The 55,859-nt window shown below is 69.5% G+C and carries 54 protein-coding genes (2 of these 54 running past the window's edge); 30 read left to right on the top strand and 24 right to left on the bottom strand.

Annotated elements, in window-relative coordinates; translation table 11 throughout:
- Window positions 1-1,333 carry the 3' portion of a septum formation inhibitor-activating ATPase gene (locus tag K2F54_RS12810; protein ID WP_220606249.1) on the top strand. 158 nt of this gene lie to the left of the window's left edge, so only the last 1,333 of its 1,491 coding nucleotides appear in the window; the start codon falls outside the window, past its left edge; its stop codon occupies window positions 1,331-1,333.
- Window positions 1,334-1,356: 23 nt separating this feature from the next.
- Here the strand turns inward: K2F54_RS12810 and K2F54_RS12805 are convergent, their stop codons facing one another.
- Window positions 1,357-3,033: a DUF5671 domain-containing protein gene (locus K2F54_RS12805; RefSeq protein WP_308287647.1), complete on the bottom strand. Its 1,677-nt coding sequence runs from the start codon at window positions 3,031-3,033 to the stop codon at window positions 1,357-1,359.
- Window positions 3,030-3,509 (bottom strand): LpqB family beta-propeller domain-containing protein, encoded by a 480-nt coding sequence (locus K2F54_RS12800; protein ID WP_220606248.1) that lies wholly within the window; start codon window positions 3,507-3,509, stop codon window positions 3,030-3,032. Before K2F54_RS12800 ends, K2F54_RS12805 begins: the two co-directional genes overlap by 4 nt.
- Window positions 3,510-3,563: 54 nt before the next feature.
- Here K2F54_RS12800 and K2F54_RS12795 point away from each other — a divergent pair, with 54 nt between their 5' ends.
- On the top strand, window positions 3,564-5,057 hold the full coding sequence (locus K2F54_RS12795; RefSeq protein ID WP_220606247.1) for a sensor histidine kinase: 1,494 nt from the start codon (window positions 3,564-3,566) through the stop codon (window positions 5,055-5,057).
- A gap of 90 nt (window positions 5,058-5,147) precedes the next feature.
- Here K2F54_RS12795 and K2F54_RS12790 read toward each other — a convergent pair whose 3' ends face one another.
- Window positions 5,148-5,396 (bottom strand): WhiB family transcriptional regulator, encoded by a 249-nt coding sequence (locus tag K2F54_RS12790; protein WP_035837005.1) that lies wholly within the window; start codon window positions 5,394-5,396, stop codon window positions 5,148-5,150.
- A 185-nt stretch (window positions 5,397-5,581) separates the two neighbouring features.
- Between K2F54_RS12790 and K2F54_RS12785 the strand changes: the two genes are divergently transcribed.
- The gene (locus tag K2F54_RS12785) at window positions 5,582-6,022 is read left to right on the top strand and encodes a hypothetical protein (RefSeq protein WP_308287646.1); all 441 of its coding nucleotides are present in this window, start codon (window positions 5,582-5,584) and stop codon (window positions 6,020-6,022) included.
- On the opposite strand, the gene bcp is transcribed toward K2F54_RS12785, so the two are convergent.
- From bcp to aroA, 3 genes are read right to left on the bottom strand one after another with little or no spacing between them, the layout of a single operon-like run.
- Complete coding sequence (gene bcp / locus K2F54_RS12780) at window positions 6,019-6,492, bottom strand: thioredoxin-dependent thiol peroxidase (RefSeq protein ID WP_220606246.1); 474 nt, start codon at window positions 6,490-6,492, stop codon at window positions 6,019-6,021. The two genes, K2F54_RS12785 and bcp, sit on opposite strands and share 4 nt — an antisense overlap.
- 16 nt (window positions 6,493-6,508) lie before the next feature.
- A complete protein-coding gene (gene rsgA / locus K2F54_RS12775; protein ID WP_308287645.1) occupies window positions 6,509-7,573 on the bottom strand; it encodes a ribosome small subunit-dependent GTPase A in 1,065 nt (354 codons plus the stop codon).
- Window positions 7,570-8,931: a 3-phosphoshikimate 1-carboxyvinyltransferase gene (gene aroA, locus K2F54_RS12770; RefSeq protein WP_220606244.1), complete on the bottom strand. Its 1,362-nt coding sequence runs from the start codon at window positions 8,929-8,931 to the stop codon at window positions 7,570-7,572. The genes rsgA and aroA overlap by 4 nt, the downstream gene beginning before the upstream one ends.
- A gap of 128 nt (window positions 8,932-9,059) precedes the next feature.
- Between aroA and K2F54_RS12765 the strand changes: the two genes are divergently transcribed.
- Together K2F54_RS12765 and K2F54_RS12760 are read left to right on the top strand one after the other, a co-directional pair.
- Complete coding sequence (locus K2F54_RS12765) at window positions 9,060-9,674, top strand: sigma-70 family RNA polymerase sigma factor (RefSeq protein ID WP_255577068.1); 615 nt, start codon at window positions 9,060-9,062, stop codon at window positions 9,672-9,674.
- Window positions 9,671-9,913: a zf-HC2 domain-containing protein gene (locus K2F54_RS12760; RefSeq protein ID WP_220606242.1), complete on the top strand. Its 243-nt coding sequence runs from the start codon at window positions 9,671-9,673 to the stop codon at window positions 9,911-9,913. Before K2F54_RS12765 ends, K2F54_RS12760 begins: the two co-directional genes overlap by 4 nt.
- Here K2F54_RS12760 and K2F54_RS12755 read toward each other — a convergent pair.
- Entirely contained in the window at window positions 9,910-10,248 is a 339-nt protein-coding gene (locus K2F54_RS12755) for a hypothetical protein (RefSeq protein ID WP_220606241.1), read from the bottom strand. The two genes, K2F54_RS12760 and K2F54_RS12755, sit on opposite strands and share 4 nt — an antisense overlap.
- A 244-nt stretch (window positions 10,249-10,492) precedes the next feature.
- Here K2F54_RS12755 and K2F54_RS12750 point away from each other — a divergent pair, with 244 nt between their 5' ends.
- From K2F54_RS12750 to K2F54_RS12740, 3 genes are all read left to right on the top strand, one after another.
- The gene (locus tag K2F54_RS12750; RefSeq protein WP_220606240.1) at window positions 10,493-10,948 is read left to right on the top strand and encodes an Asp23/Gls24 family envelope stress response protein; all 456 of its coding nucleotides are present in this window, start codon (window positions 10,493-10,495) and stop codon (window positions 10,946-10,948) included.
- A gap of 105 nt (window positions 10,949-11,053) precedes the next feature.
- A complete protein-coding gene (locus K2F54_RS12745; RefSeq protein WP_220606239.1) occupies window positions 11,054-11,317 on the top strand; it encodes a GlsB/YeaQ/YmgE family stress response membrane protein in 264 nt (87 codons plus the stop codon).
- A 139-nt stretch (window positions 11,318-11,456) separates the two neighbouring features.
- A complete protein-coding gene (locus K2F54_RS12740; protein ID WP_220606274.1) occupies window positions 11,457-13,676 on the top strand; it encodes an MMPL family transporter in 2,220 nt (739 codons plus the stop codon).
- 70 nt (window positions 13,677-13,746) lie between these two features.
- Here the strand turns inward: K2F54_RS12740 and K2F54_RS12735 are convergent, their stop codons facing one another.
- On the bottom strand, window positions 13,747-17,571 hold the full coding sequence (locus K2F54_RS12735) for a multifunctional oxoglutarate decarboxylase/oxoglutarate dehydrogenase thiamine pyrophosphate-binding subunit/dihydrolipoyllysine-residue succinyltransferase subunit (protein ID WP_220606238.1): 3,825 nt from the start codon (window positions 17,569-17,571) through the stop codon (window positions 13,747-13,749).
- Window positions 17,572-17,705: 134 nt separating this feature from the next.
- On the opposite strand from K2F54_RS12735, the gene guaB1 reads away from it, so the two are divergent.
- The 3 genes from guaB1 to K2F54_RS12720 all read left to right on the top strand — a co-directional run bounded on the left by guaB1 (window position 17,706) and on the right by K2F54_RS12720 (window position 21,713).
- Entirely contained in the window at window positions 17,706-19,145 is a 1,440-nt protein-coding gene (guaB1, locus tag K2F54_RS12730) for a GMP reductase (protein ID WP_220606237.1), read from the top strand.
- A 130-nt stretch (window positions 19,146-19,275) separates the two neighbouring features.
- Entirely contained in the window at window positions 19,276-20,658 is a 1,383-nt protein-coding gene (locus tag K2F54_RS12725; RefSeq protein ID WP_220606273.1) for a hemolysin family protein, read from the top strand.
- Window positions 20,655-21,713 (top strand): hemolysin family protein, encoded by a 1,059-nt coding sequence (locus K2F54_RS12720; RefSeq protein ID WP_220606236.1) that lies wholly within the window; start codon window positions 20,655-20,657, stop codon window positions 21,711-21,713. Before K2F54_RS12725 ends, K2F54_RS12720 begins: the two co-directional genes overlap by 4 nt.
- On the opposite strand, the gene K2F54_RS12715 is transcribed toward K2F54_RS12720, so the two are convergent.
- A complete protein-coding gene (locus tag K2F54_RS12715) occupies window positions 21,710-22,555 on the bottom strand; it encodes a Cof-type HAD-IIB family hydrolase (RefSeq protein WP_220606235.1) in 846 nt (281 codons plus the stop codon). The two genes, K2F54_RS12720 and K2F54_RS12715, sit on opposite strands and share 4 nt — an antisense overlap.
- 92 nt (window positions 22,556-22,647) lie before the next feature.
- On the opposite strand from K2F54_RS12715, the gene K2F54_RS12710 reads away from it, so the two are divergent.
- Entirely contained in the window at window positions 22,648-23,025 is a 378-nt protein-coding gene (locus K2F54_RS12710; protein WP_220606234.1) for a VOC family protein, read from the top strand.
- 6 nt (window positions 23,026-23,031) lie between these two features.
- Here K2F54_RS12710 and K2F54_RS12705 read toward each other — a convergent pair whose 3' ends face one another.
- On the bottom strand, window positions 23,032-24,174 hold the full coding sequence (locus tag K2F54_RS12705) for an NADH:flavin oxidoreductase/NADH oxidase (protein ID WP_220606272.1): 1,143 nt from the start codon (window positions 24,172-24,174) through the stop codon (window positions 23,032-23,034).
- 31 nt (window positions 24,175-24,205) lie between these two features.
- Here K2F54_RS12705 and K2F54_RS12700 point away from each other — a divergent pair, with 31 nt between their 5' ends.
- The 4 genes from K2F54_RS12700 to K2F54_RS12685 are packed head-to-tail and all read left to right on the top strand — an operon-like array spanning window position 24,206 to window position 27,973.
- Window positions 24,206-25,048, top strand: coding sequence for an ADP-dependent NAD(P)H-hydrate dehydratase (locus K2F54_RS12700; protein WP_220606233.1), 843 nt, complete (start codon window positions 24,206-24,208; stop codon window positions 25,046-25,048).
- Between the two features lie 18 nt (window positions 25,049-25,066).
- Window positions 25,067-26,329 (top strand): glycosyltransferase 87 family protein, encoded by a 1,263-nt coding sequence (locus K2F54_RS12695; protein ID WP_220606232.1) that lies wholly within the window; start codon window positions 25,067-25,069, stop codon window positions 26,327-26,329.
- A gap of 2 nt (window positions 26,330-26,331) precedes the next feature.
- Window positions 26,332-26,655: a thiamine-binding protein gene (locus K2F54_RS12690; RefSeq protein WP_220606231.1), complete on the top strand. Its 324-nt coding sequence runs from the start codon at window positions 26,332-26,334 to the stop codon at window positions 26,653-26,655.
- Window positions 26,656-26,695: 40 nt separating this feature from the next.
- Window positions 26,696-27,973: an MFS transporter gene (locus K2F54_RS12685; RefSeq protein WP_220606230.1), complete on the top strand. Its 1,278-nt coding sequence runs from the start codon at window positions 26,696-26,698 to the stop codon at window positions 27,971-27,973.
- 20 nt (window positions 27,974-27,993) lie between these two features.
- Here K2F54_RS12685 and K2F54_RS12680 read toward each other — a convergent pair whose 3' ends face one another.
- The 8 genes from K2F54_RS12680 to K2F54_RS12645 form a co-directional block, all read right to left on the bottom strand.
- Window positions 27,994-28,665 carry a response regulator gene (locus K2F54_RS12680; RefSeq protein ID WP_308287644.1) on the bottom strand — a complete coding sequence of 224 codons (672 nt, stop codon included), beginning with the start codon at window positions 28,663-28,665 and terminating at the stop codon, window positions 27,994-27,996.
- Between the two features lie 57 nt (window positions 28,666-28,722).
- A complete protein-coding gene (locus tag K2F54_RS12675) occupies window positions 28,723-30,015 on the bottom strand; it encodes a hypothetical protein (protein WP_220606229.1) in 1,293 nt (430 codons plus the stop codon).
- Window positions 30,012-31,181: a sensor histidine kinase gene (locus K2F54_RS12670; protein ID WP_220606228.1), complete on the bottom strand. Its 1,170-nt coding sequence runs from the start codon at window positions 31,179-31,181 to the stop codon at window positions 30,012-30,014. The genes K2F54_RS12675 and K2F54_RS12670 overlap by 4 nt, the downstream gene beginning before the upstream one ends.
- Window positions 31,182-31,238: 57 nt before the next feature.
- Window positions 31,239-31,901, bottom strand: coding sequence for a hypothetical protein (locus K2F54_RS12665; RefSeq protein WP_220606227.1), 663 nt, complete (start codon window positions 31,899-31,901; stop codon window positions 31,239-31,241).
- On the bottom strand, window positions 31,888-33,309 hold the full coding sequence (locus tag K2F54_RS12660) for a DUF4389 domain-containing protein (protein ID WP_220606226.1): 1,422 nt from the start codon (window positions 33,307-33,309) through the stop codon (window positions 31,888-31,890). The genes K2F54_RS12665 and K2F54_RS12660 overlap by 14 nt, the downstream gene beginning before the upstream one ends.
- Before the next feature lie 97 nt (window positions 33,310-33,406).
- Complete coding sequence (gene metX, locus K2F54_RS12655) at window positions 33,407-34,621, bottom strand: homoserine O-acetyltransferase MetX (RefSeq protein ID WP_220606225.1); 1,215 nt, start codon at window positions 34,619-34,621, stop codon at window positions 33,407-33,409.
- 57 nt (window positions 34,622-34,678) lie between these two features.
- Window positions 34,679-36,007 carry a bifunctional o-acetylhomoserine/o-acetylserine sulfhydrylase gene (locus tag K2F54_RS12650; protein ID WP_220606224.1) on the bottom strand — a complete coding sequence of 443 codons (1,329 nt, stop codon included), beginning with the start codon at window positions 36,005-36,007 and terminating at the stop codon, window positions 34,679-34,681.
- 134 nt (window positions 36,008-36,141) lie between these two features.
- Window positions 36,142-37,257, bottom strand: coding sequence for an acyltransferase family protein (locus tag K2F54_RS12645; RefSeq protein WP_220606223.1), 1,116 nt, complete (start codon window positions 37,255-37,257; stop codon window positions 36,142-36,144).
- A 29-nt stretch (window positions 37,258-37,286) separates the two neighbouring features.
- Between K2F54_RS12645 and K2F54_RS12640 the strand changes: the two genes are divergently transcribed.
- The gene (locus tag K2F54_RS12640) at window positions 37,287-38,093 is read left to right on the top strand and encodes an SDR family NAD(P)-dependent oxidoreductase (RefSeq protein ID WP_220606222.1); all 807 of its coding nucleotides are present in this window, start codon (window positions 37,287-37,289) and stop codon (window positions 38,091-38,093) included.
- Window positions 38,094-38,187: 94 nt separating this feature from the next.
- On the opposite strand, the gene K2F54_RS12635 is transcribed toward K2F54_RS12640, so the two are convergent.
- Together K2F54_RS12635 and K2F54_RS12630 are read right to left on the bottom strand one after the other, a co-directional pair.
- Complete coding sequence (locus K2F54_RS12635) at window positions 38,188-39,816, bottom strand: solute symporter family protein (protein ID WP_220606270.1); 1,629 nt, start codon at window positions 39,814-39,816, stop codon at window positions 38,188-38,190.
- A 17-nt stretch (window positions 39,817-39,833) separates the two neighbouring features.
- Window positions 39,834-40,181, bottom strand: coding sequence for a DUF485 domain-containing protein (locus tag K2F54_RS12630; protein WP_220606221.1), 348 nt, complete (start codon window positions 40,179-40,181; stop codon window positions 39,834-39,836).
- A 285-nt stretch (window positions 40,182-40,466) separates the two neighbouring features.
- Between K2F54_RS12630 and K2F54_RS12625 the strand changes: the two genes are divergently transcribed.
- The 5 genes from K2F54_RS12625 (at window position 40,467) to K2F54_RS12605 (ending at window position 45,737) form a co-directional block, all read left to right on the top strand.
- Window positions 40,467-41,150 (top strand): GntR family transcriptional regulator, encoded by a 684-nt coding sequence (locus tag K2F54_RS12625; RefSeq protein WP_308287643.1) that lies wholly within the window; start codon window positions 40,467-40,469, stop codon window positions 41,148-41,150.
- Between the two features lie 22 nt (window positions 41,151-41,172).
- Complete coding sequence (locus tag K2F54_RS12620; protein WP_308287642.1) at window positions 41,173-42,708, top strand: MmgE/PrpD family protein; 1,536 nt, start codon at window positions 41,173-41,175, stop codon at window positions 42,706-42,708.
- Complete coding sequence (gene prpB / locus K2F54_RS12615; RefSeq protein ID WP_220606219.1) at window positions 42,708-43,616, top strand: methylisocitrate lyase; 909 nt, start codon at window positions 42,708-42,710, stop codon at window positions 43,614-43,616. The genes K2F54_RS12620 and prpB overlap by 1 nt, the downstream gene beginning before the upstream one ends.
- Before the next feature lie 73 nt (window positions 43,617-43,689).
- On the top strand, window positions 43,690-44,862 hold the full coding sequence (locus tag K2F54_RS12610; RefSeq protein WP_220606218.1) for a bifunctional 2-methylcitrate synthase/citrate synthase: 1,173 nt from the start codon (window positions 43,690-43,692) through the stop codon (window positions 44,860-44,862).
- Window positions 44,863-44,891: 29 nt separating this feature from the next.
- On the top strand, window positions 44,892-45,737 hold the full coding sequence (locus tag K2F54_RS12605; protein ID WP_220606217.1) for an NAD-dependent epimerase/dehydratase family protein: 846 nt from the start codon (window positions 44,892-44,894) through the stop codon (window positions 45,735-45,737).
- On the opposite strand, the gene K2F54_RS12600 is transcribed toward K2F54_RS12605, so the two are convergent.
- On the bottom strand, window positions 45,734-46,279 hold the full coding sequence (locus tag K2F54_RS12600) for an MOSC domain-containing protein (RefSeq protein WP_220606216.1): 546 nt from the start codon (window positions 46,277-46,279) through the stop codon (window positions 45,734-45,736). The genes K2F54_RS12605 and K2F54_RS12600 overlap by 4 nt on opposite strands.
- A gap of 8 nt (window positions 46,280-46,287) precedes the next feature.
- Window positions 46,288-46,554 carry a hypothetical protein gene (locus tag K2F54_RS12595; protein ID WP_220606215.1) on the bottom strand — a complete coding sequence of 89 codons (267 nt, stop codon included), beginning with the start codon at window positions 46,552-46,554 and terminating at the stop codon, window positions 46,288-46,290.
- Between the two features lie 65 nt (window positions 46,555-46,619).
- On the opposite strand from K2F54_RS12595, the gene K2F54_RS12590 reads away from it, so the two are divergent.
- The 4 genes from K2F54_RS12590 to K2F54_RS12575 are packed head-to-tail and all read left to right on the top strand — an operon-like array spanning window position 46,620 to window position 49,220.
- Window positions 46,620-47,156, top strand: coding sequence for a phosphoribosyltransferase (locus K2F54_RS12590; protein WP_220606214.1), 537 nt, complete (start codon window positions 46,620-46,622; stop codon window positions 47,154-47,156).
- Window positions 47,153-47,884 carry a Type 1 glutamine amidotransferase-like domain-containing protein gene (locus tag K2F54_RS12585; RefSeq protein WP_220606213.1) on the top strand — a complete coding sequence of 244 codons (732 nt, stop codon included), beginning with the start codon at window positions 47,153-47,155 and terminating at the stop codon, window positions 47,882-47,884. The genes K2F54_RS12590 and K2F54_RS12585 overlap by 4 nt, the downstream gene beginning before the upstream one ends.
- 5 nt (window positions 47,885-47,889) lie before the next feature.
- Complete coding sequence (locus K2F54_RS12580; protein WP_220606212.1) at window positions 47,890-48,615, top strand: uracil-DNA glycosylase; 726 nt, start codon at window positions 47,890-47,892, stop codon at window positions 48,613-48,615.
- Between the two features lie 26 nt (window positions 48,616-48,641).
- Entirely contained in the window at window positions 48,642-49,220 is a 579-nt protein-coding gene (locus K2F54_RS12575; protein WP_220606211.1) for a GNAT family N-acetyltransferase, read from the top strand.
- A 1-nt stretch (window position 49,221) separates the two neighbouring features.
- Here K2F54_RS12575 and K2F54_RS12570 read toward each other — a convergent pair whose 3' ends face one another.
- Window positions 49,222-50,034 (bottom strand): SDR family NAD(P)-dependent oxidoreductase, encoded by an 813-nt coding sequence (locus K2F54_RS12570; protein ID WP_255577067.1) that lies wholly within the window; start codon window positions 50,032-50,034, stop codon window positions 49,222-49,224.
- Between the two features lie 55 nt (window positions 50,035-50,089).
- Between K2F54_RS12570 and K2F54_RS12565 the strand changes: the two genes are divergently transcribed.
- A complete protein-coding gene (locus K2F54_RS12565; RefSeq protein ID WP_220606210.1) occupies window positions 50,090-51,520 on the top strand; it encodes an amidase in 1,431 nt (476 codons plus the stop codon).
- On the opposite strand, the gene K2F54_RS12560 is transcribed toward K2F54_RS12565, so the two are convergent.
- On the bottom strand, window positions 51,517-53,583 hold the full coding sequence (locus K2F54_RS12560; RefSeq protein ID WP_220606209.1) for an MMPL family transporter: 2,067 nt from the start codon (window positions 53,581-53,583) through the stop codon (window positions 51,517-51,519). The two genes, K2F54_RS12565 and K2F54_RS12560, sit on opposite strands and share 4 nt — an antisense overlap.
- A gap of 61 nt (window positions 53,584-53,644) precedes the next feature.
- On the opposite strand from K2F54_RS12560, the gene K2F54_RS12555 reads away from it, so the two are divergent.
- The 3 genes in view from K2F54_RS12555 to K2F54_RS12545 are tightly spaced (at most 54 nt apart) and all read left to right on the top strand, a layout consistent with a single transcriptional unit that may run on beyond the window.
- Complete coding sequence (locus K2F54_RS12555; protein WP_220606208.1) at window positions 53,645-54,181, top strand: MarR family winged helix-turn-helix transcriptional regulator; 537 nt, start codon at window positions 53,645-53,647, stop codon at window positions 54,179-54,181.
- A 54-nt stretch (window positions 54,182-54,235) separates the two neighbouring features.
- A complete protein-coding gene (locus K2F54_RS12550; protein ID WP_220606207.1) occupies window positions 54,236-54,688 on the top strand; it encodes a Fur family transcriptional regulator in 453 nt (150 codons plus the stop codon).
- A 38-nt stretch (window positions 54,689-54,726) separates the two neighbouring features.
- A protein-coding gene (locus K2F54_RS12545; protein WP_220606206.1) for a catalase crosses the window boundary here: on the top strand, window positions 54,727-55,859 show its 5' portion. The gene runs 373 nt beyond the window's last position; only the first 1,133 of its 1,506 coding nucleotides appear in the window; its start codon is at window positions 54,727-54,729; its stop codon lies off the right edge, out of view.

Here is a 55,859-nt window from a genome sequence, read left to right as displayed (position 1 = left end):
GACCGGAGGCACCCTGACCGCGGAGCTCCTCGCGGCCAGCGACTCGATGGGCATCCGTGTCGTCGCCCTCGCCGCCACCGACCAGGAACGCCGGTACGTGGCCGAGTTGGGCCTGCATGAGGTCGTCTCCGCCGACGCCGACTGGCCGACCATCGAGGCCGTCCTGACCATGGGCCCAGGCGTGCCGTTGCGCATCGACGACACCCCAGACCCGCCTGCGGCGGCTCCCGACGGCGCCGGGGCGCGGCGGCCGGCAGAGGAGCGACCCCGGACCAGGAGGGGCAACCGGGCCGGGCGGGTGCGGCCGGAGGCTGAACCAGAGCCGGTACCGGAGCCACGGGCCCAACCAGAGCATAACCGGTGGTCCAGGCGCCGCGCTGCCGCACCCCTGGAGGGAGCGGCCGCGGACGACGCCGGCATGACTGACGCGTTGGCGGCCGGCCTGACCGGAACCGGTACGGTGATCGCCGTGTGGGGGCCGGCCGGAGCGCCGGGCCGCACCACACTGGCGATCAACATCGCGGCGGAGATCGCCGCGGCCGGGCATACCGTGGTGCTCGCGGACGTCGACACCTACAGCGGCTCCATCGCCCCCAGCCTCGGCCTGCTCGACGAGGCGCCCGGCTTCGCCGCCGCGTGCCGGTTGGCAGGGGCCGACGGGTTGACCCGCACCGAATTCGAACGGATCGCCCATCGCTACACCTCGCCCAGGGGAGCGTTCTGGGTGCTCACCGGGATCGGGCAGCCGTCGCGCTGGCCGGAGCTGTCGGCCGAGCGGGTGGGCGGTGCGATCTCGTCGCTGCGCCGGTGGGTGGACTACGTCGTACTCGACACCGGGTTCAGCCTCGAGAGCGACGAAGAGATCTCCAGCGACCTGTTCGCACCCCGCCGGAACGCCGCTACCCTGGCCGCCCTCGGATCCGCGGACCGGGTCGTCGCCTGTGGGCTGGCGGACCCCGTCGGCATGGCCCGGTTCCTGCGGGCCTGGGCCGACCTCACCGAGGTGATCACCACCAACCGGGTGCACGTGGTGATGAACCGGGTGCGTTCCAGCGCCGTGGGCCTCGGGGCGGGAACCCAGGTGGCGAGCTCGCTGCGCCGGTTCGGCGGCATCGAGGCGGCGGCGCTGGTTCCGCATGACCAGTCGGCACTGGACACCGCGGTGTTGACCGGTCGCACCCTGAGGGACGCGGCGCCACGCTCGCCGGCCAGGCTCGGCATTCTCGATCTGGTGCGGAACGACCTGCTGCCCCTCCCCGAGGGCGAGCAGGCGGCCCACCGGCGCCCGTGGTCCCGGCCGGCCGGCTGGCGGAGGCCGGCCTCGGCGACCTGAGCGGCGGACGAGGTCGCCAGGACTCAGCTGTCAGCGACCGGGATGGCGGTCACGGAGCCGTCGCCACCGACGACGAGCACGACGCGCTCGCCGGAGACGCCCTGAAGCGCGTCGACTACCTGAGCGGGGGAGGGTAGCGCGGCTGCCGCGTCGGTGCGCCGCCAGTAGTCGACGTGAGCTCCGGTGAGCGCTCTGAGGTGCGCCACGACGGGATCCCCGCCCGGGCCCATGACCAGGACCACCCGGTCGATCGCGGGACCCGCCGCTGTGTCCGTCACGGCGGCTGACCCCGCGGTGGCAGGTTCCGATCCGGCCACGGCCACTCGGTCGGCCCGCCAGACCCCGAAGTGATACCCCGCCACCAACCCGGTCGCCACGAGCAGGCCGAGAGGGGCCCGGATGCGATCGAGCAGGCCGGCATCACCGCTGAGCAGGGTGTCGAAGAGGCGGAACCCGATGACGAGCAGGGTGACCAGGGCGACGACGGCGCTGATGCCGAAGACCACGACCAGGTAGACGGTGCGACCGGTCGCGCGCCGTCGCTGGGGATCGCGCGCGGTCAACGGCCGCCAGGCGAACCACCAGAGCGGTGCACCGACCACAACCGAGCTGATCCCGCCGAGCAGCAGCGTGCGGGGATCCGCCCCGGCCAATGGGGTCGTGAGGGTGGCCAGGAGCGCGTTCACGACGACGCCGATCCCTGTCGCCGTCGCGACGAGAGCGATACCGCTGGTGGCCAGGGTTCCCGCGCCCTGCACCGCGGCCGCGCGGCCGCGCAGGACACCGCGGTGGAAGACCCAGACCAGGCCGCCGACGACCGCTGCCGAGATCGCGGGGGCGAGGGGCGTCAGGAGCTCCGGCACCGGGTCGGTGCGGTCAACGAGCAGTCTCAGCAGCACGAACAGGGTCGTGCCCGTGCCGACCAGGGTCAGCAGGCAGCCGCCGAGGATGCCCACACCGACCAGCGCAACGGCGGCGAGAGGCGTGTCCGCACGGTACCCGCCCTCGTGTCGCCAGTGCCACCACCACAGCACACACCCGCCGACCGCCCAGACCAGCGCCTGGAGGGCGCCCACCCACCACGGGTCACCGACCATGGCGTCCGCTGCACCGAGGATGGCGGTGTCACCGAGGATCGTCAGCGCCCGCACGGCCCCACCGGTGCCGAGCACGAGACCGAAGACCCCGCCGAGCACTGCGGCCGTGCCGGGCAGCCGGCCGGGGCGTCGGTCGCTCCGCCGCAGCACGAACCGGTGTGCAGCCCAGACCAGCGCCCAGACCACGCCGGTCGCCATCGCCCGGGTGACCTCGTCCCCGGTCACGGCGTCGGCCGCGGCGGTGAGCAGGGCGGTGCCGGCCACCACCAGCGCAACCGTGACGATGCCCACCAGATACAGCGCCCAGGCCAGCGAATCCCGCTCAGGCGGGTCGGCCAGACGGCGCCAGGCGAAGACGCCCAACACTACGGCCAACGGGCCACCGATCAGGGTGAAGGTGAGCGAAATGGCCAGACCAGCGGTTCCAGAGGCGACGACCTCGGTGCCGGCGGCCAGCTCGAAAAGCCGGTTCAGGAGGTCGGCGGCGCCATTGGCGACCAGCACGACGAGCACGAACAGGATCGTGTACACGACGAGCCGGCGCACAACCGGGGCGGCGGAGGGGCGGGCGGATGCCGGCGGTCGCGTTGGGGTCACGCTCACGGCCGGTCCCCAGCGTCGCCAGGGCAGACGGTCAGCTGCCACGGAGCCTGGTCGATGAGCCAGTCGCCGTCGACCCTGACCAGGTCGAAGGAGTCATCGGACTGGTACTCGCTCGGCCCGAACAGGCCGCCCCCTGACGACGTGACCAGCGTGACCCGCACGTCAGCGGTCGTGTCCCGTTCGGTGGTGCCCCGCAGGGTGACCCTGAGGTCCTCGCTGAGGAACGACGAGTTCCCGTCACAGTCGGCCAGGGCACCCGGGCTGAGGTACGTGGCCGCCAGCTCCTCGTCCCCGGCCAGGACCGCCGTGGAGTACCGCTGCACGACTCCGGCCGGCGTGCCGGGGTCTGGGGGAGCGGGTTGGCCCCGGGTGAAGACCACGATGAGGGCCACCACAATGAGAACAACGAGGGCTCCGAGGACCACCAGGAGGGTGGGGTCCCGGCGCGCGGCCGGGCCGGTGTCGGTGGGGCTCATACCGTGAGCATGGCGCATCCGCCGCCGTCGCGCCAGCGACACTAGGCTGGTCTCGTGTCGACGCTCAGTGATCTCGTACGTGCCCAGGGCCGCAACAACGCCGAAGACGTGGACTGGCTGCATATGCTCGTCGCCGACGGTCAGCTGTTGGCTGACCTCGCCTTCGCCGACATCGTCGTCTGGGTGCCCACCGTCGGCGGCAGCTTCGTCGCCGTCGCCCACGCCAGGCCGTCCAGCGCCGCCACCCTGTTCTACCGGGACTTCGTGGGCCAGGAGATCAAGGCCGAGTGGCGCAAGCAGGTGACAGAGGCCTTCGACACCGCCAAGATCATCGACACCACCGCGCCGGACTGGTACGAGGAAACGCCCACCAGGGTGCGAGCCATCCCGGTGCGCCGCCGGATCAGCGCCAGCGGCGCCGAGATCGCGCCGGAGCCGATCGCGGTCCTCACCCGGCACACCAACCTCAGCGAAACCCGCACTCCCGGCCGGCAGGAACTGACTTTCAACGACTGCGCGAACGACCTGTTCGCGATGATCGCCTCCGGCGACTTCCCCGACCTGGGAGCCCCGACCGGGCCGCGCCGTGGCGCGCCCCGCGCGTCAGATGGACTGATCCGGTTGGACCTCGACGGTGTCACCACCTTCGCCAGCCCCAACGCTCTCTCCGCGTTCAACCGGATGGGATTCGCCGACGAACTCGAGGGCGAGTCGCTCGCGGAGGTCACCACGACCCTGCTCAGCGGCAAGGCCGTCGTCGATGAGTCCCTGCCCCTGGTCGTGACCGGCCGCGCGCCGTGGCGCACCGACATCGAGGCCCGTGGGGTGACGGTGTCGCTGCGTGCCATCCCCATCCGCAACCGTGGCGAACGTATCGGGGCCATCGTGCTCTCGCGGGACGTCACCGAACTGCGGCACCAGGAACGTGAGCTGATCACCAAGGATGCCACCATCAGGGAGATCCACCACCGGGTGAAGAACAACCTGCAGACCGTGGCGTCGCTGCTGCGGATCCAGGCCAGGCGCACCCACTCCGATACCGCCCGTGAGGCCCTCAACCAGGCCATGCGCCGGGTGGCGGCCATCGCCGTGGTGCACGACACACTGTCCTCCGGCCTCAGCCAGAACGTGGACTTCGACGCCGTGTTCGACCGGGTGCTCCTGTTGATCGCCGAGGTGGCTTCCGCGCACAACACCACGGCGCACCCGACCTCATCCGGCAGCTTCGGGATCCTGCCCAGCGCCTACGCCACCCCGCTCGCGCTGGCACTCACCGAGCTCGTCACGAACGCCGTCGAGCACGGCCTGGCGGGTCGGGAGGGCGAGGTGGCCATCGAGGCCGAACGCAACGAGGAGACCCTCACCGTGCGGGTGCGGGACAACGGTTCGGGGATGCCGGAGGGCAAGGTCGGCTCCGGCCTGGGCACCCAGATCGTGCGCACGCTCATCCAGGGCGAACTGAGCGGAACGATCGACTGGCACACCATGATGGACAGCGGCACGGAGGTCACCATCGAGATCCCGCTGCGATTCATGGAATTCGACTGATCGGTCGGCCTCAGGCCATAGAGCATCCGGGCAGAAGAAACGGGCGAGCAGCGTGTGCTGCTCGCCCGTTTCGGGTAGAGAGGATGGTCTCTAGGAGGCGCGGCGTGCGCGGGCAGCGCGACGCTTGAGGGCGCGGCGCTCGTCTTCGCTCAGTCCGCCCCACACTCCGGAATCCTGGCCGGTCTCGAGTGCGTACTGGAGGCACACCTCGGTGACATTGCAACGGGCGCACACGGACTTGGCCTTTTCGATCTGGTCGACTGCGGGACCAGTGTTACCAACCGGGAAGAAGAGTTCCGGGTCAGCGGTGAGGCAGGCAGCTTTATCGCGCCAATCCATAGGGGGTGCTCCTTTATTGCGGGGGGATGCCTGGCCGATCGGCCGAAGATGCGGGAAGCCCAGGTTTCAGGAAAGTTCGGATCTGCACATGGAGATCCGCTCACCACCCTGTGAGCGTGAACCGGGCTTCAAATATCGTTGCATAATAGGGGTGTCAAATCAATAGTTTTGTATGGGATATCGCTGTGAGCCAACCGTTCCACCCCGGCCAGGACGGCCAGAACAGGCCCGGCCGCGGGCCGCGCTCACGGGCTCTCATCGCCCTCGTGGTGCTCCTGGCCGCCGAGGCCGCGCTGCTCTGGGCCGTGGTGGGGTGGCTGATCCTGGAGCTGCTCACCGAGCAGCCGTCGTCGTACGCGAGCGCCCTGGCCATCCTCGTGATCGTTCTCATCGCGGCGGTCTGGGTATCGGCCATAGCGGTGGCCACCCTCCGCAGGAGATCGTGGATTCGCGCGGCGGCCGTGACCTGGCAGCTGGTGCAGGTGTTCATCGCCATCGGCTGCTTCCAGGGTCTCTACGCCAGGCCAGACCTCGGCTGGGCCCTTCTGGTGCCGTCGGCCCTGGTGCTGGTGCTGCTGTTCACGCGCAGCGTGATGGCAGCGACCAGCCCCCGCGAGCCGGGCTAGAGGCCGAGCTTCTTACGCAGGCTCGCCACGTGCCCTGTCGCCTTGACGTTGTAGAGCGCCAGGGTGAGGACGCCGGCATCGTCGATGACGAAGGTCGACCGCAGCACGCCGGTGACGATCTTGCCGTACAGGTTCTTCTCGCCCCAGGCGCCGTAGGCGCGGTGCACGGTGAGGTCCTCGTCGCTGAGCAGCGGAAAGGTGAGGAGTTCGTTCTGGGCGAACTGCGCGAGCTTGTCCTGGGTGTCCTTGGACACGCCGAGCACCTGGTAGCCGGCGGCACCGAGTGAGCCCAGGCTGTCGCGGAAGTCGCACGCCTGAGTGGTGCAGCCCGGCGTCATCGCGGCCGGGTAGAAGTACAGCACGACCTTCTGGCCCCGGTAGGAGGACAGGCTGACGGTGCCGCCCGCCTGGTCGGTCAGGGTGAAGTCGGGGGCCGTGTCGCCGGCAGCGAGTCGCGTGGAATCAGTCATTCCACCACGCTACCGCTCAGCTCTCACCTTGGCGGTGCGCGGGGGCGGCCGCGAAGGTGCCCAGGAGGCGCTGCAGGGAGTCCAGGCGGGCCTTCCCGGTGTCGCCGAGGGTTCCGGCCGCCACGGCTTCGTTGATGGCGCAGTCGGGCGCGCTGGGCAGGTGGGTGCAGCCGCGCGGGCACTTCTCGGCGATGGTGGCCAGGTCGGTGAAGGCGCGCAGGATGTTGTCGGTGTTGATGTGGCCCAGGCCGAAGGAGCGCACCCCGGGGGTGTCGATGACCCAGCCGCGGCCGGCGTCGGTCTCCAGCCGCAACGAGATCGTCGATGACGAGGTGTGCCGCCCGCGACCGGTGACGGTGTTCACCACGCCGACGGCGCGGCGGGCGTCTGGCACGAGGGCGTTGACCAGGGTGGACTTGCCCACGCCGGAGTGGCCGACGAAGACCGTGTCGTGGCCGACCAGCGCCGCCGAGATGGCCTCGAGCGGCATGGCATCGTCCCGGCTCTGGAACACGGGCAGGTCGAGCCCGGCGAAGTTGTGCAGGAACTCGGCCGGGTCGGCGAGGTCGGTCTTGGTGAGGCAGAGGATGGGGGAGACCCCGGCGTCGTATGCGGCGACGAGGTACCGGTCGACGAGGCGGATGCGCGGCTCAGGGTTGGCCGCGGCCACCACGATGAGCATCTGGTCGGCGTTGGCGACGATCACGCGCTCCACGGCATCCGTGTCGTCGGCACTGCGGCGCAGCAGCGTCTCCCTGGGCACGATGCGCACGATGCGGGACAGGCTGCCCTCCGCCCCGGTGGTGTCGCCGACGATGTCGACGCGGTCGCCGGTGACGACGGCGTGCTTGCGCAGTTCGCTGGCCCGCGCGGCCGTGACCCGGCGCTCGCCCGGCTCGTTCTCGTCCAGCATCACGGTGTACCGGCCGCGGTCGACCGAGAGGATGCGGCCGGTCAGCGCGTCGCCGTGCTCAGGCCGGGTCTTGGTGCGTGGTTTGGTGCCCTTCCGACCGGGCCGGATGCGCACGCTGGATTCGTCGAACTCCGGTTCATCGTCATCGGCGCTCGCCCACCACGTCACGCTGTGCCCGCTCCGTTGACCAGGCCGTGCCACAGCTCGGCGAACTGGGGGAGGGTCTTGGCGGTCGTGCCGATGTCCTCGACCTCCACGCCGGCTACGACCAGTCCGAGCAGCGCTCCGGTGGTGGCCATCCGGTGGTCGTCGTAGCTGTGCCAGGTGCCACCGTGTAGCGGGCGCGGCTCGATGGCCAGGCCGTCGGGCAGCTCGGTGACGTGCCCGCCGAGGTTGTTGATCTCCGTCGCGAGCGCGGCGAGCCGGTCCGTTTCGTGATGACGGATGTGGCCGATCCCGGTGATCGTGCTGGGCGAGTCGGCCAGGGCCGCGAGCCCGACCAGGGTGGGAGCCAGTTCGCCGCCGGTGGACAGGTCGAGGTCCACGCCCGTGATGCGGCCGGTGCCGGTGACGGTGAGCCTGTCGCCGTCGACCGTGACCGTGGCGCCGAACAGCGGCAGCAGCTCGGCCAGGTGCGCTCCGACCTGCGTGGTGGTGGCCGGCCAGCCCGTGATCGTCACGCTGCCACCGGCGACGAGGGCGGCGGCGAGGAAGGGGGCGGCGTTGGAGAGGTCGGGTTCGATGTCCACCTCGGCGCCGTGGATCGGACCAGGTGCGACGTTCCACACACCGACCTCGTCGCTGGTCACCGTGACGCCGCGCTCTGCGAGGGTGTGGATGGTCATCTCGATGTGCGGCAGGCTCGGCAGGCGCTCGCCGGAGTGGCGCAGCCGCAGACCGTTGGTGAGGCGCGGCGCGGCCAGGAGCAGGCCGGAGACGAACTGGCTGGAGGAGGACGCGTCGATGGTGACGTCACCGCCGTCCAGGCTGCCGGTGCCGTGCACCGTGAACGGCAGGCCGCCGCGTCCGTCGTCGTTGATGTCGGCGCCGAGGGCGCGCAGCGAGCTGATGGTGGTCTTCATGGGCCGTCGTCTGGCGCCGGCGTCGCCGTCGAAGGTGGTCGGGCCGAGCGCCAGGGCGGCGACGGGCGGCAGGAACCGCATCACCGTGCCGGCCAGGCCGCAGTCGATGGTGGTGGAACCGAACAGTTCGCCGGGGGTGATGCGCAGGTCGGGGCCGTACTCGCCGGCGCCGTCGACGGTGTCGATGGTGGTGCCGAGCTGCCGGAGCGCTGCCACCATCAGGTCGCTGTCCCGCGAGTGCAGGGGGGAGCGCAGCAGTGAGGGTGAGTCGGCCAGGGCGGAGAGCACGAGTTCGCGGTTGGTCAGCGATTTGGAGCCGGGCAGCGACAGGGTCGCGGCCAACGCGCCAGGCGCCACGGGTGCCGGCCAGAGGGCATCGGTCTCCTCCGGCGAGCTGTCGCCGTATGGATCGAACTCCGGCTTGGAATATCTCGAGATCAACATCGGTTATCAGAATAGTCGGGAATGCCGATCCAGAGTGAGGCAACAGGAGGTCACGAGTGGCAACATCCACGCTTATGGAGCCAATGCTCGCGGGACCTTTCACGGTCGAAGGCTTAGAATTGCCCGTGATGACAACAGATACGACTGACATGCGGGACCTGTTCGAAGCACAGGCAATGCCGTTCATCGACCAGCTGTACGCAGCGGCGATGCGGATGACGCGAAACCCCTCTGACGCACAGGACCTGGTTCAGGAGACCTTCGTCAAGGCGTTCGCGTCATTCAAGCAGTTCGAGCAGGGCACCAACCTCAAGGCGTGGCTCTACCGAATCCTGACGAACACCTTCATCAACACCTATCGCAAGAAGCAGCGCGAGCCATACCAGGGCACCATCGACGATCTCGAGGACTGGCAGCTGGGCGGTGCGGAATCCACGACGGCGACGTCGAGCCGCTCCGCTGAGGCCGAAGCCATCGATCACCTGCCGGACAGTGCCGTCAAGGACGCCCTCCAGTCGATCCCGGAGGACTTCCGGTTGGCCGTGTACTTCGCCGACGTCGAGGGCTTCTCCTACCAGGAGATCGCCGAAATCATGAAGACACCCATCGGCACGGTGATGAGCCGGCTGCACCGCGGGCGCCGCTTGCTGCGCGACCTGTTGGCCGGTTACGCCGAGGAGCGCGGACTCGGCACCGGTCAGGCCACCACACGTATCAAGACATCCGGGAGCACAGGAAAATGACCGATTGCGGTTGCGAGAAGGCCAAGGCCGAACTCGAAGAGTATTTGCACAACGAACTCCGCAAGGAGGACGCTATCGACATCCGTGAGCACCTCGAGCACTGCCCGGACTGCCGCAGTGAGCACAACGTCGGCCGTACCCTCACCGAGGTGATGCAGCGTGCCTGCAAGGAGACCGCCCCCGAGGACCTGCGCGACCAGGTTCTGCTGCGGCTGCGCGCGATCCAGTCAGCGCACTAACCGATCCGGGCGACCGTGACCTCGATCCTGGTCACGGCGGGCTCGTCGGGTTCGGCCGACGCGGCGAAATAGTGGTCGATGGCGTCGTACACCTGTCGGCACACCTCCGAAGCCGCCTCCGCGTCTGAAATCCCGATCGAGACGGACGCCGTGATGCCGTCGTGCGTCTCGGTCAGCCCCACGAACTCCGGCGTGGCCGGCTTCTGCGTGATCGCCGCCACCACCTGGTGCACAACCGTGCTGAGCACGGCGTTCGCCGGGTACAACTCGTCGACGCCAGGCACCTGTTCGACGGCGGCAGCCAACTTCTCGGTATGGGTCGTGGTGCTGCTCATGGTCGCCTCCAGAGACGAATCGTGTGGATCAGTTCAGTGTAGAACCTGGCCCCTGGAAAACTTTCCTGCGAATTCCGTGACGAATGCGCAGGTGGCACCGTCATAACTGTGACGATGCCAATCCTGCCCGCTGAAGCGGCCTGAGAATCGGCCCTGAGAAATCGTCACCAACACCTCCCCACATCGACACGATTCACCGCTGTCGGGCGCTTGGCGCCCGGGACCGATCCAAGGAGAACCCCAGATGGTCAACATCTTCCCCACTGAGCCGAGCTCGTCGACAGCCCTGCCGGCGAACGCCGGCGACGTGACCGACGCCGCCGAGCACAGTCTCGGTGAGGGGGTGACGACCATCAAGGACAGTGTGATCGTCAAGGTAGCCGGACTGGCCGTGCAGGAGATCCCCGGAGTGCACGCCCTGGGCAGCACTCCGGTACGGGCGCTCAAGGCGATCGTCGACACCATCAGCACCGCCGACATGAACCCCGGCGTCTCGATCGACATCGGTGACGACGGTGTCGCCGTGGAGATGAGCCTCGTCGCCGACTATCCCGTGCCGCTCACCGAGCTGGCCGGCCAGGTGCGCGCCTCCGTGGTCCGCGCCATCGAAGGCCTGGTGGGCATGAGCGTGAGCGCCGTCAACGTGACCATCACAGACATTTACGTGGCCGAGGAGTCAGGCGACAATGGCGTCGCCTGAGTCCCCGGTCGCGTAATCAAACCGGCTCGTAAGAGCCAGGTCGGACCGTACAGCACGTCCGAAAGACCAGCAGTACCCACACCACCAACAGAAATGAGACACCCCATGGGCTTCTTCGGATTCCTTCTTCTCGGCCTCCTCGCCGGTGCTATCGCCAAGCTGATCCTCCCGGGCAACCAGGGCGGCGGATGGCTCATCACCCTGCTGCTCGGCGTCGTCGGCGCCCTGCTCGGTGGCTTCCTCGGCAGCGTGCTCTTCAACGCTCCCCTCGAGGACTTCTTCTCCATCCAGACCTGGCTCCTCGCCATCGGTGGATCCATCATCGTTCTCCTCATCTACGGCCTGCTCGTCGGCCGTCGCAAGGCGTAATTCCCCCAGTTCCCCCGGGAATACAGGCGGCACACCGGACTTTCGAGTCCGGGTGCCGCCTTTTGTCTGTCTGCGGCGCCGGCTTCCAACTTTCGGACGACGCGGGTGCTGACGGCGTCGGCATACCCTCGAGACTGTGATGAAGACACCTGCCACCAAACCCCCCGCAGAGCGGCGGCGCCAGGCGCCGGCGCCCGGCTCCTCCCGCCGGGTCCCGCTCTGGCTACGCATCCTGATCCCGACGGTTCTGATCCTGGTCTGGTTCGTGATGTTCGGTGCCGGCGGTGCCTCCTTCGGCCGGATCAGCGACGTCTCCACGAATGATCAGGTGCAGCAGTTGCCCGCCAGCGCCGACGCCACCAAGGTGCAGGTGTTGCAGGCCGAGTTCCGCGGCGATGACGTGCTGCCCGGTGTGCTGATCTACGAGCGGTCCGGCGGCCTCACCGACGCCGACCAAGCCGCGATCACCGACCAGATCGCCGAGCTCGCGCAGCTGGACGGCGTCGTCACCGACAGCGTGTCGCCGGCGATCTTCTCCGAGGACGGGGAAGCGGCGGAAGCCATCCTCACCCTGGACACCGCGGTCACCCCCGCGGACACCGTCGAGTCGATCCGTGGCTACCTGGCCGAGAACCCGATCGCGGGCGTCGACACCTACGTCACCGGACCGGCCGGTCTGATCGCGGACCTCACCGGCGCGTTCGCCGGGATCGACGGCATCCTGCTGCTCACCGCCCTCGCGGCGGTACTCGTGATCCTGGTGATCGTCTACAGGTCACCGCTGTTGCCGGTGATCGTGCTGTTCACCAGCCTCGCAGCGCTCTGCGCCTCTGTGCTCGTTGTCGTGGCACTGGCCAGCGCCGACGTGCTGATCCTGACCGGGCAGACGCAGGGCATCCTGTTCATCCTGGTGATCGGGGCGGCAACAGACTACTCGCTGCTCTACGTCGCCAGGTTCCGCGAAGCGCTGCGCGACAACGACAAGAAATGGGATGCGACGCTGGTCGCCCTGCGCGGTTCGTTCGAGCCGATTCTGGCCGCGGGCGGCACCGTGATCGTCGGCCTGCTCTGCCTGTTGTTCAGTGACCTCAACTCCAACAAGGCGTTGGGCCCGGTCGCGGCGATCGGCATCGGCTTCGCCCTCCTGGCCGCGCTGACACTACTGCCCGCCCTGCTGCTGTGGGCCGGCCGGGCCGCGTTCTGGCCCGTGCGCCCCAAGCTCGGCTCCGCGCACCCCGGCCTCGACGGAGAGAACGCGAAGGGGGCATGGCCGTGGCTGGCCAGGCTGATCAGTCGGCGCGCGCGGCTGATCTGGATCGCCAGCACCCTGCTGCTGGCCGTCGCCGCCATCGGCGCGTTCCAGTTCAAGGCGGATGGCGTCTCCCAGAGCGAGTTCGTGCTCGGCAGCTCGGAGGCCAGGGACGGTCAGGCCGTGGTCGGGGAGCACTTCCCCGGCGGCTCAGGCACCCCCGCCGTCATCATCGGCCCCGAGTCGGAGCTGCAGGCGATGACCGATGTGCTGCTCGCCAACGACGGGGTGGACTCCGTCACCGTGATCTCCGACGACTCCGTCAGCGGCACCCTGCCGGTCACGGCCGGGGGCGTGCAGGCGTTCGGCCCGCCAGGAACCCCGGTGGGCGAGCCGACGGTGATCGACAACGCTGTGATGCTGCAGGCGACCCTGACCGACGTGGGCGACTCCGCCCCCGCAGAGGCCACCGTTCGTGAGCTCAGGGTGGACCTGGAGGACGTGGCCGGCACCGTGCTGGTCGGCGGCACCACGGCCATCGCCGTGGACACCACCGACACCGCCATCCACGACCGCAACCTGATCATCCCGATCATCCTCGGCGTCATCCTGGTGATCCTGATGCTCCTGCTGCGCTCGGTCCTGGCGCCGGTGCTGCTCATCGCCACCGTCGTGCTCTCCTTCGCCGCCGCCCTGGGCGTGGCGTCGTGGGTGTTCGACGGCCTCCTCGGGTTCCCCGGCGCCGACCCTGTGGTCCCGCTCTACGGGTTCGTCTTCCTGGTGGCCCTCGGCATCGACTACAACATCTTCCTGATGACCCGGGTGCGGGAGGAATCGATCCGGTTCGGCACCCGCACCGGCATCCTGCGCGGCCTGGTGGCCACCGGTGGGGTGATCACCTCTGCGGGGCTCGTGCTCGCCGCGACGTTCGCCGCGCTCGGGGTGCTGCCGATCCTGTTCCTGGCCCAGCTGGCGTTCATCGTGGCGTTCGGTGTGCTGCTGGACACGTTCATTGTGCGGTCGCTGCTCGTACCGGCCCTGGCCTACGACATCGGCCCGAAGATCTGGTGGCCGAGCAAGCTGGCCAAGAGCACCGCCTCCCCGCGCTAACCCCGCTCAGCGAAGAAGGGCCGCACCCCGTGGGGTGCGGCCCTTCTTCGTGCCTTCGTTCGCGTTCTGCCTAGAGGGTGAGCGCGTTCTTGATCAGCTCGGCCTGCTCCGCAGCGTGCCGCTTGGCCGAACCGGCCGCAGGCGACGCGGAAGCGGCGCGGGAGAACAACCGGATCGGGCGGGTGCCCAGCTTGTTGGTCTGCAGGTAGAAGAACGGCCAGGCGCCCTGGTTCTCCGGCTCGTCCTGCACCCAGGCCAGCTCGGCGTTCGGGTACTGCTCGGCGACCTGCTTGAGTTCGGCGCCGGGCAGCGGGTAGAACTGCTCCAGACGAACGAGCGCGATCTCGGGGTTCGGGTTCTTCTCGAGGTCGGCCAGCAGGTCGTAGTAGAGCTTGCCCGCCATGAACAGCACCCGCTTGACGGCGGACTTGTCCTGGATGCGAGCATCGTCGATCACCGGTTCGAACCGGCCGCCGGTGAAGTCGGCGACGGGGCTGGTCGCCCCGCGCAGGCGCAGCATCGACTTCGGGGTGAAGACGATGAGCGGACGCCGCGGCCGCATGTACGCCTGACGGCGCAGCAGGTGGAAGTACGACGCCGGCGTGGACGGGCGTGCGACGGTCATGTTGTTCTCGGCGCACATCTGCAGGTACCGCTCGATCCGGGCGGAGGAGTGGTCAGGGCCCTGGCCCTCGTAGCCGTGCGGCAGCAGCAGCACGACACTCGAACGCTGGCCCCACTTCTGCTCCGCAGAGGAAATGAACTCGTCGATGATGGTCTGGGCGCCGTTGGCGAAGTCGCCGAACTGAGCCTCCCAGAGCACGAGGGCGTCGGCCCGCTCGACCGAGTAGCCGTACTCGAAGCCCATGGCCGCGTATTCGCTGAGCAGGGTGTCGTAGATCCAGAACCTGGCCTGGTTCTCGCTCAGGTTCGCCAGCGGCAGCCACTCCTGGCCGTTGACCCTGTCGTGCAGCACGGCGTGGCGCTGCACGAAGGTTCCGCGGCGGGCATCCTGGCCGGCGAACCGCACCGGGGTGCCCTCGAGCAGAACAGACCCGAGGGCCAGCAGCTCGCCGAAGCTCCAGTCGATGTTGCCGTTGCGGCTCATGTCCAGACGCTTCTGCAGCAGCTGCTGCAGCTTGTTGTGCACGGTGAAACCGGCGGGCTTGTTGTTGAACGTGTCACCGATGAGGTGCACGACGCTCTCCGGCACACCGGTGGTGAGGGGTTCGCCGACGGTGTCGTCCGGCGCGCCGGAGCCGGCGAGGCCCCGCTGAGCCGTTGCGACCTCATCGGTGATGATCGGGATGGACGAGGTCTGGGCCGCGTGGGTCTCCAGGAACGCCCGTTCCAGGCGATCCTGGAAGTCGGCGTGGGCGGCCTCGAACTCGGCCTGGGTGATGTCACCGCGTCCGACCAGGGCTTCGGTGTAGAGCTTGCGCACACTCCGCTTGGCCTCGATCAGGTTGTACATCAGCGGCTGGGTCATCGAGGGGTCGTCACCCTCGTTGTGGCCGCGCCTGCGGTAGCAGACCAGGTCGATGACGACGTCGCGCTTGAATTCCTGCCGGTAGGCGAACGCCAGCTCGGCGACGCGCACCACGGCCTCCGGGTCGTCCCCGTTCACGTGGAAGATCGGCGCCTGGATGGTCTTGGCGACGTCGGTGGAATACACCGAGGTGCGGCCCTCACCCGGAGGCGTCGTGAAGCCGACCTGGTTGTTGACGACGATGTGGATGGTGCCGCCGGTGCGGTAGCCGCGCAGCTGCGACATCTGAAGCGTCTCGAGCACCACGCCCTGGCCGGCCATGGCCGCGTCGCCGTGCACCAGCACGGGCAGGGTGGAGAAGGTGCCGATGGGCTTGCGGTCCTGCTTGGCCCGCACGATGCCCTCGAGCACACCGTCGACGGCCTCGAGGTGGGACGGGTTGGCGGCCAGGTACACGGCCACCTCCTCGCCGTTCTCGCCGCGGAAGGTGCCCTCGGTGCCGAGGTGGTACTTCACGTCGCCTGAGCCCTGCACGCTGCGCGGGTCCTGGGTGCCCTCGAACTCGCGGAAGATCTGGCCGTAGGTCTTGCCGGCGATGTTGGTGAGCACGTTCAGGCGACCACGATGGGCCATGCCGATGGCGACCTCGTCGAGGCCGGCATCCGCAGAACCCTGCAGGATCGCATCGAGCAGGGCGATGGTGGACTCGCCGCCCTCGAGGCTGAAGCGCTTCTGGCCGACGTACTTGGTCTGCAGGAACGTCTCGAACGCCTCGGCCTCGTTGAGCTTGCCGAGGATGCGCATCTGCTCGTCGTGGGTGGGCTTGACGTAGGTCTTCTCCATCTTCTCCTGCACCCACTTGCGCTGGGCCGGGTCCTGGATGTGCATGTACTCGATGCCAGTGGTGCGGCAGTACGAGTCCCGCAGCACGCCGAGGATGTCGCGCAGCAGCATGGTGCGCTTGGTACCGAAGCCGCCCGTGATGAACTCCCGGTCCAGGTCCCAGAAGGTCAGCCCGTGGCTGGCGATGTCCAGGTCGGGGTGGGTGCGCTGCTTGTACTCGAGCGGGTCGATGTCGGCCATCAGGTGACCGCGTACCCGGTAGGCGTTGATCAGTTCCTGCACGCGGGCGGTCTTGTCGACGGCGCTGGCCAGGTCGACGCTGATGTCCGGCGCCCAGTGGATCGGGTCGTACGGGATCCGCATCGCGGCGAAGATGTCCTCGTAGAAGTTGTGCTGGCCGATGAGCAGCTCGTGCACGATCTTGAGGAACTCGCCGGAGCCTGCACCTTGGATGACCCGGTGGTCGTAGGTGCTGGTGAGGGTGATGGTCTTGGAGATGGCGAGGCTGGTGAGCGTCTTGACGCTCGCGCCCATGAACTCGGCCGGGTAGTCGAGGGCGCCGGCGCCGATGATGCAGCCCTGGCCCTTCATCAGCCGCGGTACGGAGTGCACGGTGCCGATGCCGCCGGGGTTGGTGAGCGACACCGTCGCGCCGGAGAAGTCATCGGCGGTGAGCTTGCCCTTGCGGGCGCGGCCGACGAGGTCCTCGTAGGAGCTGAGGTACTCGCCGAACGACATGGTGTCCGCGCGCTTGATGGCCGGGACCATCAGCGACCGGGTGCCGTCCGGCTTGGGCAGGTCGATCGCGATGCCCAGGCCCACGTGCGCCGGGGCGATGACGGAGGGCTTGCCGCCCTGCTCGTCGTAGTAGACGTTCTGGCTGGGGAACATCTTGAGCGCCCGGATCAGCGCCCAACCGATGAGGTGGGTGAACGACACCTTGCCGCCGCGGGCCCGCTTCATGTGGTTGTTGATCACGATGCGGTTGTCGATGAGCAGCTTGGCGGGGATGGTGCGCACGCTGGTGGCCGTCGGCACGGTCAGGCTGGTCGCCATGTTGGCCGCCAGGCTCTTGGCCATTCCGCGCAGCGGCGTCGCGACATCCTGCGGCGGCGTGGGCGCGGCCACATCGGAGACCACGGGCTGTGGGCTGGTGATGGGAGCGTCGGCCGGCACCGGTTCCGGCTTGGGCGCGATCGAGGTGGTGCGCGCGGTGCGCGGGCCGCCGATCACCGGGATCGGCGCGGTGACCGGGTGCGCGTCCGCGGTGGGGGTCGCCGCCGGCGCCGTCGGCGTGGCGGGCTCCTCGGCCAACGGGGGCACCTCGGCAGCGGCCGGAGCAGCGACGGCGGACGCGCCCTCCGAAGCCGGCTCGGCGTCAGCGGGCGGGTTGCCCGCGGTCGCGGTCTGGTGGTAGCTGTCCAGGATCGGCCACCAGGACTGGTCCACCGAGTTCTTGTCGATGAGGTAACGTTCGTAAAATTCGTCTACGAGCCATTCATTGGCTCCGAATTCAGCAGAGGCCGTTTCTTCGGACCCACCGCCGGTCAACTGGTTCGACACAGCTGATCGCCCACTCTCTTCGTTGATTCTGATTGTCCATGGCGATCACAACCGCCGGGTCAGTGTGTTGATATCAAGACTAATCCCCTTACGGTGCTGCGCCGGTACGGCTCGTGGGGACTAGCGTTAAAAACATGCAGTTCTATGGAGCAGTACCCAGCCACGATTTGACCTATTCCGACGTCTTCCTGGTGCCCAGCCAGTCGGAGATCAACAGCCGTTTGGACGTGTCACTCGCTCCGGGTGACGGCACCGCAGCGACGATTCCGATCGTCTCGGCGAACATGAACTCGGTCACCGGCCCGCGCCTGGCGGCCTCCCTCGCCCGGCGCGGCGGCCTCGGCGTGTTGCCCCAGGACATGCACCTGCAGGACCTGGACGCCGCCATCCGCTGGGTGAAGGCCCAACCCGTGCGCTACGACACCCCGTTCGTGTTCGCACCGGACGCCACCGTCGCCGACGCGCTGCGCCAGGTGCCGCCGGTGGAGGGGCAGGGTCTGGTCATCCACGACAGTGATGACACCTACGTGGGCTGCATCGACGCGGCCAGACTCGCCTCTGCCCTGCCGGATGCCCGTCTCGGCGACCTGCTGCACGGACCGTTGACCTCCCTCGACGCCGAGGACATCGACAGCGCCCGTGGGGCATTCGACGTGATGACCGCCGCCGAGCTCGACTTCGCGCCCGTGCTGCTGCGCGGCAAGCTGATCGGCACCCTCAGCCGCAAGAGCGCCCTGCGCTCGACGCTGTACCAGCCGGCCGTCGACAGCGCAGGGCGACTGCTCGTGGCCGCCGCCGTCGGCATCAACGGTGACGTCGCCGCGAAGGCCCGCGCGCTCGCCGCCGCCGGGGTGGACGTGCTCGTGCTCGACACCGCCCACGGCCACCAGGACGGCATGATCCGGGCCCTCAAGACGGTCTCGGCGCTCAAGCTGGGCATCCCCATCGTCGCCGGCAACGTCGTCACCTCGGATGCCGTGGAGCACCTCGTCGGCGCCGGCGCGGACATCATCAAGGTCGGGGTGGGCCCCGGCGCGATGTGCACCACCCGCATGATGACCGCCGTGGGCCGCCCGCAGTTCTCCGCCGTGCTCGAGACCGCCGAGGCGGCAGGCAAGCTCGGTGCGCACGTCTGGGCGGACGGCGGGGTGCGCTACCCACGCGATGTGGCCCTCGCGCTCGCCGCCGGGGCCGCCTCAGTGATGATCGGTTCCTGGTTCGCCGGCACCATCGAGGCTCCGGGCGAGCTGGACACCGACGCCTCAGGTGCGCTGTACAAGGAGAGCTGGGGGATGGCGTCGACCAAGGCCGTCCAGCAACGCTTCGACAGGCTGGACGCCTACGAACTGGCCCGCAAGACGCTGTTCGCCGAGGGGATCTCCAGTTCGAAGATCTACCTCGACCCGCTGCGGCCCTCGCTCGAGGACCTGCTCGACATGATCACCTCAGGCGTGCGCAGCTCGTTCACCTACGCGGGGGCGGCCAGCGTGGCCGAATTCCACGATCGGGCGAAGGTCGGCATCCAGTCGGCGGCAGGTTACGAGGAGGGCAAGGCCCTTGTCGTCTCCTGGTGACTCACACGACAGCGACCAGGCAGCCCAGGTAGAGTTGACCCTCTAATGGACGACCCCCCTGCCGCGATTTCGCACGACCATACCTCCTCGCTCGTGACCCTCGTCGGGGCCGCCAGTGTATGAGTGGATCATGCTCGGTGTCGGGTTGCTTCTGACCCTGGGCACCGGCCTGTTCGTGGCCAGCGAATTCGCGCTGGTCAACCTCGACCGGTCCGACCTCGAGGCCCGCCGTGACCGCGGCGAGACCCGCCTGGCGATGACCATCGCCGCGTTGAAGATCACCTCGACGCACCTCTCCAGCGCCCAGCTGGGCATCACCCTGACCACACTGCTCACCGGGTATGCGTTGGAGCCGGCGATCAGCTCGCTGCTCGCGGGGCCGCTCGCCCTGGTCGGTATCCCCGAACCGGTCGTACCGGTGGTGGGGTCGGCCGTCGCGATCGTGCTCGCCACCCTGGTGTCGATGATCGTCGGCGAGCTCGTGCCCAAGAACTTCGCCCTGGCGCTGCCGATCCCGACCGCCAAGATCGTCATCCCGTTCCAGACCGCGTTCACCACGGTGTTCAAGCCCGCAGTGACGGTGCTGAACGAGAGCGCGAACGGCCTGTTGCGCATGGTCGGCATCGAGCCCAAGGAGGAGATCTCCGGCGCCCGCACCGCCGAGGAGCTGTCGTCTCTCGTGCGCCGGTCGGCCAGCGCCGGCCTGCTCGAGGCCGACACAGCCACCCTGCTGCACCGCACCCTGCTGTTCTCCGGGCACACCGCCTCCGACGTGATGACACCGCGTCCCAGGGTCGCGAGCATCCAGCGCACCGCCAGCGCCCAGGCCGTCATCGACCTCACCCGGCAGACCGGCTACTCCCGGTTCCCCGTCATCGACGAGAGCGCCGACGACGTCGTGGGCATCGTGCACGTGAAGCAGGCCGTGGCCGTTCCCCGCACGAGACGAGCGGATGTGCCGGTGTCTGCCTTGCAATCCGAGGCGCTGCGGGTGCCGGAAACCATGAAACTCGACGGGCTGCTCGGCGAGCTGCGCGGCCGCGGCTTCCAGATGGCCGTCGTGGTCGACGAATACGGCGGAACCGCCGGCGTCGTCACCCTCGAAGACCTGGTGGAGGAGCTCGTCGGCGAGGTCGCCGACGAGCACGACCGCACCAGGGCCGGTATCGTCCGCTCGCCGGGGTCCCTGACCTTCCCCGGCATGCTGCGACCGGACGAGCTGCACGAACGGGCCGGGCTGATTGTGCCGGAAGACGGCCCCTACGAGACCGTCGCCGGATTCGTCATGAGCGAACTCGGCCGGCTGCCCGTCGTCGGCGACACCGTGCGCATCCCCACCGGCACCCTGCGGGTGGAGAGGTTGGACGGCCGCCGGATCGATCGGCTGCGCTACACCCCTGACCCGGTCGAGCCCGGCCCACCCACGACAGGTGCCGTGCGCACCGTGCAGAAAGCAGCAGTGACCACCTCACCTGACTCCACCGGGCACGCCACGGGGGTGAGCGACCGATGAACGACTGGGCCGGCCTCGCCTGGCTGTTCGTGCTCCTGCTCGGCAACGCCTTCTTCGTCGCCGCCGAGTTCGCCGTGATCTCCGCACGCCGCTCCCAGATCGAACCCCTTGCCGATGCCGGTAAGCGCAGCGCCAAGACCGCCCTGTGGGCGATGGAGCACGCCACGCTGATGCTGGCGACCTCCCAGTTGGGCATCACGGTGTGTTCGCTGCTGATCCTGAACGTGTCCGAACCGGCCATCCACCACCTGCTCGAGATTCCGCTGGCGCTCACCGGGCTGCCTGAGGAAGCCATCGGCACCATCGCGTTCATCATCGCGCTGCTGATCGTGTCGTACCTGCATGTGGTCTTCGGCGAGATGGTGCCCAAGAACCTGTCCTTCTCCATTCCCGACCAGGCCGTGCTGATCCTGGCACCGCCGCTGGTGTTCTTTGGCCGGCTCGTCAAGCCCGTCATCGTGGCATTGAACTCCACCGCGAACGGGGTGCTGCGCCTGTTCGGCGTATCGCCCAAGGACGAGGCGACGAGCACGTACACCCTCGACGAAGTGGCGACCATCGTGTCGCAGTCCACCAGGGAAGGGGTGCTCAGCGACGACTCAGGGGCCCTCACCGCGGCGTTCGAGTTCACCACCAAGAAGGCCAGGGACATCGCCGTGCCACTGGACCAGCTGGTCAGCCTGCCGGAGGCGGCGACGCCCGCCGACGTGGAGAAGGCCGTCACCCGGCACGGGTTCTCCCGGTATGTGCTCGACAGCGGCGGGGGCGAACCGGCCGGTTACATCCACCTCAAGGACGTGCTCGGCCTCAACGTCGACCCGGTCGTCACCGGCCGGAACGGCTACACCGACCCGATCCCGGCCAAGCTGATCCGGCAGCTGGTGTCGATCTTCGAGGACACCGACCTTGAGGACGCCCTGGCCACGATGCGGCGCTCCGGCGCCCACCTGGCCCGCACCTTCACCGCCACCGGCGAGGCCACCGGGGTGCTCTTCCTCGAGGACATCATCGAGGAACTCGTCGGCGAAGTGCAGGACGCCACCCGGCGCCTCTAGGCCACCGCCGGCGCGAGGTCGGGCAGGGCGGCGAGGATGCTGGTGATGACGCCCTCGTCCAGGTTCGAGGGCGCCTGGTACCTGGCCCTGGCACGGATGCTCGGGTGGGCGTTCGCCATGGCGTATGAGTGCCCGGCCGCGTCGAGAAGCTCGGTGTCGTTGAGGTAGTCGCCGAACGCCATGGTCTGTTCCCTGCTGATGCCGAGGTGCTTCTGCAGGTGCAACAGCGCCTTCCCCTTGTTGGCGCCAGGGCGCATGATGTCGACCCAGTTCTGGCCGGAGACGACCACGTCTGCGGGAAGCCCGAGCGCGATGACGGCCGGTCCTGTGCGGGTCTCCGCCCGGCCGGCGTCGAAGATGGCGAGCTTGAGCACGTCGTCTGCCGCGGCGGCCGCGATGACGTCGTCGACGAGCTCGAGCGCCGCGTAGTACGGGCGCACCTGCGCGACGAATGCCTCGTCGGCACGTTCGATGTAGGCGCTCCCGGCTCCGCACACGACGATGCCGAGGTCGGCACCGGCGGCCGCTGTGGCCCGCACCCACTCGACGACGGGGGCGATGATCGCAGGGACGACGGGTTCCAGGGCGATCGTGCGGCCGTCCTGAACGATGTTCGTGCCGTTCTCGGCGATGTAGACCAGTCCGGCCCTGTCGCCGAACACGGCCTGCAGGGTCTGGTACTGCCGCCCGCTCGCCGGCGAGAACAGGATGCCGGCGGCCAGGATGCGCTCGAGCAGCGGCCAGAAATTCGCCGGCACCCGGCCGTCACCATCGAGGAGGGTGCCGTCCATGTCGGAGGCGATCAGTCGGATGTCGGCGGGTGCGAGCGGAGCGGAAATCATCCCTTCAGGGTAACTGCCAGGGCCACCGCCCCCTCGCTGGGCGACACCGCCGGGCGTACCCTGTGCGGCAAAGCAGGAAAGTGAGGTGTCTCATGTTGAGTGAATTGGAGGCCGCCGCGGTTCTCCCGGCCAAGGACCTGCATCGAGCGAGGTCGTTCTACAAGGACAAGCTCGGGATGGAACCGGCCTCGGAACGCACGGGTGAGTTGCGCTACCGAACCGCGGGGGGTGCAGAGGTGCTGATGTACGAAACCGAGAACGCGGGGACGGCCAAGAACACCGCCCTGGTCTGGATGACCGGTGACGTTCAGGCCGAAGTCGACAGGTTGCGCGCGGCCGGAGTGGAGTTCGAGGAGTACGACCTGCCCGGGTTGAAGACCGAGAACGGTATCGCCAAGAACGGCGGGGAACTCGCGGCCTGGTTCAGGGATTCAGAGGGCAACATCCTCTGTGTCGCCCAGGAACTCTAGCCCGGCTCAGACCTCTGGCCAGGCCGCCCGCAGGTACTGGCCGGGCCAGTAGTCGAGCTGCACCCCCAGTTCGTGCGCGGCGCGCAGGGGGAAATGCGGATCGCGCAGGAATTCCCGGCCCAGCATGACGGCATCCGCGGCACCGGAGGTGACGATGTCGTTGGCATGCGCCGCGGTGGTGATGAGGCCGACCGCGTTGACCGGTACCCGGGCGTTGTCTTTCACGAACCGGGCCAGCGGCACCTGGTAGCCGGGCGAAAGCGGGATCTGTACGCCGGTGACATTGCCGCCGGAGGAGACATCGAAGAAGTCAGCCCCGGCCGCTGCGGCCCAGGCGGCGACCTCGGCGGTCTCGTCGACGCTCCAGCCGTCTGCGGCGTAGTCGGTGGCGGAGAACCGTACCAACAGCGGAACGGCCTCCCCGACCTCCGCCCGCACGGCGGCGACGATGCGCAGCAGCAGCCTGGCCCGGTTCTGCAGCGACCCGCCGTACTCGTCGGTGCGCCGGTTGCTCAGCGGGGACAGGAACTGGTGCAGCAGGTAGCCGTGCGCGGCGTGCAGCTCGAGCACGTCGAAGCCGGCGTCGACGGCACGCCGGGCGGCCGCGACGAAGTCGGTCACAACGGTGTCGATGCCTGCCGCATCCAGCGCGAGCGGTTCGGCATAGCCGGGGAAGGCGAGGACGGACGGGCCCAGGGTGGGCCAGCCGCCCTGCTCGGCGGGAACGGTACCCCGCTCCGGGGTGCCCCAGGCCGGCCAGGTGGAGCCCTTGCGGCCGGCGTGGGCGAGCTGGATGCCGGCGGTGGCGCCCTGGCGGTGCAGATAGCGCACGATGCGCGCCCACGCTGCCGCCTGCGTATCGGTCCAGATGCCGGTGTCTGCGGGGGTGATGCGCCCCTCCGGGCTCACCGCGGTGGCCTCCACGACGATCAGGCCGGCGCCGCCGGCGGCCATCGAGCCCAGGTGCACGAGGTGCCACTCGGTGGGCACGCCGTCGTGCTCGGTCACCGAGTACTGGCACATCGGCGCGGCCCACAGCCGGTTGCGGATGACGACCCCGCGCAGGCTGATCGGGTCGAAGAGCGAGGGGGTCGCGACGGAATCGACGACGGCGGTGGGGGAGGAGGCCTGGGCGGAGGCGCTGCTGATATCGGACACCGAAACAACCTATCGTGAGGGCATGGCGAAACCACGACGTTGGCTGGAATGGGAAGCGGCGCAGGCGCGGGACTGGATCGCGGTGCCGCAGTCCACCGACGACAAGTACAGCAGGGGCGTGCTCGGCATGCGCACCGGCTCGACCGAGTACCCAGGCGCCGCGGTGCTCGGGGTGGAGGCCGCGAGCCGCACCGGCGTGGGCATGGTGCGGTTCCTCGGCGCCAGGCGGGTCTCCACCCTGGTGCTGCAACGCCGCCCGGAGGTGGTGACCGCGGACGGACGGGTGCAGGCCTGGCTGCTCGGCTCCGGCCTGGACGCCGGTGCGCGGAGCGCCGACACGACCAGGCAGTTGCAGAAGGCGCTCCGGCAGGGGGTGCCGACCGTGCTCGACGCCGGTGCGCTCGACCTCGTCGGCGACGGTACAGGCGCCAGGGTGATCACCCCGCACTATCGGGAACTGGCCGGACTGCTCAACCGGAGCGGTGAGACCGTCGAGGTGGCGCAGATCGCCCAGAGCCCGGGGGAGTGGGCCGTGCGTGCCGCCGGTCGGCTCGGCGTCACCGTGCTGCTGAAGGGCAGCACGACCCACGTCGCCTCGCCGTCCGGGATCCGGCTGACGGTGTCCGGTGCGCCCGCCTGGCTGGCGACGGCCGGCTCCGGCGATGTGCTCGCCGGCATCCTCGGCGCCCTGCTGGCCACCCACTCCGCGACCCTCGAGGCGGATGCCGACGCGCTCGCGGCGCTCGCCGCCACCGCGTGCTTCGTGCACTCTGCCGCCGCCAGCCGGGCCTCCGGTGGGGGGCCGATCGTGGCGCTGGACATCGCCCAGGCGGTGCCGGCCACGATCGCGGCTCTACTGGCCTAGCCTGTGCCACAGTGGACCGTGCCTGATTCCCGCTCCCCGTTCCGCCGGCCCATCGCCCTGTGGGCGGGATTCATCGTTGTGCACGCCGCGCTCATCGCCCTGAACCTCAGCGGCGTGGGGTGGCCCCTCGGCGATGTGGAACGGGTCTACCTCGGCTGGGCGGAGGGCACCGTTTCGGGCACCAGTCGGCTCGCGGTCGACACCGACTTCGTCTACCCGATCCTCGCGCTCGCCCCGATCCTGGCCGCGCTGGCCTTCGGCTCCCCGGTGTACGCCCTGACCTGGCTGGGGCTGGTGACGGTGATCAACGGCGCCGCCTTCGCCATGCTGCTCGGCCGGCGACCAGGACCGGCCGCCGCTGCCGCCGCCTGGTGGTGGTTGGTCTTCCTGCTGCTGCTCGGCCCGGTCGGGCTCGCCCGGATCGACTCGGTCACCGCGCCGTTGGCGATCATGGGGCTGCTGTGGCTGCGCACCCGGCCGGTCGCCGGTGCCGTGCTGCTCACCCTGGCCACCTGGGTGAAGGTGTGGCCGGTGGCGGCCATCGCCGCCCTGGCGGTGGCCTCCACCCGGCGCTGGCAGGTCATCGCCGCGTTCGCCGGCACCTCGGTCGCGATCATCGGATTCGCGCAGCTCTTCGGCAGCGGGCTGAGAATCCTGAGCTTCGTCACCGAGCAGACCAACCGGGGGCTGCAGATCGAGGCGCCCGTGGCATCCTGGTGGCTCTGGCAGTCCGCCATGGGGCTGCCGGGCACCCTGGTCTACTACGACCAGGAGATCCTCACCTACCAGGTCACAGGAGCGGGCACGGATGCGGTCATCGCGGTGATGACCCCGCTGCTCGGAATCACCGTCGGCGTCGTGCTGCTGCTGGGCTGGCGGGCCCATCGGGCGGGTGCCGAGGTGCAGGCCCTGTTCCCGCCGTTGTTCTTCGCCCTGGTGCTGACCCTGATCGTGGTCAACAAGGTGGGTTCGCCCCAGTTCATGACCTGGCTGGCCGCCCCGATCCTGGTCGGCCTGATCACCGCGCCGAGGGCGTGGCGCGCCCCTGCCGCCATCACCCTGCTCATGGCCGCGCTCACCCACCTGGTCTACCCGTACTTCTACGACGGGCTGCTCGCCACGACGCCCGTCATGGTGTTCGTGCTGACCCTGCGCAACCTGCTGGAGCTGGTGTTGTTGGTCTGGATGATCGTGCGGATCGTCCGGCTCGGCAGCCCGTCCGCCGGCCAGACCCCCACCCACCCCGGTGTCAACGGGCACCGGCTGATCCTGAAGGAGTAACCATGCTCGTCGCATTCTCAGTGGCCCCGAGCGGAACCGGGCGCGCAGACGGCTCAGTGCACGATGCCGTCGCCGCGGCCGTGAAAATCGTCCGTGAGTCCGGCCTGCCTAACCGCACAACCAGCATGTTCACCGAGCTCGAAGGCTCGTGGGACGACGTCTTCGACGTCGTGAAACGGGCAACGGAGGCCGTGGCGCCGTTCGGCTCTCGGATCTCGCTCGTGCTCAAGGCCGACATCCGGCCCGGCTTCGAGGGTGAGCTGGACGCCAAGGTGGACCGACTGGAGCGGGCGCTGGAGGGTTCGGAGGAACCCTCGGGGGACTAGCCCAACCGGTTCGCGGTCGGCAGCCCCGTAGTCTGGGGCGATGCCCTCACTGACCTCTGGGGCGGCGCAGCTGTCGCCGGCCCGCATCCGTTTCGCCCTGCTCGCCCTCGCCCTCGGCGGCTTCGCGATCGGGGCCACGGAGTTCGTGGCGATGGGGCTGCTGCCCAACCTCGCCGCCGACCTGCTGCCCGGCCTGTACGCGTCGTCGCCCGACACCGCGAACGCGCAGGCCGGCTGGCTGATCTCGGCGTACGCCCTCGGCGTGGTCGTCGGGGCACCGACCATCGCGGCCGCGGCGGCCCGCTGGCCGCGGAAGCAGCTGCTGTTGGCCCTGCTCGCGGCGTTCACCGTCGCCACCCTCGCCTCAGCGCTGCTGCCGAGCTTCGGCCTGGTGTTGGTCGCCCGGTTCGTTGCCGCCCTGCCGCACGGCGCCTACTTCGGCATCGCATCGCTCGTCGCTGCCGAACTGATGGGCCCGGGCAAACGAGCCCGAGGCGTCGCCATCGTGCTGTCCGGCCTCACCATCGCGAACGTCATCGGGGTGCCGTCGATCACCTGGCTCGGCCAGGTCGCCGGCTGGCGGGTGGCCTATGTGGCGGTGGCCGCGCTGTTCGCCACGACCTTCATCGCGGTGATCGTGGCGGTGCCGTTCCAGTCCGGCAACCCCGGTGCAACCATGCGCAGCGAGCTGAGGGCGTTCGGCCGGTTGCAGGTCTGGCTGGCGCTCTCGATCGGGGCCGTGGGCTTCGGCGGCCTGTTCGCGGTGTACACCTATGTGGCACCGCTCGTGATCGAGATCACCGGGCTGCCGGCCATGGCGGTGCCGCTCGTGCTCGTGGTGGTGGGCCTGGGCATGACGGTGGGCAACCTCGTCGGCGGAGCCCTGGCCGACCGCAGCGTGCGGCGCACCATGTACGCCTTCTTCGCGGTGATGATCGCGGCGCTGCTGCTGCTCGCGTTCTCGGCCCAGACCCTGCCGGGGCTGCTGATCGGGGTGTTCCTGGTCGGCGGGGCGGCGGCAGCGCTGTCGCCGACCATCCAGACCAGGCTGATGGATGTGGCCCACGACAGCCAGTCGATCGCCGCGGCCCTCAACCACTCGGCGCTCAATCTCGGCAACGCGTTGGGCGCCTACCTCGGCGGTGTGGTCGTGGCCGCCGGCCTGGGCTACGTCGCCCCGGTCTGGGTGGGACTGGGCCTGAGCGTGCTGGGCGTCGTGCTGGCCGCCGTCACCTTCGCCATCGACCGTAACCGGCGCCGGCGTGGTGTGGACGTGCCGTACGGCACCCAGCTGATCGACGTGGTCAGCCAGGGCTGAGCTGGCCGGGGTCAGTCTGGTCAGTCGGACTGCAGCAGGATGCCGTCCTGGATGGCGCGCTTGCGCAGAGCCACCTTGGTGCCCACGTCGAATCCGGCCAGGCGGTACTTCTCGCGGATCCGCTTGAGGTAGGACTTCGCGGTCTCCTCGGAGATGCCGAGCTGGTGGGCGACGGCCTTGACCGGCTCTCCCGCGCCATAGAGCGCCATCACCCGGCGTTCCTGGGAGCTCAGCCGCGGTGAGGTGCCGGCGGAGCCGCTGTGCAGGGCCAGGTCGAGTTCGGCCGAGATGTACGACTCGCCCACGTTGGCGGCATGGATGGCGTCGACGATGGTGCCGGCTTCCTCGGTCTTGACGAGGTAACCGAGCGCGCCGGCGGCGAGGGCCTCACGCACGAGGGCCGGTTCGGAGTACGTGCTCATCAGCACGGTCTTCACGCCGGCCGTCTTGAGGGTGGAGATCTTCAGCGACACCGGGATGTTGTCCTTGAGGTCCAGGTCCAGGAGCACCACGTCGACGGGAAATTCCGGGTGGGTGAGGAGCTCGGGCCAGGTGGTCACGGCGGCGACCATGTTGATGTCGTCCGCGGCGCCCCTGATCCACTCGGTCAGCGCCCCCAGGAGCATCCGATGGTCGTCGACCAGTGCCAACCGGATAGGATTGCCGATGAGCGTCACTGCTGCGTTCGTCACTGCTGCCTCCTGTTGCGGTGTTTCCCCGTCGACTCGTTCTCGCACCGGCTGGCGCGATTACGCATCCGCGGGATTGTCAATACTGCATTCGATGTCCACGTGGAGTTGCCCACCTCTGACCGAATCGATGTGTGGGCCGACCGCACGGATAGCCTGCCACGTCTCCGGGTCCACCCGCCGCCGAGGAACACCCTCGATGACGATCTGGATCGGAAACCGCAGCATCTCGCCGACGGCATGGCCGCTGGTGCGGCCCAACGGCCCGAATACGAGCGAAACCGTCGGCTCCGCCCCATCCGTGTCGCTGATCAGAAGCCATATTGCCAGAAGAAGGGCGTCGCGCTGCACCGGGGAGAGCTGGCCGGCCAGCCCGGCGGGGTCGTCCAGGTTCACGGCCGGGCCGAGAAACTCCGACTCGGTCAGCGCGTGGTGCAACCAGGTCTCCCGGCGGCCCTCGATCAGGTGCAGGCGCAGCTGGGTGGCCAGCGCCGCCGCCGCCGCAGACTTCGCCGTGCTCAACGGCAGGGCGGTACGGCCTGTGGCAACGTCATCGAGCAGTGTTTCGGCATCGAGGTCGATGCGAGCGAGCTCCTCGGAGGCGAGCATTCCAACCGCGGTGGAGGACTGGGTGACGGTGCTCTGCACCAGCACGAGGTCGAGCTCGCGTTGCACCATCCGTCGGAAGTTGCGCGCAACGGCCACCCCCAGCACTGGGGGGAAAACGGTCAGGCCGATTGTGAGGATCGCCGGGGCCAGGGCGAAGGCGTCGCCGCGGTCGACGGTGAGCGACCCGGCCGCGACCACCGCGCCGAGCACCAGCGTCGCGGCCACGATGTCCCGGCCGCGGCGCACGGTGACCAGGGTGGCGAACAACGCGCCGACCGCCGCGGCCGCCGTCGGGTACGCGCCCACGGTGGCGCCGCTGCCATAGCCGGCCAGGTCGAGACCGACCACGATTTCGCCGACGGCCAGGACGGTGAGGAAGAGCCAGGTGGGCAGCCGATTGGACACCCGGTTGGTGTAAACCAGGGTGGCGGCACCGGCAACGAGGAGGACCACCCAGGCGGCCAGTGCGGGCATGGGATCCGCGTAGAGGTCCCACTGCGAGGCGAACTGCCAGAGCAGGAACAGGGCGACGAAGCTGCCGCTCAGCGAGATACCGACGCCCAGGTGGCGTCCGCCCAGTCCGGTGCGGTTGGCGCGGGCGGTGTCGACGGTGCGCTGGGGGCGGCGGAAGGTGCGCCGGCGTTCGTTTCGTTGGTCATCAAGCAGCTGCCGATACGCGCGCGCGGCGGGATCGGGGACGCCACCGGCCGTGACGGTCTCGGCCGCGGGGGAGCCCGGCGTCACTTGGGCACCTCGAGAACCACGGTCGTTCCGGCGCCGGGGGAGGAGAACAGGCGGGCGCTGCCGCCGACATCTCGGAGCCTGGCCACCACGGACTCGGCGAAGCCCAGCCGTTCGGTGCTGACGGCCGTGAGATCGAACCCTCTGCCGGCATCTGTCACCATCGCCCGCACCGTGGTGTCGTCATCGGAGATGGTGACGTCGGCACGGTTGACGCCGGAGTGCCTGCGGACGTTCTCCAGGCATTCGCCGAGCGCGAGGAGGAAGGAATCGAGGACGTCGCCGGGCAGGAGCAGCTGACCGCTGCCGTGCCAGTCGACCTCGAGGCCCATCCGGCCGAAACGCTGCTTGACCGATTCCAGGGTGCTGCCGAGCGTGGACGCGGTCACCGATTCCAGGGTGTACACCCCGGAGCGGCTGGGAGTGGGCAGAGCGCCCAGGCGCAGTTGCCGAAGCAGGTGGGCGTCGTCGCCGGACTGCTGCCGGAGCGCGGCGGGGGTGACACCGACCCCGGAATGCGCGAGCAGGGTGAGGGTGGCCAGGACGGTGTCGTGCAGCAGCCTGGCGCCTTGCCGGCGCTGGGCCTCCAGCTCGCTGGCATGCCGTTCTGCCCGGTGGGCCCGACCGATCGCGGCGATGCGCTGCAGCACCCTGGGCACGCTCTGCGCGATCCACCAGCCGCCCAGTGACACCGCCGCCCAGCCGCTCACAGCGAGGGCAAGCGGCAGCACCGACCCGCCCGCCGAGATCGTCACCAGTGACACGCAGGCCACGGTGAGGCCGAACGAGGCGAACAGGATGACCTGCCGGCGCGACCCGACCACCAGCACCGGCGCGACGCAGCCGACCACGGCGGCCGCCACGCAGCCGATCAGGGCCTCCTCGACGAGGTTGAGGCCGACCGCTTCCGTCGACAGGAGACCGACCAGGAGGATGACGGTGTTGCCGGACAGCACGATCGGCACCACCCACCGCATGGCGCCGCTGCGACCGAGCAGGTATTGGCAGGCCAGGATGATCAGGCTCAGGGGGACCACCGCGAGAATGACGGGCACCCTGACGCCGCCGGGAACCGCCAGGTAGGCGAGCGCGGTGACCGAGCCGGCCACACCGGTCACCCGGGCGGTCCGGCGAAGAACGCGGTCTCGCTCTTTGGCGATGCGTGGCATGCGACTGTGGCTCCTTGTGAGTGCTCTACCTGCACCTTATCGGCCCGTGCGGATTTTTTAGCCGGGATGACGAGGACTTTTTGTGGGGATAACGCGGATCAGGACGAGCCCGCTGACCAGCGCCATGGTGACGGCCATCAGGATGCCGGCGAGCACGCCGATCACCAGCACGAGCAGGGCAGGCTGGCCGGGCTGCCACAACGGGGTGGCGACGGCGAAGAACACGGCCAGGCCGACGCACCAGGCCATCGCACTGCCGACGATCCACCACGGTGCCGTCCGGCTGTGCCGGCGAAGTTCGGTGTACTGGGCGACGCCGATGACGGTGATCAGCACAGCGACGGTCACCAGGCCGCCGACCACCTGCCCTGGCACCGGCCAGCGCAGCCAGACATCCGCCCACTCGGCCGGGAGCAGGCCGATGAACCAGGCCACGGCCGCCGCGAGTGCGGTGGCACCCACCCACCTGGACCTGTTCACCGCCGGCAGGCGGCTCCGCAGAACGGTGGCCTGGGTCCAGCCGAGCACGGCGCCCTCCAGCGCACCGGCCATGATCAGCAGAGGCGCCCGGATCGAGGACGCGCCGAAGACCAGCTGGGTCAGCGCCGGCGCCAGGAAACCCACGCTCTCGCCCAGGGTGACCCAGAACAGCCAGTAACGCAGGAACCTGTCGTCGGGGTGCCGCGGCACCGGGAAGGGCAGCAGCCTATCGACTGTCATGGGACGTGTTGACGGTGCCGGGATCGTACTCACCCTGGTCGAGCCGGAACGGCGGGTACTCGTCGCGCATCAGGGCGGTGTACACGATCACCCGGTACACCCAGCGGTTGAGGCCCAGGATCAGGTCGAACAGGCCCCGGCGGTAGCGACCGCTGAACAACAGGATGACGGCGGCGATTATGACGAGCGCGGTCAGCAGCGAAATGCCGGCCGCCGTGCCGCGGACCCAGGCGTACTCGTCCCAGGTCCAGGCCCAGGTGCCGCCGGTGAAGATCGCCACGATGACGAGGTGCGGGATAACCAGCAGCCACCACTTCGCCAGAACCAAGCCGTGGGACAGCCGCTCGGGGTAGTCCACCTCGAGGTCGGCCGGATAGTCGGTGGCGGCCAGGGTGAACGGCGGGTACCTGTCGGTGCCGAGCGCGGAGTACGAATAGAAGCCCACCCGCCAGTTCCAGCGCAGCACCCCGACGTTGTAGTTGAAGATCGCCCGGGGGTACCGGCCGGTGAAGAGGATGGCGAAGCCGGCGATGACGGTGCTCACCAGGAACCCGACCCAGAGGAAGAACAGCACGATGAGGTGCGGGATCACGAGGAGCCACTTGACCAGCCAGAGGGCGCGGGACAGGTCGGGGTCGAGGCGGCCGTTCAGCCTGGCCGGGTGCTCCGCGCCCGGCCGGTCGGGATCGACGGGCACCGCAGGGGCTCCGGGCCCCGAGCGGCTCGACGGCGACGGTCCGCTGCGGCCGAGCCCGATGACACCGAGGATCACCAGGGCCAGGCCCAGAAGCAGGGTGAGGACGCCGGCGATCAGCAGTGCCGTCGCCGCCGGAGCCAGGAGACCGCTGCGCACCCCGGCCTGCAGGTCGACGTCGACGCTTCGGCCGGCATCCGCGTTCATCACCACGACGGCCCAGGTTCCCGGTTGCACCTGCCAGATCACCTCCTGGCTGCCGGTGCCGCTTGCCGACTCCACCCAGAAGTCCTGGTCAGCGGGCGGCTCGGGACGGTCCTGCCCGGTGATGTCTGCGTACCGCACCCGCAGCGGGTCGGTCTGGATGCCGCGCACCTCGGTGTGGTTGACTCCGGCCAGATAGGAGTCGACGTCGGACCGCGGGGCAATCCCGATGAACACGGCGTCGGTACCCGAGCCGGTCGCCTCCAGCCGGATGCGGGCGATGTCCAGATTGAGCGGTGCGGGCGTGTCTGCGCTGGTGACCGGGCCGAGGGTGGGGCTGGTGAGAGCGTAGCTGTCGGTGCTGAAGTTGAGCGTGCGGGTGGAGAAGTAGCCGTCGCTGCCCTGAGCGCTGTTGGCGACGGCCGCGACGGTGCCGGCGGTGATCAGCCCGACTCCGATCAGGGTCAGGAGCGTGCCGAGCAGGAGCATGATCAGGGGGCCGGGTTTCATGAGGACGGGTCCTTTCCGCACGGGCCGAACGCAGTCAGACTTCTCCCGTCCGGCCCCCCTGTCAACCCGCGCGGCTCACGGTCGGCTCAGGGTCTGCTCAGTCGAGCAGCCTGCGCAGCTGGGCGCCGACGGCGTCGCTCTCGATCAGAAAGCCGTCGTGCCCGTAGCCGGACTCCAGCACCACGGGCAGGCCTGGCCCCGGTCCGTATCCCAGCCCGTCCGTCAACCCGGCGGCGATGACGCGCTGACCCTCCACCGGGAACAACCGGTCACTGTCGATGCCGACCACCAGGGTACGCGCCCGAATCAGTGCCAGGGCGGCGGCGACTCCACCCCGATCCCGTCCGATGTCGTGCGAATTCATCGATTCGACCAGGGTGACGTAGCTGTTCGCGTCGAACCGGCGGGTGAACTTGTTGCCGTGGAAGTCCAGGTAGGACTCGACCGCGAACCGGCCGTTGCCGCCCAGCGGGCTGATGTCGCTCTGCCAGCTGCGCTGGAACCGCAGATTGAGCTCGGAGGGGCTGCGGTAGTTCAGCAGCGCCATCCGCCTGGCCAACGCCAACCCGCGGTTCGGGCCGGACCCGGCCTCGGCGTCGTAGTAGTCGCCGCCACAAAACAGCGGGTCGGTGCGAATGGCCTCGATCTGCACCGAGTTCAGGGCCACCTGGTCGGCCGTGGTCACCGGTGGTGCGGCCAGCACCGCCAGGCGGTCGACTCGGTCGGGGGTGCCGATGCCCCACTCGAGCGCGTGCATCCCGCCCATCGACCCGCCGACGACCGCCGCCCACCGCCGGATGCCGAGCCGGTCACTGAACGCGACCTGCGCGGCGACCTGGTCGCGGATGGTGAGATACGGGAACCGGGGTCCCCACTCCGACCCGTCGGGGGCGAGGGAGGCGGGACCGGTGCTGCCCTGGCAGCCGCCGAGCATGTTCGGCGCCACCACGAACCACCGGTCGGTGTCGATGGCCAGGCCGGGACCGACGATGCCGCTCCACCAGCCAGAGGTGGCGTGCCCCGGCCCCGCCGCACCGACCAGGTGGCTGTCCCCGGTGAGGGCGTGCAGAACGAGCACGGCGTTGTCGCCGGCGGGGGAGAGGTCGCCCCAGGTCTCGTAGGCGATCCGCACGGCACCGAGGTGCCCGCCGGCCTCGAGATCCAGCGCTCCCACGTCGACGAACCGGCGGTCGCCCACCGGGTCGCCGTCGCGCCATCCGCCCGTCACCGGGGGTTTGCCCAGCAGCGATCGCGCCTGCGCGTCGGTGACGAAGGTGGACGGGACGGTGTCCGCGGAGAATTGCCATTCCATACGGCTCCATTGTGGCCAGTTATCCCACCGAGCCGGGGATTGTTACGTCATACGGGTTCAGGCGTTCGCGCGGGACGCGATCACCACGGCGCGCGCAGCGGCCAGTCCAGCCTCGAGGTCGATGATCAGGTCGGCCACATTCTCGATACCGAGCGAGAGGCGCACCAGGCCAGGCGTGACTCCGGCGGTGAGCTGCTGCTCGGGGGAGAGCTGGGCGTGCGTGGTGGAGGCCGGGTGGATGACCAGCGAACGGACATCGCCGATGTTGGCGAGGTGGCTGAACAGGTTGAGGTTGTCGACCAGCGCGCGGCCGGCATCCACCCCGCCCTTGAGCTCGAAGGAGAGCACCGCGCCGACGCCGAGCGGCAGGTACTTGTTCGCCGCCGCGTACCAGGGGCTGGAGGGCAGGCCGGCGTAGTTCACCGAGGCGATGTCGGGGTGGTTCTCCAGGAACTCGGCGACGGTCTGCGCGTTGGCGACGTGCCTCTCGATGCGCAGGCTCAGCGTCTCGATGCCCTGGATGAGCTGCCAGGCGCTCGCCGGGGCGATGGCGGAGCCGAGGTCGCGCAGCAGCTGCACCCTGGCCTTGATGATGAAGGCGAGGCCGTCACCGACCGCGGCAGTGTAGCTCGCGCCGTGGTAGGACGGGTCCGGCTCGGTCAGCCCGGGGAACTTCTCCACGTTGTCCGACCACTTGAACAGGCCGCCGTCGACGACGACACCGCCGATGATGGTGCCGTGACCGCCGAGGAACTTGGTGGCCGAGTGCACGACGATGTCCGCGCCGTGTTCGAACGGGCGCAGCAGGTAAGGCGTGGCGATGGTGTTGTCCACGATCAACGGCACCCCGTTGCTGTGCGCGACCTCGGCGACGAGGGCGATGTCGAGCACGTTGATCTTGGGGTTGCCGATGGTCTCGGCGAAGAACAGCTTGGTGTTGGGCCGTACCGCGCGCGCCCACTCGGCGGCGTCATCCTGGTCTTCGACGAAGGTGGTCTCGATGCCCAGCTTGGCGAGGGTGTACTTGAATAGGTTGTAGGTGCCGCCGTAGATGGAACTGGACGACACGATGTGATCGCCGGCCTGCGCGATGTTGAGCACCGCGAAGGTGGACGCGGCCTGGCCGCTGGCCACCAGCAGGGCGCCGGTGCCGCCCTCGAGGGCAGCGACGCGCTCCTCGACCACGGCCTGGGTGGGGTTCTGGATGCGGGTGTAGATATTGCCGAATTCGGCCAGCGCGAACAGGTTCTGGGCGTGTTCGGCGTTGTTGAAGACGTAGGAGGTGGTCTGGTAGATCGGCGTGGCCCGCGCGTTGGTCACCGGGTCAGGCCGGGCCCCTGAATGGACCTGCTTGGTTTCGAACTTCCAGTCGGCGGTGTCGCTCATGGCTCGGTCTCCCTGATCGTGGTCGGGGCGGCTCCCCGGATGAATGCGGTGGTGCTCGGCAGCCGCGTCGCTTCTGCAGCAACCATAGGCAGCACCGTCCGCATCCGACAACGGTCGGTGCAACACGACGTCATTTACGGTTTGCGGGGCCCGTGCGGCAGAACGATCGTGCCGGTGTGCGTGGACGGCTCCTGCCGGAACAACCACTGCAACCGGGGTTCCACCAGCGGGCGGAAGATGCGCTTGACCTGCGGCAACGACAGCAACACCGAGATACCGATGGCCAGCAGGATGACGGCAGGCAGCATCCAGGCCGGCTGGGGGCCGTCGAGCACCCCGGTTTCGCGCAGCGGGTAGAGCAGGAAGGTGTGCAGCAGGTAGATGTACATGGTGGCCGCGCCGAGCGGGGTGAACCAGGTGGCGCGACGCGGCATCAGCATGAGGAAGGCGAGGATGAACGCGAACGAAGCCATCATCAGGGCCAGCCGGATCACCCCGGCCCAGAACTGGTCGTAGCCGAACTGCCAGTAGGCCTCGTCGTAGAGGGTGAAGCTGCGCAGCCGCAGGTCCCGCACGCCGACGATGTTGAGGGTGATGGCCACGGCCAGAGCGCCGAACAGGGCGATCGCGCCCGCCCGCCACCGCCACACGGCCGCGGGAGACAGGTGCGTCCACCTGGCGGTGAGCGGCCACTGCCGCAGCTTCCAGCCGAAGACGAAGAACGGCAGCAGCCCGAGGGTGCGGGAGAGCGAGAAGGTGCTGTCGATGTCGCCGACGTAGCCGGCGCCCACCGACACCGCGATGCTGATCAGCAACGGATAGCGCATCAGCACCAGGTAGGGCAGCACCACCCGCCAGATGGTCAGGGCGATCAGGAACCACAGCGTCCAGGACGGGCTGGAGTAGTCCAGTTGCAGGGTGCCGCTGAGCGCCCAGGAGACCAGCGTCCAGATGGTCTCGAAGATCAGGTACGGGAAGACGACGTCGGTGATCAGCCGGTGCATCTGCCGGGGGCCGGGCGGGCCGGACTTGGCGAAGTACCCGCTGACGGCCACGAAGACGGGCACGTGGAAGGCGTAGATGAACAGGTAGACGCCGTAGGCGGTGTCTGACTCGCCGATCAGTTTCAGGATCGCGTGACCGATCACCATCAGGGTGATGGCGATCCAGCGGGCGTTGTCCCAGAGGGGAACACGACGCTTGTGTTTGTGGGCCCCGGCGGGGGAGGGGGTCTCGGTCGGCGAACTCATCGGGTCCATTCTCCGGGCAGAATAGGCCAATGGGCAAAAAAAGAGTTGTGGTGACCGGGGCCAGTAGCGGAATCGGAGCGGCCACCGTGCGCCTGTTCCGCCGGCACGGCTGGGATGTGGTGGGTGTGGCCCGCCGCACCGACCGGCTGGCCGCGCTGGCCGAGGAGACCGGAGCCGCCGTGTTCACCGCCGACCTCACCGTGCAGGCCGACGTCGACGCCCTGCGGGACTACCTCGCCGAGACCGGCCCGGTGAACGCGCTGGTGAACAACGCCGGCGGCGCCAAGGGACTGGACTCGGTGGAGACCGGCTCCATCGACGACTGGGCCTGGATGTTCGAGATCAACGTGCTCGCCGTCAAGCGGGTCACCAGCGCCCTGCTGCCGTTGCTGCGCGCCTCGCTCACCGCACCGACCGATACCGACACGGATGCCGGCGCCGCCGCATCCGCCGACATCGTGAACATCACCTCGATCGCCGGCCACACCGCCTACATCGGCGGCGGAGGGTACAACGCGGCCAAGTTCGCCGCCCACGCCATGACCGAGGTGCTGCGGCTCGAGCTGAATGGGGAGCCGATCCGGGTGATCGAGGTGGCCCCCGGCATGGTGCAGACCGAGGAATTCGGCCTGGTGCGGTTCGGCGGTGACGTGGAGAAGGCCCAAGCGGCGTACGCCAACGTGGCCCACCCGATGGTGGCCGAGGACGTGGCCGCGACCGTCGTGGCCGCTGTTGAACTGCCGGCGCACGTGAACGTGGACCTGATCGTGGTCAAGCCTGTGGCGCAGGCTGCCCCGCACCTGGTCGCCCGCGGGCCGCTCCTGCCGCGCGGGTAACCCGCACAACTGTTCCCCGAACGGACAATTGCGCCCGGCGTACCGGGCGCAATTGTCCGTTTCGGCCACAGTTGTGGCGCGGAACCAGACGGGGCTAGTGGTTGCTCGCCTTCTCGGCGCCGAACCCGGTGAGGGAGCGCACCGCCATCTCGGCGGCGAGCTTCGGGTCCTCACGCTTGGTGCTCGTGACCGATCCGAGCCAGCCGAGGAAGAAGCCCAGCGGGATGGAGACGATGCCCGGGTTGTTCAGCGGGTAGATCGCGAAGTCCACGGCCTCGCCGAACATGGAGGTGGGCGTGCCGGAGAACACCGGCGAGAACACGATCAGCAGGACAGCCGAACCCAGGCCGCCGTACATGCTCCACAGGGCGCCGCGGGTGGTGAAGCCGCGCCAGAACAGCGAGTACAGGATGGTGGGCAGGTTGGCGCTCGCCGCGACGGCGAAGGCCAGGGCCACCAGGAACGCGATGTTCTGCCCCTGCACGCCGATGCCGCCGGCGATGGCGAGGATGCCGATCACCACGACGGTGCGCCGGGCGATCTTGACCTCGCCGTCGGGGTCACCCTTGCCCTTCTTGATCACGCTGGCGTAGATGTCGTGCGCGAACGAGGTGGCCGCGGTGATCGTGAGACCGGCCACCACGGCGAGGATGGTGGCGAAGGCGATCGCCGAGATGAAGCCGAGCAGCAGCGGACCGCCGAGGGCCAGCGACAGCAGCGGAGCGGCCGAGTTCACGCCTCCGGGCGAGGCGAGGATGGTGTCCGCACCGACGAGGGCAGCGGCGCCGAAGCCGAGCACCAGGGTGAACAGGTAGAACGCGCCGATCAGGAAGATCGCCCAGACCACGGAACGACGGGCCTCCCTGGCCGTCGGCACGGTGTAGAAGCGCATCAGCACGTGCGGCAGGCCCGCGGTGCCGAGCACCAGCGCGATGGCCAGCGAGATGAAGTCCAGCGGGTTGCCGCCGTACTGCAGGCCGGGAGCCAGGATCGATTCCCCGGGGGTGACCGCGGCGTTCGCGACCGCGGAGTCCAGCAAGGTGGACAGGTTGAACCCGTTGATCACCAGGACCCACACCGTCATGGCGCCGGCACCGATGATGAGCAGGAACGCCTTGACGATCTGCACCCAGGTGGTGCCCTTCATGCCGCCGATGAGCACGTACATGATCATCAGGCCGCCGACGACGGTGACCACGATGGACTGGCCGAGCTTGTCGTTGATGCCCAGCAGCAGCGAGACGAGCCCGCCGGCGCCGGCCATCTGGGCCAGCAGGTAGAAGAAGCACACCGCCAGGGTGGTGGTGGCCGCCGCGACCCGCACCGGACGTTGGGCCAGCCGGAAGGACAGCACATCCGCCATGGTGAACTTGCCGGTGTTGCGCATCAGCTCGGCCACCAGCAGCAGGGCAACGAGCCACGCCACCAGGAAGCCGATCGAGTAGAGGAAACCGTCGTAGCCGTTGACCGCGATGGCGCCGACGATACCGAGGAACGACGCCGCGGACAGGTAGTCGCCCGCGATCGCGAAGCCGTTCTGCGGCCCGGTGAAGGAGCGGCCGCCGGTGTAGTAGTCGGCGGCGGTGCGGTTGTTGCGGCCCGCCCGGATCACGATCACCAGGGTGACGGCCACGAAGGCCAGGAAGATCGAGATGTTCAGGATCGGGTTGTTCTCCGCCTGATCGGTGGTGGCCTCGGCGAACACCGTGGTGACTCCGGTCATGGTCGTGCTCAGGGCGATCATGCGGCGGCCTTCTGCTCGAGTTCGGCGCGCAGCTCGGCACCCAGCGGGTCGAGCACGCGGTTGGAGAACGCGACGTACCAGATGGTGATCGCGAAGGTGGTGACGAACTGGCCGAGCCCCAGGACCAGGCCCAGGTTGATGCTGCCGAACACCGGTCGCGCCATCACATCGGGCAGGTAGGCCGCCACGAGCACGTAGGCGAAGTACCAGACCAGGAAGAACACGGCCATCGGCACCACGAACCTCCGCCGCCGGCGTTGCAGGTTGACGAAGCGGTCGGTGGTCTCGAATTCGACATAGTCGATCGAGTCCTCCGGCCTGGTGTCTTTCAGTGATTCCTTCATTGGGGCTCCTTTGCTCCGGTGAAATGGGATTGCTGAGGAAACGAAACGTGACTGTGCCCGATGCGGACAATTGCGCCCGGTGTGCCGGGACCAGTTGTCCGCACGGGGAACAGTTAGTCGGGGGCCGGGTGGGCGGCGTCGGGACGGGGTGGGGTGGTGCGCGTGGATCCGGTGCGGTCGGTCATGGGGTGAACCTCTCCATCGAAGCCCTCATGTATACACAGCGTGCGGTAAGCGTGCGGGTAGTTTGGCACAAACGGCGCAATAGGGGAATAGGATGCGCTTGTGTATACAGAGACCGTGGGGTCCGCACCGGAGCGGGCCAGTGAACGGGCCTACCGGGTGCTTCGCGGCGAGATCGTCGACGGGGTGCTGGCGCCCGGTACCGTGCTGCTCGAGGTGGAACAGGCCGCCAGATTGGGCGTCTCCCGCACCCCGCTGCGCTCGGCCGTGGCACGGCTGGTGGCCGACGGCCTCGTCGCCGGAAGGAGCGGCAGGGGCTTCTCGGTCACCGAGATGTCGATGGAGTCGATCACCGACCTGTACGAACTGCGCGAGGCTCTCGAGGAGCGGGCAGCGGCCCTCGCCGCCCGGTGCGGTGACCGGTCGGCGTTCCGGATGCTGCGCGCGGGCTTCGTGGCCGCGCCGCAGCTGCTCGAGGCCGGCGAGAGCGGCATCCAGGAGTACTACGCCCTCATCGACCGGTTCGACGCTGCCATCGACGGCGCCGTCGGCAACCCGTTCCTGGTGGGAGCCCTCAGCGCCGCACGCACCCACCTGGCCCGCATCCGTCGGGTGGCCCGCGGCAACCCGGTGCGCCTGCGCGCCGCGGCGGCCGAGCACCTCTTGATTCTCGACGCGATCGTCGACGGGGATGCGGCGCTCGCCGCGCACGCCACCCACGTGCACCTGCACCTCAGCCTGGCCAGTGTGCTCGCCACCCTCGACCAGGCCCAGACCACTCCCTGACCCCGACCGAAAGGACCACCCCGTGCAGAGCACCCACGTGCGCGTTCACCGAAGCGGCGAGAACCTCGCCCGCACCGATCAGCTGGCCTGGCGCATCGCCGCCTGCGCGGCCGACCCGGTCGAGGTCGACGGTACCGTCACCGAGATGATCATCAACCGGGTGATCGACAACGCCGCCGTCGCCGCCGCGTCGCTCACCCGCGACCCCGTCGTCGCCGCCAGGGCACAGGCCCTCGCGCACCCCCGATCCAGGGGCGGTGCGGGCAGCACCGTGTTCGGCCTGCCCGGCGACACCCGGCTCTCGCCGGAATGGGCGGCCTGGGCCAACGGTGTGGCCGTGCGCGAACTCGACTACCACGACACCTTCCTCGCCGCAGAGTACTCGCACCCCGGCGACAACATCCCGCCGATCGTGGCGGTGGCCCAACACCTGGCCGAGGCCCGCGGACTCACCGGCCGCGAGCTGGTGCGCGGAATCGCGACCGGCTACGAGGTGCAGATCGACCTGGCCAGATCGATCAGCCTGCACAAGCACAAGATCGACCACGTCGCCCACCTCGGCCCGTCCGCCGCCGCTGGCATCGGCACCCTGCTGGGCCTGGACCCCGACACGATCTTCCAGGCCGTCGGCCAGGCCCTGCACACCACCACGGCCACCCGGCAGTCCCGCAAGGGCGAGATCTCCAGCTGGAAGGCGCACGCGCCAGCGTTCGCCGGCAAGATGGCCGTCGAAGCGGTGGACCGTGCCATGCGCGGCCAGACCAGCCCGACCCCGATCTACGAGGGCGAGGACGGCGTGATCGCCTGGCTGCTCGACGGGCCTGACGCCGGCTACGACGTGGCCCTGCCCGCCGCCGGGGAAGCCAAACGGGCGATTCTGGACAGCTACACCAAGGAGCACTCCGCCGAATACCAGGCGCAGGCCCTGATCGACCTGGCCAGGAAGCTGCACCGTGAACACCCCGAGATCCTACGGCCGGGTGCCATCGCGAGCATCGTCATCCACACCTCGCACCACACCCACAACGTGATCGGCTCCGGCGCCAACGACCCGCAGAAGTACGACCCGCGCGCCAGCCGGGAGACCCTGGACCACTCGATTCCGTACATCTTCACCGTGGCGCTGCAGGACGGCGCCTGGCACCACGTGGACTCCTACCGGCCCGAGCGGGCCGGCCGGGCCGACACCGTGGCCCTGTGGACCACGGTGAGCACGAGCGAGGACCCCGAGTGGACCCGCCGCTACCACTCCACCGACCCCGCAGAGAAGGCCTTCGGCGGCCGGGTGGAGATCACCCTCACCGACGGCACCCGCCTGGTCGACGAGCTCGCCGTGGCGGATGCGCATCCGCTCGGTGCCAGACCCTTCGTGCGCGCCGACTACGTGGCCAAGTTCCGGCTGCTGGCCGGCACGGTGCTCGAGCCGGGTGAGATCGACCGCTTCCTGCACCTGGCCGAGCGTCTGCTCGAGCTCTCCAGCACCGAACTGGGCGAGCTCACCCTGGTGGCCCGCCCCGGAATCGTCGACCCGCGCCCCACCCCGAACGGAATCTTCTGATGCTCTACTCCACACTCACCCCCGCCGCCAAGCGCGAGAAGCTCCGCGCCGACCTCGCCGGCGGCGGCCTGCTGCGCTTCCCCGGCGCGTTCAACCCGCTGAGCGCCAAGCTGATCCAGGCCAAGGGCTTCGAGGGCGTCTACATCTCCGGAGCCGTGCTCGCCGCAGATCTCGGCCTGCCCGACATCGGCCTGACCACCCTCACCGAGGTCGCCGGCCGCAGCCAGCAGATCTCCCGGATGACCGATCTGCCCGCCCTCGTGGACGCCGACACCGGCTTCGGCGAACCGATGAACGTGGCCCGCACCGTGCAGACCCTGGAGGACGCCGGCGTGGCCGGCCTGCACATCGAGGACCAGGTCAACCCCAAGCGCTGCGGGCACCTGGACGGCAAACAGGTGGTCGACACCGACACCGCGCTCAAGCGCATCCGCGCCGCCGTCGACGCCCGCCGGGATGCGAACCTGCTGGTGATGGCGCGCACCGACATCCGCGCCGTCGACGGCCTGGCCGCCGCGATCGACCGTGCCAAGGCGCTGGTGGATGCCGGCGCCGACGCGATCTTCCCCGAGGCCATGGGCACCCTGGCCGAATTCGAGGCGATCCGGGCAGCGGTCGACGTGCCGATCCTGGCCAATATGACCGAGTTCGGCAAGAGCGAACTCTTCAGGGTCGACCAGCTCGAGGGCGTCGGCATCAACATCGTCATCTTCCCGGTCTCACTGCTGCGCCTGGCCATGGGCGCGGCCGAGCATGGCCTGGACACCATCATCGCCGAGGGGTCGCTGACCGGCGCCCTGCCGGCGATGCAGACCCGTGCCGAGCTCTATCAGCTGCTCGACTACGAGGCCTACAATCGGTTCGATTCGGGGATCTTCAACTTCACTCTGAGCGGACACGACGGCTGACCCCGCACCGAAACGGCACCAACAGAAGCACCACCAGCACGGCCAGAAGCACAGGACGCAAAGGAGCGAAATGATGAGCGAGCAGCCAACGACCACGACGACCGGACCCGAGATCCACAAGGGCCTGGCCGGGGTGGTGGCCGACACCACGGCCGTCTCCAGGGTCAACCCGGACTCGAACTCGCTGCTCTACCGCGGCTATCCGGTACAGGAACTGGCCGCGCAGAGGAGCTTCGAGGAGGTGGCCTACCTGCTCTGGCACGGCGAGCTGCCCGATGAGGCCCAGCTGGCCGAGTTCGAGGGCACCGAGCGGTCCCTCAGGCGCCTGGACCACTCGGTGCGCCGGGTGATCGACGAGATTCCCACGTCGGCCGACCCGATGGACGTGCTCCGCACGGCGGTGAGCGTGATCGGCGCGAACGACCTGAGCACCCCGGACTCGTCGGTCGAAGCCAACCTGGCCAAGTCGCTGCGCCTGTTCGCGCAGCTGCCGGCGATCGTCTCCTACGACCAGCGCCGCCGGCACGGCCTCGAACTCGTCGAACCGCGTGACGACCTCGGCTACTCGGCGAACTTCCTCTACATGACCTTCGGCGAGGTCAAGGAGCTCGAGGTGGTGGAGGCCTTCGACGTGTCGATGATCATGTACGCCGAACACTCCTTCAACGCGTCCACCTTCACCGCCAGGGTGATCACCTCCACGCTCTCCGACCTCTACTCCGCGGTGACCGGCGCGGTCGGAGCCCTCAAGGGTCCGCTGCACGGCGGCGCGAACGAGGCCGTGATGCACATCTTCACCGAGATCGGCCTGGGCGACGGGGCGGCAGAGCGCGCCGATCGCTGGCTCGATGACACCCTTGCGCACAAGCGCAAGGTGATGGGCTTCGGCCACCGGGTGTACAAACACGGCGACTCCAGGGTGCCCACCATGCACGCGGCCCTGCTCACCCTGATCGATCACTTCGACCGCCCAGACCTGCTCGCGCTGTACGAGGCGTTGGCCGCCGGCATGGCGGCGCGCACCGGCATCCTGCCGAACCTGGACTACCCGGCCGGACCGGCGTACCACCTGATGGGTTTCGACACCGCCACCTTCACCCCGCTGTTCGTCGCCGCCCGGGTGACCGGATGGACCGCGCACATCATGGAGCAGCTGGCCGCGAACGCGCTGATCCGGCCGCTGTCGTTCTACACCGGCACGCCGGAGCGGCACGTTCCGCCCGCCGCAGCCGGCGAGGTGCTCTGACACCGAACGGTCGCCCCATACTTGAAGGCATGACTGTACTGATTGCCGGATGCGGCGACCTCGGCACCGAGGTGGGCCTGCGCCTGGCCGCGCTCGGCCGCACCGTGGTGGGACTGCGCCGCCGGGCCGAGATGCTGCCTGCGCCCCTGACCGGAGTGTCGGTGGACCTCGCCACCGAACGCCCGCCGGTGCCGGCCGACACCGACCTGGTGGTCGTGACCATTGCTGCCGGCAACCCCGACCCTGCCGTCTACCGAGCCGCCTATGTGACCGGGCTGACCAATCTGCTCGACGCCCTGGACACCGCAGGCGCGCGCCCGACACGGTTCCTGATGGTGTCGTCCACGGCCGTCTACGACGTGAACGACGGCAGCGCCGTCGACGAGGACACCCCGGCGAACCCCGGCCCCGGAACGGATTCAATCCTGCTCGAGGCCGAACAGCTCCTGCACGACAGGATCCCCTCCGCCGTGGTGCTGCGGCTCGGCGGCATCTACGGGCCCGGCCGGGAACGGCTGATCGACCAGGTGCGCCAGGGCCGCGCCACGGTCGCCGAGCTCGGCCGGCTGAGCAACCGCATCCACCGCGACGATGCCGCGGCCATGATCGTGCACCTGCTGACCCGCCAGGCCACTCCGGACCCGCTCTACATCGGGGTGGACTCCGCGCCGGTGCCCGCGGCCGAGGTGCTCGCTTTCGTCGCCGGCGAGCTCGACCTGCCCGTGCCAGAGATCGTCGAGACCGGGAGTCGCCGTGGTGGTGACAAGCGGCTGAGCAACGAGCGCATCCTCGCCACCGGGTTCACTCTCACCTACCCGGGCTACCGGGAGGGCTACCGGGCGGTGCTGGCCGGCGTCGGCGTGCGGCACCCCTAGCCGATCGGGATGCTGCTGCGCAGCCGGGCCGGCCCGAGCCGCAGCACCCCGGAGCTGAGCGGTTCGCAGCGCATGCCGCCGCGCCCGCGCAGGGCCAGGTGGGCGCCGGGGGCGAGCACCACGTCCATCCAGGCGCACGGATTCGCCGGCCGGTGGGCGAGGAATTCGACGGGGCCGTCGCCGCTGTCCAGCGAGAAGGTGGCGCCGCGCAGGGCATCAACGTCGACGGCGCCCCCGGTGCCGCGCAGCAGGATGTTGCGCCGGGTGGCGGCGGGATCCAGGGGGCCTGGCAGCCCGAGCTCGTCGGCCACCCGGTCCAGCACGGCCGCGTTCATCACCGTGACAGACGTGTGCACGTGCGCGGGCCTGGCGAAGTGCCGGTCGCCCTCGATGCCCAGGCCCGCCCGTAGCCGAATGCTCTGGTGGGTCTCGGTGCCGACCATCGGCAGCGGCCCGGCCGACGGCCGGCCCTCGTAGCGGTGCACGGGGGACGCCAGCAGCAGCACGATCTCCACCTCTGCACTGTGGGGCAAGTGGCTCATCACACCGGCTAGGGAGCCATCCCGGCCGAGACCGGCACGAACTCCACCCGGTTGGTGGGGTGCACGGTCTTGGCCGGCGCGCGGGAGAAGCCCTTGGCGTCCAGGCGGTTCTCGGCGCGGAAGGTGGCCAGGGCCTCGTCGTAGAGCTCGTTCAGCCTGGCGCCGGTGTACTGGCCGGTCGACCCGTCGGTGAAGAGGATCTGGATGGCGGTCTTGCTGGGGAAGTGCCGGTTCATGCGGATGAAACCCTGGGCATCCTGGTGCAGTGTGATCATTCAGCCAGTCTTCCGCATCCGCCTGCCCGTGGTCGACGGGCCCACCCCGGGCCTACCATTGACAAATGCAACAGGACCAGACCTCCGAGACCCCCGCCACCACCGATCCGCCCCGCGAGGTGCTGGAGTGGACCGCATTCGCCGACGCGTCCAGGTCGCTGGCCTCCACCGTGCTGGCCAGCGGGTTCCAGCCCGATGTCGTCATCGCCATCGCCCGTGGCGGGCTGCTCCTGGCCGGGGCGATCTCCTACGCCCTCGGCACCAAGAACTGCGGCTCCATCAACGTGGAGTTCTACTCCGGCATCGACGAGCGCCTGCCGGAGCCCGTGCTGAGCGGCCCGATGCTCGACGCCCCGGCCCTGGCCGGCCTGCGCGTGCTGCTCGTCGACGACGTCTCCGACTCCGGTCACACCCTCGCCCTGGTGGTCGGCATCCTCAAGGAATCCGCCGGTGAGGTGCGCACCGCCACCCTGTACACCAAGCCGCGCACCGTGCACGTGCCCGACTTCACCTGGCGCGAAACCGACGATTGGATCGTCTTCCCCTGGTCGGCTCTGCCGCCGGTCACCGCCACCCCGCTGACCGCGGTGGTGGACGCATGAGCATCCACCTCGTCGGCGGCGGCTGGGCCCCCGAGAACGACACCACGAACGACGCCGCGGTCTACGGCCAGTTCCTCGCCGAGGCCGCCCTGCGCGCCACCGCGGCCGGCCGCACCGAACCCCGCATCGCGGTGATCGTGGTGCGCGACGGCGACGGCGACGCCCACGCCGCCACCCTCGTCGCCGCGCTCGCGGCCGCCGGAGAACTCGAACCGGCCATCACGGCGCTCCCACTCGACGGCACGGCGACCCTGCTGGCCGTTGCGGATGCCGACGGCATCGTCATCGGCGGCGGCCTCACCCCCGCCTACCTCACGGCCGTCGCCCCCATCGCCGGCGAGATCCGCCGCCAGGTGGCCGCGGGCATCCCGTACCTCGGCTACTCCGCCGGCGCCATGATCGCCGCCGAACGAGCCCTGCTCGGCGGCTGGCGCATCGGCGGCGTGCCGGTGAGCCCGCAGGAAGCCTCGGAGGGTCTGGACGAGATCACCATCGAGAACGGCATCGGCCTGCTCGATGTGACCGTGGACGTGCACGTCGCCCAGTGGGGCACGCTGAGCCGCATGGTCGCCGCCACCGAGGCCGGACTCATCCGGGGCGGCCTCGCCGTGGACGAGGGCACCGTGCTGATCGTGGGCCAGGGCACCCTGGGCGTCGCCGGCGCCGGCAGCGTCTGGACCGTCAGCGAATCCGAGGGCGGGGTGCTGGTGAGCACCTTCGGCGCCTGAGCCGAATGACCCAGCAGACCGCGCCGGCGCTGATCGAGCCGGGCTGGGCGCGCGCCTTCGGGCTGCCGGCCGCAGGGGAGGCGCCGGTGGACGTCAGCACCGCGGCGCCATTCGCGGCCCCGCTCGCCTTCGCGCGGGCGGAGGTCGCGGCCGGCCGCCAGGTGCTGCCGGCCGCCGAGCACATCCTCCGTGCCTTCCGCCAGCCGTTCGACGACGTACGAGTACTGATCGTGGGCCAGGACCCATACCCCACGCCAGGGCATCCGGTGGGGTTGGCGTTCTCGGTGGCCAGGGACGTGCGCCCGGTGCCGCGGAGCCTGGGCAACATCTTCACCGAGCTGCACGACGATCTGGGCCTGGCGACACCGACCAACGGTGACCTCACCCCGTGGACGCGCCACGGGGTGCTGTTGCTCAACCGGGTGCTCACGGTGGGCGCCGGGGCGGCCGGGTCGCACCGGCGGCACGGCTGGGAGGCCGTGACCGAGCAGGCCATCCGTGCGCTGGTGGCCCGCGGCACGCCGCTGGTCGCGATTCTCTGGGGCCGCGACGCCGAAAACCTCGCCCCGCTGCTCGGGGACACCCCGACGATCGTCTCCGCCCACCCCAGCCCGCTGTCGGCTCGGCGCGGCTTCTTCGGCTCCCGTCCGTTCAGCCGCGCCAATGCGCTCCTGGCCGCGCAGGGCGCGGCCGTCGTGGACTGGGCCCTGGACCGGGCCCCGGTATCCTGAAACCTCATGGGGAGAGGATCCAACCGGTGTTAGAAGAGGAATACCAGCCGCGGCGACGCCTGCCGCGTCACCTGGCGCCGCCGGTGGTGCCGGAGGCGCCGTTCGAGTACACGCTGCGCGACGCGCGGGTCACCGACCTGCCCGACATCCGCGAGATCTACAACTACTACGTCGCCAACAGCACCGTCACCTTCGACGAGGACGCCATGACGCTGATCGAGTGGCGGGACAAGTTCTACTACCTGGCCAAGCTCGGCATGCCGTTCATCGTCGCCGAATCCCCGGCCGGCCAGCTGCTCGGCTACGCCCTGGTCAGCCCGTGGAAGCCGAAGAAGGCCTACCGGTTCACGGTCGAGAACTCGATCTACCTGGGGGCGGCCTCCACCGGCAAGGGCCTGGGCCGGGTGCTGCTGACCGAACTGATCGAGCGCTCACGGGCGGCCGGCCTCAAGGAGATCATCGCCGTGATCGCCGATCAGGGCGCGGAAGCGTCGATCAAGCTGCACCAGGACTTCGGCTTCGAAGAGATCGGCCGGATGGGCAAGGTCGGCTTCAAGTTCGAACGCTGGCTGGGCACCGTGCTGCTGCAGAAGAGCCTCAAGTAGGTCAGCGCCGGGACAACCGCCCGGTCACCGTCACCACGGCCCGCCGGGGCGCCGATCCGGCCAGCCAGGCCGTGATCCGGTTCCCGGTTCCGGCCACCACGTGCGGGGGAGTGCGGGCCGCGTCCAGCGCCGCGAACGCCGCCTGCATCACCTCGTCCACGCTCATCAGCCGGCGCGGCCCGCCCGGTGAGCGCCGGGCGACGGCGTAGAACTCCGTTTCGGTCGGGCCGGGGCAGACGGCGGTGACCTTGAGGCCGGTGCCGCGGGTCTCGTACCAGAGCGCCTCGGTGAGGCTGAGCACATAGGCCTTCGACGCCGCGTAGACGGCCAGCTGCGGCACCGGCTGGAACGCCGCCGTGCTGGCCAGATTCACCAGGGCCGCGCCGTGCGGATGCGCCAGCGCGGCGGCCTGCAGCCCGGGCAGGAGGGCGTGGCTGAGCTCGGTGAGCGCCGTCACGTTCACCGTCACCTGGTCGTGCACCCGATCGGCCGGCGCATCCACCACGCTGCCGAACAGGGCGAAGCCGGCGTTGTTGACCAGGGTGCTCACCCGGATGTCCCGGTCGGTGAGGTCCCGCATCAGCTCGGCGACGGCGCCGGGCGCGGCCAGGTCGAGCGGGATGACCGTGGAGACCGTGCCGTACTTCTCGGCCAGGTCCACCGCGAGGGCCTCGAGCCGGTCCAGCCGCCGGGCGGTGAGCACCAGGTCGGCACCGCGGCGGGCGAGTTCGTGGGCGAAACCCACCCCCAGACCGCTCGAGGCGCCGGTGACCAGCGCGGTTGTGCCCATCGGGTTGTACAGCGCGGGTGTCATCCTCCGAGGCTACTCGCGCGGGGGTTCCCGGCGCCAGCATGGTTAGGCTCGGGGGATGGCCGACCTCTTCGAACTGACCGCCCTCGACCAGTGGCGCGCGCTGCAGAACGGCGAGATCAGCCCCACCGAGCTCACCGAGCACTACCTGGCCCGCATCGACCGGCTGAACCCCGGCCTGGGCGCCTTCGTCACGGTCACGGCCGACAACGCCCGTGCCAGGGCCACGCACGTGCAGACCGAGGTGCCCAAGACCGCGCCGCTCTGGGGCCTGCCGTTCGGTGACAAAGACCTGCAGTCCCGCGCGGGCGTGCCCGCCAGGTTCGGGTCCCGGCTGATGCTGGGCAACGTGCCGGAGACCAGCGACCCGCTCGTGCAGGCCCTGGACACCGCGGGCGGCGTCAGCCTGGGCAAGACCAGCACGCCGGAGTTCGGTCTGCCCTCGTACACCGAGCCGGTCGCCGGCCCCTCCGCCCGCAACCCCTGGAACCCCGAGTTCGGCGCCGGCGGCTCCAGTGGCGGCGCCGCCGTGGCCGTGGCGGCCCGGATGCTTCCGTTCGCGCCCGGCAGCGACGGCGGCGGGTCGGTGCGCATCCCCGCCGCCGCCTGTGGGCTCGTCGGCCTCAAGCCGTCCCGCGGCCGGATCCCCGCCGCGAGCGGCCTGGACGTGGCTGGCGGCCTGCCCGTGGCCGGCCCGCTGGCCCGCACGGTCGCGGATGCCGCCCTGCTGCTGGACGCCATGATCGCGCCGGGCGGTGGCCGGCCGGAGCATCCGTTCGCGGTGCGTGCACCCGGCGGAGACGAGCAGCTGCTCGGCGCCGCCATCCGGGGAGAGGGCCGTTACCAGCTGGGCGTGATGACCACCTCCGCCTGGGACGACGCCTACGAGATCACCCTGGCGCCGGAGGCCCTCTCCGCCCTCGATACCGCCGTGCACGCGTTCGCCGGCATGGGGCACGGCGTCGAGCAGACCGCGCTGGCGGCGGACCCGAGCTACGCGCCGGCGTTCCGGGCGCTCTGGCAGCTCAGCGCCGCCCGCATCCCCGCCGAGACCCCCGAGCAGGAGGCCATGCTCGAACCGCTCACCCGCTGGCTGCTGCACCGCGGCCGTGCGCTGACCGGCCGCGCCGTCGCCGAGGCGCTCGGCACCCTGGCCGCATACGAGCGTTCATTCATCCGCCAGCTGGCCTCCTTCGATGCCGTGCTCACACCCGCGCTCGCGCTCACCCCGCGCCCGGTGGGCTGGTACGACGCCTCCGATGGCGAACGTAACTTCGCCCAGCAGGTGCAGTACACCCCGTTCACCTCGATGGTGAACGTGTGCGGCCTGCCGGCCATCACCCTGCCGGTCGCCCAGACGCCCGACGGCCTGCCGATGGGGGTGCAGCTGATCGGCCGGCCAGGCGGCGAGGCCACCCTGCTCGCCCTCGGCGCGCAGCTGGAACGGAAGCTGCGCTGGCAGGACCGGGTGCCGCCCGTGGCCCGCTAGGCCCGCGGCGCCGCCGCGGCCGGACGCGACGGCCACCAGAACCGGTCGCCGGTGAGGAAGACCAGCGCGGGCACCACGAGGGTGCGCACCACGAGGGTGTCCAGAAGCACACCGATGCAGACGATGACACCGATCTGGGTCAGGGCCACGACGGGGAGGACACCCAGCACGGCGAACACCGCCGCGATCAGGATGCCGGCGCTGGTGATGACCGCGCCCGTCGACGACAGGGCGCGCACCATGCCCTCCCTGGTGCCGAAGCGGATGCTCTCTTCCCTGGCCCTGGTGGTGAGGAAGATGTTGTAGTCGACACCGAGGGCCACCAGGAAGAGGAACGCGAACAGCACCACGTTGGTGTTGAAGGCCGGGAATCCCGACAGGTTCTGGAAGATCCAGTTGGAGGCGCCGAGACTGGCGAAGAACGTCGCCAGCACGGTCACAATCAGCAGCACCGGGGCCACCAGCGAACGCAGCAGCACGGCCAGGATGACGAACACGATCGCCAGAATCATCGGGATGATCAGGGCCTGGTCGGCCTGAGCGCTGGTCTTGTTGTCGAACGCGGTGGCGTCGCTCCCACCGACCAGCGCCTCTGACACAGCGCCGGACGCATCGGCGTAGGTGCCGCGCAGGGTGTCGATGACGGCGAAGGTCTCGTCGCTGCCCGGCTCGCTGGCCAGGGACAGGTTCAGCCGGGTGAGACCGTTCGCACTCTCACCCGGCACGGCGGACTCGATGCCGGGCGTGTCGGTGGCGAGCGTGGTGGCCTCTGCGGCCGCCGCATCCGGAACCAGCACGATGGTCTGGCTGGTCACGCCGGCCGAGAAGGACTCCTCCACAATGGCCTGCGCCTGCACAGACTCGGGCTTGCCGAGCAGTTGGTCGGCCTGGGACAGACCGACGGACGCGCCGATCAGACCCAGGCTGAGGGCCCCGATACCGGCGACGGATGCGGCGGTGACCATGATCGGACGGCGTTGCACGCCGCGACCGAGACGGGTCCAGAAGCCGGTGCGCAGCTCGGTGCCGCCGCCGGGGACGTAGCGGGGGATGAACGGCCAGAACAGGCCGCGGCCGCAGACGACGAGGGCGGCGGGCAGTACCACCAGGGCGAAGATGATGGCGATGACGACGCCGATGGCGCAGGCGAAGCCGAGCGCCCGGTTGCCAGAGAGTTCGGCGAACAGCAGGGTGAGCAGGCTGAGCGCAACCGTGCCGCCACTGGCCGCGATGGCCGGGCCGGCGCCGCGCACCGCGGCCAGCATGGCGTCGTTACGGCTCTCGGTGCGGAGGAGCTCCTCGCGATAGCGGGCGACGAGCAGCAGGGCATAGTTGGTGCCGGCGCCGAAGACCAGCACGGATTGGATGCCGGCGACGGAGGGATCCAGGGTGATGCCGAACGGCTCGGCGAGGGCGCCGACGACGACCGCGGACAGGCCGTCCGCGATGCCGACGACGACAAGCGGGACGATCCAGAGCACGGGGCTGCGGTAGGTGACGATCAAGAGCACGGCGACGACGATCACGGTGACGAGCAGGAGCCGCACATCGGCGCCGGCGAAGGCGTTGGTGATGTCGGACTGGAAACCGACGGCGCCGGTGACATACGAGTCCAGGCCGTCCGGCAGATCGGCGGACGCGGTGGCACGGATGTCGGTGGCGGTCTGGCCGATGTCGGCGTTGGCCTCGTCCGCGTTCAGCGGGACGATGCTGATGGCGGCCTTGCCGTCTTCACTGAACCGCGGGGTTGTGGCCTGCGGGGCGATCGACTGCTCGGCCAGGGCGGCACCTTGCGCGGTGATGGCCGCCTGGTCGGCGTCGGACAGAACGTCGCCGTCTCTGCTCCAGACGACGATCGCGGAGGTCTGCTCGGCGGACGGGAAGTCGGCCAGGAGCGCGTCGACTTGAGCGGCCTGGCTGGAGGTCGGGAGCCCCGAGGTGGGGAACTCCTCGGAATCGTCCGAGGGGAGCAGGGTGAACAGCAGCCCCACCGCCACGATCGTCGACACGAGCACGACCCAGGCGGTGCGCCGGCCGGTGATGAACCGCTGAATCGCGAGCACAATTCCTCCAATAATGTTGATTACTAGTTTTCCTAGGGATCTGCGTAATAGTATCGCCTGTATGGAAGAGCGTCGCAACCTCGCTGCCGGTGCATCCGGGGTGTTGCTGCCGCCCGGCGCCCACGCTCCCGCGGCCCGCCCCGATCCCGACGCCGGCCCGCCCGGTCCGGATGCGATCGGCGCGTCTCTGCACCAGATCCTGCAGCTGTCCCGCGCCTTCGAGCGTCAGGTCGGGCAGGCGCTCGAGGTGAACGCCACCGATCTGGCCGCCATGGAGTACCTCATCCAGGAGGAGGCGCTGACCCCCGGGGAGCTGTCTCGCCGTCTAAACATTTCCACGGCGGCGACCACGCTCGTGATCGACCGGTTGGTCGCACTCGGTCACGCACAGCGTCATCCGCACGCGTCCGACCGGCGCAAGACTGTCGTCGTGCCCGCCCAGGAGTCGGTCACGCGGGCCTTCCAGCAGCTACACCCGGTGATCGGGGGAGTTGCGGCGGTCGCCCAGGAACTCTCCGACGATGACCGCGAGGTGATCGAGGCCTTTCTCAGCCGGGTCATCGGCGTCTACCGATCGTCTCTCGACTCGCCGGCCTGAGCGTCTGATCGCACCATGTTTTGAATGATTCAAAACAACTGCTAGCGTGAGGGGATGCACACTCACGGAACGGTCGACCAGGCGGCACCCGCCGCCGCCGATCCTGCCGCTGAGATCCGCGCCGCGGGCCTCAAGGTCACCGCACCCCGGCTGGCGGTGCTGCACGGGCTCACCGAGTCGCCGCACGCCACCGCCGACCAGCTCTTCGAGGCCGTGAGCCTGGAGCTGCCTGGCACCTCGCTGCAGGCCGTCTACGGTGTGCTCGGCGCATTCACCACCGCCGGCCTGGTGCGCCGGATCGAACCGGCCGGCTCCGCCGCGCTATTCGAACGCCGGGTGGGCGACAACCACCACCACATCGTCTGCACCAACTGCCACAGCGTGCGCGACGTGGAGTGTGTGACCGGCCAGGCTCCCTGTCTGACCCCGTCGGACACCGCCGGCTTCGTGGTGCAGACAGCCGAGGTCACCTTCTGGGGCCTCTGCCCGGACTGCCAAAACTTGTGAACGACTTGACCGACCAGCACACGACACGAAGGAGCACCATGACGACACTGCCCCCCACCACCACCCAGACCGGCACGCCGGTCCCGAGCGACGAGCACTCCCTCACCGCCGGCGCCGACGGCGTCACCGCCCTGCACGACCGTTACCTGGTCGAGAAGCTCGCCCAGTTCAACCGCGAGCGCATCCCGGAGCGCATCGTGCACGCCAAGGGCGGCGGAGCACACGGTGTCTTCGAGGTCACCGGCGACGTTTCCGCGTACACCCGCGCGGCCCTGTTCCAGCCCGGCGCCCGCACCGACACCCTGCAGCGCTTCTCCAGCGTGGCCGGCGAGCAGGGCTCGCCCGACACCTGGCGTGACGTGCGCGGCTTCTCGGTGAAGTTCTACACCACCGAGGGCAACTACGACATCGTCGGAAACAACACCCCGGTGTTCTTCATCCGCGATGGGATCAAGTTCCCCGACTTCATCCACTCACAGAAGCGTCTGCCGGGCTCTGGCCTCCGCGACGCGAATATGCAGTGGGACTTCTGGAGCCTCTCGCCCGAGTCCGCACACCAGGTCACCTACCTGATGGGCGACCGTGGCCTGCCGCGCTCCTGGCGCACCATGCCCGGCTTCGGCTCGCACACCTACCAGTGGATCAACGCCGCCGGTGAGCGCTTCTGGGTGAAGTACCACTTCACCTCCAACCAGGGCAACATCGAGATGGAAGGCGCAGAGGCCGAGCTCATCGCCGGCGCCGACGCCGACTACTACCGCCGCGACCTCTACGAGGCCATCGACGCCGGCGACTTCCCGTCCTGGGACGTGCACGTGCAGGTCATGCCCTACGAAGAGGGCAAGACCTACCGCTTCAACCCGTTCGACGTCACCAAGGTCTGGCCGCACGCGGACTTCCCGCTGATCAAGGTGGGCACGCACACCCTCAACCGCAACCCGGGCAACTTCTTCGCCGAGATCGAGCAGGCCGCGTTCTCGCCGGCCAACCTCGTGCCCGGCATCGCCGCCAGCCCCGACAAGATGCTGATGGCGCGCATCTTCTCCTACCCGGATGCGCAGCGATACCGCGTGGGTACCAACTACAACCAGCTGCCGGTGAACGCCCCGCAGGCTCCCGTGCACAACTACTCGCAGGATGGCGCGGCCCGGTACCACTTCAGCGAGGCCAG

It is taken from the genome of Cryobacterium inferilacus (assembly GCF_019599185.1).
In the GTDB taxonomy this organism is placed as follows: Bacteria; Actinomycetota; Actinomycetes; order Actinomycetales; family Microbacteriaceae; genus Cryobacterium; species Cryobacterium inferilacus.
This window is presented reverse-complemented; position numbering and strand designations above follow the sequence as displayed.

What these genes read in the sequence shown, in the direction of transcription:
- K2F54_RS12800 (WP_220606248.1), bottom strand. Translation starts at nt 3,509, where the DNA reads ATGAGCCCCACCGACACCGGCCCGGCCGCGCGCCGGGACCCCACCCTC.
- K2F54_RS12790 (WP_035837005.1), bottom strand. Translation starts at nt 5,396, where the DNA reads ATGGATTGGCGCGATAAAGCTGCCTGCCTCACCGCTGACCCGGAACTC.
- bcp (WP_220606246.1), bottom strand. Translation starts at nt 6,492, where the DNA reads ATGACTGATTCCACGCGACTCGCTGCCGGCGACACGGCCCCCGACTTC.
- aroA (WP_220606244.1), bottom strand. Translation starts at nt 8,931, where the DNA reads ATGTTGATCTCGAGATATTCCAAGCCGGAGTTCGATCCATACGGCGAC.
- K2F54_RS12765 (WP_255577068.1), top strand. Translation starts at nt 9,060, where the DNA reads ATGACAACAGATACGACTGACATGCGGGACCTGTTCGAAGCACAGGCA.
- K2F54_RS12760 (WP_220606242.1), top strand. Translation starts at nt 9,671, where the DNA reads ATGACCGATTGCGGTTGCGAGAAGGCCAAGGCCGAACTCGAAGAGTAT.
- K2F54_RS12755 (WP_220606241.1), bottom strand. Translation starts at nt 10,248, where the DNA reads ATGAGCAGCACCACGACCCATACCGAGAAGTTGGCTGCCGCCGTCGAA.
- K2F54_RS12750 (WP_220606240.1), top strand. Translation starts at nt 10,493, where the DNA reads ATGGTCAACATCTTCCCCACTGAGCCGAGCTCGTCGACAGCCCTGCCG.
- K2F54_RS12745 (WP_220606239.1), top strand. Translation starts at nt 11,054, where the DNA reads ATGGGCTTCTTCGGATTCCTTCTTCTCGGCCTCCTCGCCGGTGCTATC.
- K2F54_RS12740 (WP_220606274.1), top strand. Translation starts at nt 11,457, where the DNA reads ATGAAGACACCTGCCACCAAACCCCCCGCAGAGCGGCGGCGCCAGGCG.
- guaB1 (WP_220606237.1), top strand. Translation starts at nt 17,706, where the DNA reads ATGCAGTTCTATGGAGCAGTACCCAGCCACGATTTGACCTATTCCGAC.
- K2F54_RS12725 (WP_220606273.1), top strand. Translation starts at nt 19,276, where the DNA reads ATGCTCGGTGTCGGGTTGCTTCTGACCCTGGGCACCGGCCTGTTCGTG.
- K2F54_RS12720 (WP_220606236.1), top strand. Translation starts at nt 20,655, where the DNA reads ATGAACGACTGGGCCGGCCTCGCCTGGCTGTTCGTGCTCCTGCTCGGC.
- K2F54_RS12715 (WP_220606235.1), bottom strand. Translation starts at nt 22,555, where the DNA reads ATGATTTCCGCTCCGCTCGCACCCGCCGACATCCGACTGATCGCCTCC.
- K2F54_RS12710 (WP_220606234.1), top strand. Translation starts at nt 22,648, where the DNA reads ATGTTGAGTGAATTGGAGGCCGCCGCGGTTCTCCCGGCCAAGGACCTG.
- K2F54_RS12700 (WP_220606233.1), top strand. Translation starts at nt 24,206, where the DNA reads ATGGCGAAACCACGACGTTGGCTGGAATGGGAAGCGGCGCAGGCGCGG.
- K2F54_RS12690 (WP_220606231.1), top strand. Translation starts at nt 26,332, where the DNA reads ATGCTCGTCGCATTCTCAGTGGCCCCGAGCGGAACCGGGCGCGCAGAC.
- K2F54_RS12685 (WP_220606230.1), top strand. Translation starts at nt 26,696, where the DNA reads ATGCCCTCACTGACCTCTGGGGCGGCGCAGCTGTCGCCGGCCCGCATC.
- K2F54_RS12670 (WP_220606228.1), bottom strand. Translation starts at nt 31,181, where the DNA reads ATGCCACGCATCGCCAAAGAGCGAGACCGCGTTCTTCGCCGGACCGCC.
- K2F54_RS12665 (WP_220606227.1), bottom strand. Translation starts at nt 31,901, where the DNA reads ATGACAGTCGATAGGCTGCTGCCCTTCCCGGTGCCGCGGCACCCCGAC.
- K2F54_RS12660 (WP_220606226.1), bottom strand. Translation starts at nt 33,309, where the DNA reads ATGAAACCCGGCCCCCTGATCATGCTCCTGCTCGGCACGCTCCTGACC.
- metX (WP_220606225.1), bottom strand. Translation starts at nt 34,621, where the DNA reads ATGGAATGGCAATTCTCCGCGGACACCGTCCCGTCCACCTTCGTCACC.
- K2F54_RS12650 (WP_220606224.1), bottom strand. Translation starts at nt 36,007, where the DNA reads ATGAGCGACACCGCCGACTGGAAGTTCGAAACCAAGCAGGTCCATTCA.
- K2F54_RS12645 (WP_220606223.1), bottom strand. Translation starts at nt 37,257, where the DNA reads ATGAGTTCGCCGACCGAGACCCCCTCCCCCGCCGGGGCCCACAAACAC.
- K2F54_RS12640 (WP_220606222.1), top strand. Translation starts at nt 37,287, where the DNA reads ATGGGCAAAAAAAGAGTTGTGGTGACCGGGGCCAGTAGCGGAATCGGA.
- K2F54_RS12635 (WP_220606270.1), bottom strand. Translation starts at nt 39,816, where the DNA reads ATGACCGGAGTCACCACGGTGTTCGCCGAGGCCACCACCGATCAGGCG.
- K2F54_RS12630 (WP_220606221.1), bottom strand. Translation starts at nt 40,181, where the DNA reads ATGAAGGAATCACTGAAAGACACCAGGCCGGAGGACTCGATCGACTAT.
- prpB (WP_220606219.1), top strand. Translation starts at nt 42,708, where the DNA reads ATGCTCTACTCCACACTCACCCCCGCCGCCAAGCGCGAGAAGCTCCGC.
- K2F54_RS12610 (WP_220606218.1), top strand. Translation starts at nt 43,690, where the DNA reads ATGAGCGAGCAGCCAACGACCACGACGACCGGACCCGAGATCCACAAG.
- K2F54_RS12605 (WP_220606217.1), top strand. Translation starts at nt 44,892, where the DNA reads ATGACTGTACTGATTGCCGGATGCGGCGACCTCGGCACCGAGGTGGGC.
- K2F54_RS12600 (WP_220606216.1), bottom strand. Translation starts at nt 46,279, where the DNA reads ATGAGCCACTTGCCCCACAGTGCAGAGGTGGAGATCGTGCTGCTGCTG.
- K2F54_RS12595 (WP_220606215.1), bottom strand. Translation starts at nt 46,554, where the DNA reads ATGATCACACTGCACCAGGATGCCCAGGGTTTCATCCGCATGAACCGG.
- K2F54_RS12590 (WP_220606214.1), top strand. Translation starts at nt 46,620, where the DNA reads ATGCAACAGGACCAGACCTCCGAGACCCCCGCCACCACCGATCCGCCC.
- K2F54_RS12585 (WP_220606213.1), top strand. Translation starts at nt 47,153, where the DNA reads ATGAGCATCCACCTCGTCGGCGGCGGCTGGGCCCCCGAGAACGACACC.
- K2F54_RS12580 (WP_220606212.1), top strand. Translation starts at nt 47,890, where the DNA reads ATGACCCAGCAGACCGCGCCGGCGCTGATCGAGCCGGGCTGGGCGCGC.
- K2F54_RS12570 (WP_255577067.1), bottom strand. Translation starts at nt 50,034, where the DNA reads ATGACACCCGCGCTGTACAACCCGATGGGCACAACCGCGCTGGTCACC.
- K2F54_RS12565 (WP_220606210.1), top strand. Translation starts at nt 50,090, where the DNA reads ATGGCCGACCTCTTCGAACTGACCGCCCTCGACCAGTGGCGCGCGCTG.
- K2F54_RS12555 (WP_220606208.1), top strand. Translation starts at nt 53,645, where the DNA reads ATGGAAGAGCGTCGCAACCTCGCTGCCGGTGCATCCGGGGTGTTGCTG.
- K2F54_RS12550 (WP_220606207.1), top strand. Translation starts at nt 54,236, where the DNA reads ATGCACACTCACGGAACGGTCGACCAGGCGGCACCCGCCGCCGCCGAT.